General features: G+C 39.4%; 49 protein-coding genes (1 of these 49 running past the window's edge). 12 read left to right on the top strand and 37 right to left on the bottom strand.

The window, feature by feature from the left end; all coding sequences use genetic code 11:
- The 3 genes from ACQCT8_RS03120 to ACQCT8_RS03110 form a co-directional block, all read right to left on the bottom strand.
- A protein-coding gene (locus tag ACQCT8_RS03120) for an MDR family MFS transporter (protein ID WP_426868395.1) crosses the window boundary here: on the bottom strand, positions 1-863 show its 5' portion. The gene continues 661 nt to the left of window position 1, outside the view; 863 of the gene's 1,524 nt are visible here — the first part of the coding sequence; the start codon lies at positions 861-863; the stop codon falls past the left edge of the window.
- Between the two features lie 23 nt (positions 864-886).
- Entirely contained in the window at positions 887-1,336 is a 450-nt protein-coding gene (gene cbpB / locus ACQCT8_RS03115) for a cyclic-di-AMP-binding protein CbpB (protein ID WP_426868393.1), read from the bottom strand.
- A 265-nt stretch (positions 1,337-1,601) separates the two neighbouring features.
- Entirely contained in the window at positions 1,602-1,859 is a 258-nt protein-coding gene (locus tag ACQCT8_RS03110; RefSeq protein ID WP_041057141.1) for a YkuJ family protein, read from the bottom strand.
- A gap of 331 nt (positions 1,860-2,190) precedes the next feature.
- Between ACQCT8_RS03110 and ACQCT8_RS03105 the strand changes: the two genes are divergently transcribed.
- Complete coding sequence (locus ACQCT8_RS03105) at positions 2,191-2,436, top strand: glutaredoxin family protein (RefSeq protein ID WP_426868391.1); 246 nt, start codon at positions 2,191-2,193, stop codon at positions 2,434-2,436.
- Between the two features lie 38 nt (positions 2,437-2,474).
- Here ACQCT8_RS03105 and ACQCT8_RS03100 read toward each other — a convergent pair whose 3' ends face one another.
- The 6 genes from ACQCT8_RS03100 to ppx all read right to left on the bottom strand — a co-directional run bounded on the left by ACQCT8_RS03100 (position 2,475) and on the right by ppx (position 9,997).
- On the bottom strand, positions 2,475-2,711 hold the full coding sequence (locus ACQCT8_RS03100) for a hypothetical protein (protein ID WP_426868389.1): 237 nt from the start codon (positions 2,709-2,711) through the stop codon (positions 2,475-2,477).
- A gap of 54 nt (positions 2,712-2,765) precedes the next feature.
- Positions 2,766-3,533, bottom strand: a complete 768-nt coding sequence (fadH, locus tag ACQCT8_RS03095) for a 2,4-dienoyl-CoA reductase (protein WP_426868387.1) — start codon at positions 3,531-3,533, stop codon at positions 2,766-2,768.
- Between the two features lie 111 nt (positions 3,534-3,644).
- On the bottom strand, positions 3,645-3,869 hold the full coding sequence (locus ACQCT8_RS03090) for a hypothetical protein (RefSeq protein ID WP_278238841.1): 225 nt from the start codon (positions 3,867-3,869) through the stop codon (positions 3,645-3,647).
- Between the two features lie 129 nt (positions 3,870-3,998).
- Positions 3,999-6,116, bottom strand: a complete 2,118-nt coding sequence (locus tag ACQCT8_RS03085; RefSeq protein ID WP_426868385.1) for an EAL domain-containing protein — start codon at positions 6,114-6,116, stop codon at positions 3,999-4,001.
- A 180-nt stretch (positions 6,117-6,296) separates the two neighbouring features.
- Complete coding sequence (locus tag ACQCT8_RS03080; protein ID WP_426868383.1) at positions 6,297-8,381, bottom strand: RNA degradosome polyphosphate kinase; 2,085 nt, start codon at positions 8,379-8,381, stop codon at positions 6,297-6,299.
- Between the two features lie 89 nt (positions 8,382-8,470).
- Complete coding sequence (gene ppx, locus ACQCT8_RS03075; RefSeq protein WP_426868382.1) at positions 8,471-9,997, bottom strand: exopolyphosphatase; 1,527 nt, start codon at positions 9,995-9,997, stop codon at positions 8,471-8,473.
- Positions 9,998-10,144: 147 nt separating this feature from the next.
- Here ppx and ACQCT8_RS03070 point away from each other — a divergent pair, with 147 nt between their 5' ends.
- The gene (locus ACQCT8_RS03070; protein ID WP_426868380.1) at positions 10,145-10,591 is read left to right on the top strand and encodes a YkyB family protein; all 447 of its coding nucleotides are present in this window, start codon (positions 10,145-10,147) and stop codon (positions 10,589-10,591) included.
- A 178-nt stretch (positions 10,592-10,769) separates the two neighbouring features.
- On the opposite strand, the gene ACQCT8_RS03065 is transcribed toward ACQCT8_RS03070, so the two are convergent.
- From ACQCT8_RS03065 to corA, 4 genes are all read right to left on the bottom strand, one after another.
- Positions 10,770-11,681, bottom strand: coding sequence for a chemotaxis protein (locus ACQCT8_RS03065; RefSeq protein ID WP_426868379.1), 912 nt, complete (start codon positions 11,679-11,681; stop codon positions 10,770-10,772).
- Positions 11,682-11,960: 279 nt separating this feature from the next.
- On the bottom strand, positions 11,961-12,413 hold the full coding sequence (locus tag ACQCT8_RS03060; protein ID WP_426868377.1) for a TlpA family protein disulfide reductase: 453 nt from the start codon (positions 12,411-12,413) through the stop codon (positions 11,961-11,963).
- A gap of 164 nt (positions 12,414-12,577) precedes the next feature.
- Positions 12,578-13,915, bottom strand: coding sequence for an MFS transporter (locus ACQCT8_RS03055; protein ID WP_426868375.1), 1,338 nt, complete (start codon positions 13,913-13,915; stop codon positions 12,578-12,580).
- 283 nt (positions 13,916-14,198) lie between these two features.
- Positions 14,199-15,197 carry a magnesium/cobalt transporter CorA gene (gene corA / locus ACQCT8_RS03050; protein WP_426868374.1) on the bottom strand — a complete coding sequence of 333 codons (999 nt, stop codon included), beginning with the start codon at positions 15,195-15,197 and terminating at the stop codon, positions 14,199-14,201.
- Between the two features lie 148 nt (positions 15,198-15,345).
- Here corA and ACQCT8_RS03045 point away from each other — a divergent pair, with 148 nt between their 5' ends.
- Positions 15,346-16,488: an aminotransferase class I/II-fold pyridoxal phosphate-dependent enzyme gene (locus tag ACQCT8_RS03045; protein ID WP_426868372.1), complete on the top strand. Its 1,143-nt coding sequence runs from the start codon at positions 15,346-15,348 to the stop codon at positions 16,486-16,488.
- Positions 16,489-16,567: 79 nt separating this feature from the next.
- On the opposite strand, the gene ACQCT8_RS03040 is transcribed toward ACQCT8_RS03045, so the two are convergent.
- Positions 16,568-17,434 (bottom strand): NAD(P)-dependent oxidoreductase, encoded by an 867-nt coding sequence (locus ACQCT8_RS03040; RefSeq protein WP_426868370.1) that lies wholly within the window; start codon positions 17,432-17,434, stop codon positions 16,568-16,570.
- 103 nt (positions 17,435-17,537) lie between these two features.
- On the opposite strand from ACQCT8_RS03040, the gene ACQCT8_RS03035 reads away from it, so the two are divergent.
- The gene (locus ACQCT8_RS03035) at positions 17,538-18,194 is read left to right on the top strand and encodes a GNAT family N-acetyltransferase (protein ID WP_426868368.1); all 657 of its coding nucleotides are present in this window, start codon (positions 17,538-17,540) and stop codon (positions 18,192-18,194) included.
- A gap of 131 nt (positions 18,195-18,325) precedes the next feature.
- On the opposite strand, the gene ptsP is transcribed toward ACQCT8_RS03035, so the two are convergent.
- From ptsP to ACQCT8_RS03015, 4 genes are all read right to left on the bottom strand, one after another.
- The gene (ptsP, locus tag ACQCT8_RS03030; protein WP_426868366.1) at positions 18,326-20,044 is read right to left on the bottom strand and encodes a phosphoenolpyruvate--protein phosphotransferase; all 1,719 of its coding nucleotides are present in this window, start codon (positions 20,042-20,044) and stop codon (positions 18,326-18,328) included.
- Between the two features lie 3 nt (positions 20,045-20,047).
- Entirely contained in the window at positions 20,048-20,311 is a 264-nt protein-coding gene (locus ACQCT8_RS03025) for a phosphocarrier protein HPr (RefSeq protein ID WP_278241778.1), read from the bottom strand.
- Between the two features lie 239 nt (positions 20,312-20,550).
- Entirely contained in the window at positions 20,551-21,282 is a 732-nt protein-coding gene (locus ACQCT8_RS03020; RefSeq protein ID WP_426868363.1) for an SDR family NAD(P)-dependent oxidoreductase, read from the bottom strand.
- Between the two features lie 14 nt (positions 21,283-21,296).
- Positions 21,297-21,491: a hypothetical protein gene (locus ACQCT8_RS03015; RefSeq protein ID WP_426868361.1), complete on the bottom strand. Its 195-nt coding sequence runs from the start codon at positions 21,489-21,491 to the stop codon at positions 21,297-21,299.
- Between the two features lie 210 nt (positions 21,492-21,701).
- Between ACQCT8_RS03015 and ACQCT8_RS03010 the strand changes: the two genes are divergently transcribed.
- Complete coding sequence (locus ACQCT8_RS03010) at positions 21,702-22,307, top strand: CPBP family intramembrane glutamic endopeptidase (RefSeq protein ID WP_426868360.1); 606 nt, start codon at positions 21,702-21,704, stop codon at positions 22,305-22,307.
- 438 nt (positions 22,308-22,745) lie between these two features.
- Positions 22,746-24,872, top strand: coding sequence for an AAA family ATPase (locus ACQCT8_RS03005; RefSeq protein WP_426868358.1), 2,127 nt, complete (start codon positions 22,746-22,748; stop codon positions 24,870-24,872).
- Positions 24,873-25,062: 190 nt separating this feature from the next.
- Here ACQCT8_RS03005 and ACQCT8_RS03000 read toward each other — a convergent pair whose 3' ends face one another.
- The 7 genes from ACQCT8_RS03000 to ACQCT8_RS02970 all read right to left on the bottom strand — a co-directional run bounded on the left by ACQCT8_RS03000 (position 25,063) and on the right by ACQCT8_RS02970 (position 32,748).
- The gene (locus tag ACQCT8_RS03000; protein WP_426868356.1) at positions 25,063-26,760 is read right to left on the bottom strand and encodes a M3 family oligoendopeptidase; all 1,698 of its coding nucleotides are present in this window, start codon (positions 26,758-26,760) and stop codon (positions 25,063-25,065) included.
- A 139-nt stretch (positions 26,761-26,899) separates the two neighbouring features.
- A complete protein-coding gene (locus ACQCT8_RS02995) occupies positions 26,900-27,349 on the bottom strand; it encodes a MarR family winged helix-turn-helix transcriptional regulator (RefSeq protein WP_426868354.1) in 450 nt (149 codons plus the stop codon).
- A 158-nt stretch (positions 27,350-27,507) separates the two neighbouring features.
- Positions 27,508-29,082 (bottom strand): bifunctional metallophosphatase/5'-nucleotidase, encoded by a 1,575-nt coding sequence (locus ACQCT8_RS02990; RefSeq protein WP_426868352.1) that lies wholly within the window; start codon positions 29,080-29,082, stop codon positions 27,508-27,510.
- A 148-nt stretch (positions 29,083-29,230) separates the two neighbouring features.
- Positions 29,231-30,031 carry a phosphonate ABC transporter, permease protein PhnE gene (gene phnE, locus ACQCT8_RS02985; RefSeq protein WP_426868350.1) on the bottom strand — a complete coding sequence of 267 codons (801 nt, stop codon included), beginning with the start codon at positions 30,029-30,031 and terminating at the stop codon, positions 29,231-29,233.
- Complete coding sequence (gene phnE, locus ACQCT8_RS02980) at positions 30,031-30,825, bottom strand: phosphonate ABC transporter, permease protein PhnE (protein WP_426869120.1); 795 nt, start codon at positions 30,823-30,825, stop codon at positions 30,031-30,033. Before phnE (ACQCT8_RS02980) ends, phnE (ACQCT8_RS02985) begins: the two co-directional genes overlap by 1 nt.
- A 13-nt stretch (positions 30,826-30,838) precedes the next feature.
- Positions 30,839-31,621 (bottom strand): phosphonate ABC transporter ATP-binding protein, encoded by a 783-nt coding sequence (phnC, locus tag ACQCT8_RS02975; protein ID WP_426868349.1) that lies wholly within the window; start codon positions 31,619-31,621, stop codon positions 30,839-30,841.
- Between the two features lie 206 nt (positions 31,622-31,827).
- Positions 31,828-32,748 (bottom strand): phosphate/phosphite/phosphonate ABC transporter substrate-binding protein, encoded by a 921-nt coding sequence (locus tag ACQCT8_RS02970; protein WP_426868347.1) that lies wholly within the window; start codon positions 32,746-32,748, stop codon positions 31,828-31,830.
- Positions 32,749-33,058: 310 nt separating this feature from the next.
- Here ACQCT8_RS02970 and ACQCT8_RS02965 point away from each other — a divergent pair, with 310 nt between their 5' ends.
- A complete protein-coding gene (locus ACQCT8_RS02965; protein WP_426868346.1) occupies positions 33,059-33,793 on the top strand; it encodes a ZIP family metal transporter in 735 nt (244 codons plus the stop codon).
- A gap of 54 nt (positions 33,794-33,847) precedes the next feature.
- On the opposite strand, the gene ACQCT8_RS02960 is transcribed toward ACQCT8_RS02965, so the two are convergent.
- Complete coding sequence (locus ACQCT8_RS02960) at positions 33,848-35,020, bottom strand: pyridoxal phosphate-dependent aminotransferase (RefSeq protein ID WP_426868344.1); 1,173 nt, start codon at positions 35,018-35,020, stop codon at positions 33,848-33,850.
- Between the two features lie 96 nt (positions 35,021-35,116).
- Here ACQCT8_RS02960 and ACQCT8_RS02955 point away from each other — a divergent pair, with 96 nt between their 5' ends.
- Positions 35,117-35,899, top strand: coding sequence for a carbon-nitrogen family hydrolase (locus ACQCT8_RS02955; protein WP_426868342.1), 783 nt, complete (start codon positions 35,117-35,119; stop codon positions 35,897-35,899).
- Positions 35,900-36,148: 249 nt separating this feature from the next.
- Here ACQCT8_RS02955 and ACQCT8_RS02950 read toward each other — a convergent pair whose 3' ends face one another.
- From ACQCT8_RS02950 to ACQCT8_RS02940, 3 genes are all read right to left on the bottom strand, one after another.
- Positions 36,149-36,712 carry a metalloregulator ArsR/SmtB family transcription factor gene (locus tag ACQCT8_RS02950; protein ID WP_426868341.1) on the bottom strand — a complete coding sequence of 188 codons (564 nt, stop codon included), beginning with the start codon at positions 36,710-36,712 and terminating at the stop codon, positions 36,149-36,151.
- 348 nt (positions 36,713-37,060) lie between these two features.
- Positions 37,061-37,525, bottom strand: coding sequence for a methylated-DNA--[protein]-cysteine S-methyltransferase (locus ACQCT8_RS02945; RefSeq protein ID WP_426868339.1), 465 nt, complete (start codon positions 37,523-37,525; stop codon positions 37,061-37,063).
- Positions 37,518-38,981 carry an ATP-binding protein gene (locus tag ACQCT8_RS02940; RefSeq protein WP_426868337.1) on the bottom strand — a complete coding sequence of 488 codons (1,464 nt, stop codon included), beginning with the start codon at positions 38,979-38,981 and terminating at the stop codon, positions 37,518-37,520. Before ACQCT8_RS02940 ends, ACQCT8_RS02945 begins: the two co-directional genes overlap by 8 nt.
- Before the next feature lie 111 nt (positions 38,982-39,092).
- Between ACQCT8_RS02940 and ACQCT8_RS02935 the strand changes: the two genes are divergently transcribed.
- Positions 39,093-40,091: an acyltransferase family protein gene (locus tag ACQCT8_RS02935; protein WP_426868335.1), complete on the top strand. Its 999-nt coding sequence runs from the start codon at positions 39,093-39,095 to the stop codon at positions 40,089-40,091.
- Between the two features lie 351 nt (positions 40,092-40,442).
- Positions 40,443-42,167, top strand: a complete 1,725-nt coding sequence (locus ACQCT8_RS02930) for a B12-binding domain-containing radical SAM protein (RefSeq protein ID WP_426868333.1) — start codon at positions 40,443-40,445, stop codon at positions 42,165-42,167.
- A 195-nt stretch (positions 42,168-42,362) separates the two neighbouring features.
- Here the strand turns inward: ACQCT8_RS02930 and ACQCT8_RS02925 are convergent, their stop codons facing one another.
- The 7 genes from ACQCT8_RS02925 to ACQCT8_RS02895 form a co-directional block, all read right to left on the bottom strand.
- Positions 42,363-43,712, bottom strand: a complete 1,350-nt coding sequence (locus tag ACQCT8_RS02925) for a TrkH family potassium uptake protein (RefSeq protein WP_426868331.1) — start codon at positions 43,710-43,712, stop codon at positions 42,363-42,365.
- Between the two features lie 293 nt (positions 43,713-44,005).
- Complete coding sequence (locus ACQCT8_RS02920) at positions 44,006-44,797, bottom strand: TerC family protein (protein ID WP_426868329.1); 792 nt, start codon at positions 44,795-44,797, stop codon at positions 44,006-44,008.
- Between the two features lie 277 nt (positions 44,798-45,074).
- The gene (locus ACQCT8_RS02915; RefSeq protein WP_426868327.1) at positions 45,075-46,163 is read right to left on the bottom strand and encodes an SDR family oxidoreductase; all 1,089 of its coding nucleotides are present in this window, start codon (positions 46,161-46,163) and stop codon (positions 45,075-45,077) included.
- A 76-nt stretch (positions 46,164-46,239) separates the two neighbouring features.
- The gene (locus tag ACQCT8_RS02910; RefSeq protein WP_426868325.1) at positions 46,240-49,338 is read right to left on the bottom strand and encodes an efflux RND transporter permease subunit; all 3,099 of its coding nucleotides are present in this window, start codon (positions 49,336-49,338) and stop codon (positions 46,240-46,242) included.
- Between the two features lie 485 nt (positions 49,339-49,823).
- The gene (gene nhaC / locus ACQCT8_RS02905) at positions 49,824-51,221 is read right to left on the bottom strand and encodes a Na+/H+ antiporter NhaC (RefSeq protein WP_426868323.1); all 1,398 of its coding nucleotides are present in this window, start codon (positions 51,219-51,221) and stop codon (positions 49,824-49,826) included.
- Positions 51,222-51,625: 404 nt separating this feature from the next.
- Positions 51,626-52,654: an EAL domain-containing protein gene (locus ACQCT8_RS02900; RefSeq protein WP_426868321.1), complete on the bottom strand. Its 1,029-nt coding sequence runs from the start codon at positions 52,652-52,654 to the stop codon at positions 51,626-51,628.
- Between the two features lie 461 nt (positions 52,655-53,115).
- Positions 53,116-54,684: a peptide chain release factor 3 gene (locus tag ACQCT8_RS02895; RefSeq protein ID WP_426868320.1), complete on the bottom strand. Its 1,569-nt coding sequence runs from the start codon at positions 54,682-54,684 to the stop codon at positions 53,116-53,118.
- Between the two features lie 324 nt (positions 54,685-55,008).
- On the opposite strand from ACQCT8_RS02895, the gene ACQCT8_RS02890 reads away from it, so the two are divergent.
- Entirely contained in the window at positions 55,009-55,809 is an 801-nt protein-coding gene (locus ACQCT8_RS02890; protein WP_426868318.1) for a DUF4397 domain-containing protein, read from the top strand.
- A gap of 123 nt (positions 55,810-55,932) precedes the next feature.
- Here ACQCT8_RS02890 and ACQCT8_RS02885 read toward each other — a convergent pair whose 3' ends face one another.
- Complete coding sequence (locus ACQCT8_RS02885) at positions 55,933-56,172, bottom strand: YueH family protein (RefSeq protein ID WP_426868317.1); 240 nt, start codon at positions 56,170-56,172, stop codon at positions 55,933-55,935.
- Between the two features lie 140 nt (positions 56,173-56,312).
- On the opposite strand from ACQCT8_RS02885, the gene ACQCT8_RS02880 reads away from it, so the two are divergent.
- Complete coding sequence (locus ACQCT8_RS02880; RefSeq protein ID WP_426869118.1) at positions 56,313-57,524, top strand: NupC/NupG family nucleoside CNT transporter; 1,212 nt, start codon at positions 56,313-56,315, stop codon at positions 57,522-57,524.
- The last annotated feature ends 147 nt before the right edge of the window (positions 57,525-57,671 follow it).

Here is a 57,671-nt window from a genome sequence, read left to right as displayed (position 1 = left end):
GATATTCCGATAATTAATATGCCAGTGGAAAGTGATACAACATTCGCAATCAGAATGGACCTGTTTTTCCAGATTGAAAAAGGCATCATTGGTTCTTCAGTTTTCATTTCATGTTTTAAAAATAAAACAAATAAAACGACTGCGGCTAAAAGAAGAACAAAAGCAGTTAGTGAAGTCCACCCGACCGAAATGCCTCCTTCTACAAGCAAATAAAGCAGCACAGTCAAGGCTGCCGTCAAAAGAATGGCTCCCTTGCTGTCTATATGGTGCTTTTTCTTTTGAACTTTTTCGTCTAAAAAGACCCAAAGGCCAATGAGTGAGAGCATTCCAAGCGGAATATTCACCCAGAAAACAAACTGCCAGCCTATAGTATCGACCAATAGTCCACCAATTGCAGGACCCATAATGGCAGAAATCCCCCACACACTGGATAAATACCCTTGAATTTTAGCCCGTTCTTCCTTGGTGTAGATATCTCCAACAATCGTGGTCGCAATAGGAAGGACAGCACCGGCTCCAATTCCCTGAATGAAGCGGAAAGCGATAAGCCATTCCATTGAAGTTGCCAATCCGCATAGAATTGAGCCAATTAAGAACAATGTCATTCCAAATGTCATAACCGGTTTTCGTCCATAAAGGTCTGAAAGCTTTCCGTAAATTAGTACTGTAACCGTACTCATGAGTAAATAGGATGAAAACACCCAGCTGTAAAGGTCAAATCCTCCAAGATCTGCTGCAATTGACGGCATGGCAGTAGATACAATGGTTGCTTCAATAGCTCCTACGAACATTGCAAGCATGACTGAAGCCAAGATAAAAGGCCGATACTTATGCTGAGATTTATTTTTTTCAGAGTCATTCATATAATTGTGGTTCCCTTCAAGAATTATGACTGTTGTATTTGCATATGAATATGCCGTTGAAGCTGTTTAAGCATAACTCTTCTCGTCATAATCCCCTGGAAATAACCATCTTTATCCATAACACATAAAAATGGATGGTCTACAAGAAGGTTTAAAGCATATTGAAATTGGTCAGTCATTTTTAAATGAGGAATATCTTTTTCCATTACATCTTCTACCTTTTTTTCATCTAAGCGGTCAAATTCAATGGTCTCAAGCCCAAGGATTGAATCTGTAATCATCTGCATACTTATCAAACCTTTTAAATGGTAGTGCACGTCCAGTACAGGTATCGCGGAATACCCGCTCTTAGTTAATAACAGCAGTGCATGTTCAATTGTATTTGCCGGCTGAACATGGGCAATTTTCTCTGATGAGATAACAAAATCCTCTATTGCCGTTTCAAGAAAGTCTTTATGTTCTATTGAAATCATTATCTTATACCCCTTTTATAATGAACATTCTTCTCCATCATAACATATTCTTCAAAAAACTCTGTAAGGAAAGATTGATAAACTGTCACAACCTCAGTTGCCGTGAGTTGATCCCGCTCTGAGAGTGCAGGGCATGTGTCATCATTATATACGAAAAGCCATCGCTCACTCCGTTTGCAGAGGAGTGAGCGATGGCTTTAAACAATATCTGATGGCTATTAAATGAATCAGCTGTCCATTAGAATAAAAAACAGCTTGCTGCTTTCTATAATTCGTTTTCTTCCTGAAGCAGTTCGAAAATTTCAATCGCGGTCATATCAATATTATCAAATGGATATTTTTGTGCTTTATTATCGCGATCATAAACCTCAAGCTCAAACGTGTCATTAGCAGAAAAATATTTCACCTGACAAACTCTTCTTCCGTTGACTTCAAAAAATCTTGATTGAACATCTCCTGAATCGTCTTGCTCCTGCAGTGTTTTTAACCTTTGAATAATGCCCATCAATTGTGATTGTGACATATGGCATTCCCCTTCCCTGATAAAGTATGGCTACAGTGCCGGTACTGTTGCTTTAAAATAAAGTATCGCAATAATTTCAGCTAGTAAAGACAAACATCCTGCGTTTGTCTGGAAAGTAAATTCAGCCTTTATTTATTTCCCCTAATCTGTTCATTACAAAACAAGGAATACTATATCATACTTAAAGTAAAGTTTATATAGTTTCAACAGATTACCGAAAGAAATCTTACTTACATGTAAGCTGCGGCCTCAGCATAATTTTTGACACAGCGGCCTCTTTGGGACAAACTAGATTAAGAATTCCATTACATGATAGTCAGGAAGTGAAAATATGCATAAGGTTGTACTTTATACGCAGCCCCAATGCCCTCCATGCGAGATCGTAAAAAGGTTTTTAAAGGCCTACGATATTAATTTTTATGAAATAAATATTAAAGAGGACCAAAAAGCGAAACGATATATGCTAAATCAGCTAGAAGCGTATTCTACACCTACTGTAGTAGTGAATGAACAGGAAATTATTAGAGGGTTCAACCTCGAGGAACTGGCATCTGCACTCAACATTGAATGTGAATAAAAAGCCAGTTGATTAGGAAAATTCCCTACAGCTGGCTTTTACGTGATCATGATCCAGTAAATAATGTACCCGATTACAAATATTGTCGCCAGTATATAAACAATAAAAACGGGATTCATTAAAATATTGTGCGCTCGCGGTCCTTTTGCCACTTCTTCATCTTTTGGATCTTGAACTTTAGAGTTTCTGTAAGCAATACGAAGAGTAACAAAGAACCCCGCCACACCAATTAAGATAAAAAATGAAATTAAACCTATATAAGGTCCCTCACTCAATCTGATCACATCCTTTACGTATAGAATGTCCAGATTTGAAAGGGAATATTCGCCTTAAAATGGAAAAGAATTAAGGTGCTGCCCGCCATCCATCGTAATGCACTCACCGTTTATATAAGCGGCTTCCTCTGAAAATAAATAAGCAGCAAGCCCCGCAATTTCCTCAGGCTTACCCAGCCTTTTTAAAGGGACGGAAGCAAGTGTGCGTTTAGCAGCTTCTTCAGATTGCCACAGTTTTTCTGCTCCTCCTGTACGTTCTATGGGTCCCGGAGCAATCGCATTGGTCCGGATTCCATATTTGTGACCCCATTCCACCGCAAGCGTCTTTGTTAAAGAAAGTACACCGGCCTTTGCGGCCGCCGAATGTGCTACGCCTGCTCCAGCATCCCATGCGTATGTGGCCACCATGTTAATCATGCTTCCTTTACTATTGTTTGAAATCCAATAGTCCCCGGCAGCTTTAGAACAATAAAATGTCCCGTTTAATACAATGTCTATGACCGATTTCCACCCGTTTGGCGACATTTTTTCGACTGGACAAATAAAGTTGCCGGCAGCATTATTAATCAGACCGTCTACTTTACCAAACGTATGAACCGCCTCCTTAACCATTGCTGCTGCCATTTCGGGCTCTCTCACATCCATTTGAAAAGTCTCTATATCCCCTTGTCCAATACTGGCTAACTCACTTTTAGCAAGTGTCAATTTCTCTTGATCTCTCCCTGTAATGAGAACCGAATGTCCATCCTGTACAAACCTTTGTGCCATGTATTTCCCCATTCCATTTGAACCGCCTGTAATGATATACACTTTTTTCTCCATCTTAACTCCCCCTTTAAAATGAATGAATATTCACTCATTAAAGTATACGTTAAGCCATATTAAAAATCAAAAAAACCTGCAAAACAAATGCAGGTTTTTGTTCATACAACATTATTGTGAAAAATCCTGAGATAATGAAAGCTTTTGATGAAGCTGTGCAATCGCACGAATGATGGTGCGTTTTCGATGGTGACCCACTGCAAAAGCTGAAAAACCATTTAGTTCAGCAAATACTTTTCCTTTTGAACCTTTGTCACCGAACCCGTCTGTATAAACCACAACCGTTCCAAAATCTGTAGGAATTCGTAAGATATCTAATTTTATGCCTTTTTTCACAGCTGAAATTAACTCCTTTACCTTTGACTTGCTTAAAAACACTATTTCTACCGTATAGGACAGCAGAGTAAATGTCAATACAACCAAAGGCTGAACGAAAAAATTTAACAGTTGGCTGCCTATATTCACTTACCCAATGGCTATTAAATGTTTCTCAATTTCCTTTGAAGAGACCGGTTTACTAAAGAAGTAGCCCTGTCCTTTTTGACATTTTTCATTTTTTAAAAAATCCACTTGATAAGGCTCTTCTACTCCCTCCGCTACCACTTCCATTCCCAAACTATGAGCTAAATGAATAATGGTTTTTGTGATGGCTGCATCCCTTACATCTGTTTGCAGTTCTTTTACAAAGCTTTGATCAATTTTTAATATGTCTATTGGGAAATTTTTTAAATAGTTTAAAGAAGAATACCCTGTACCAAAATCGTCAATAGAGATTTTGATTCCAATTTTTTTAAGTTTTTTAAGCATATTAAGCGTCTCAAGAACATTCCCCATAGCGCTTTCAGTAATTTCAATTTCAAGCATTGAGGGCTCGAGCTGGTGTCTTTCGAGCGCCTGTTTAATACTCTCATCAAAATCCTCCTGACTAAATTGTTGAGGAGAGATGTTTATGGCAATTCTGGTTTTTTCGAGGCCTTTTCTGTTCCACAATTCAAGCTGAAGACAAGCCTGATCGATCACCCATTTCCCGATGGGCAGAATAAGTCCGGTTGTTTCTGCCAAAGGAATAAATTGAGATGGAGCGACCGAGCCGAATTTTCCATTGTTCCATCTGAGAAGAGCTTCTACACTATGTATTCTTCCGTCTGTCAAATTTACCTGCGGCTGATAAAAAAGAGTCAGTTCATTTAATTCAATGGCTCTTCTAAGATGTGTTTCCATAAGCAATTCATTAGGGAAAGAATCTTTCAAGCCATCCCTATAAAATAGAAACTGTGCATTCCCTTTGGCTTTTGCTGCTGTTAATGCCTGTCTTGAACAGCTGATGACAGAATCTGCTGTTAGGTTTTCACTATGCTGAATCATGTAAATTCCAAAGCATGTGGAAAGATAATAATCCTCTCCTTCAATGGTGAATGGACGGGAAAAATCAGCTGCTACCTGCTCTACAAATGATTCTGTCTCATGTCTGTCTAAACCATTTGCGATAAAAACAAACTCATCCGCCGTTAAACGGTATAACTGAACAGACAATGATGTATATGAAGCCAGTCTGGCTGCAACTTCTTTTAAAAGGTCATCCCCATTATTATATCCTAAAAAATCATTCAGTATCTTAAATCTGTCAAGATCTAGGCTGATCACTGCAAAAGAAGAATCTTCATCGTGTTTTTTTATAATCTGATTAAGCTGGTCTTCTAAAGCACGGCGATTGAGCAGTCCAGTCAAATGATCATGCCTGGACAAAAAGTGGATTTGCTCCACTTTTTGTTTTTCACTCGTAATGTCCCGTGCAATTAAATACATCCCTTCCACTTTTTCTTCAATTTTAATGGGAATAAATTTAATATCCGCTATTATAGCCGCGCCGTTCGTTTTTCTCATGTTAATTGAAGGAATACTGAGTGAACGGCCTTGTCTTATCATCTTCATCGTTTCATAAATATCAAGAAAAAATTCGGGATCGAAATAATCTTCTATTTTCGGCATCAGGCCGTTGGCCCTGTCAGTTTGAAACAACTCAGATGCTGCTTTATTTACATTTAAAATTTCTCCATTAATTGAAAGAATAAAAATAGAATCCAGATTGTGGCTGATTAAGGATGAGTAATAGTGCTTCATTTTTTTCAATTCATTTTTTTCATTTTGTTGTGCTGTGATATCACGTGTTATAGCAGCAATATATTTCTTTTTATCCTGACCATTTTCAAAAATGGGTGTAAGCAGGGTTTCATAGAAACAAAGCTTGCTGTTGATGAATACCTCGTCTATATACCTCACAGTTTTCTTACTTTCATAGGCCTGTTTATAGCTTTGACGGATTTTATCGCCGTGCGGACCTTTTACGATAGAATCTATTGACTTCCCAATAATATTCTCTCTTTTTTGGTTGATTGAGTCCAGCGCTGCATTATTAGCAAACATATAAATAAATTCAGTGTTTTCTGTGACTTTCATAATAAAGACACTATCTGATATATGCTCAGTAATCATTTCCATTAAAACTTTTGAAACAACTTGCTGTTCATCTCTATGAGCAGCCTGATCTTTAATAGGTGCACTTTCAGAAAGCGGTGCTTCCATAGGTTCGTCCTTCCGCCTAATATGTAGGAGCATGAATTCAGATAACAGGATAAAAGACTCAATCCCGCAATAAGTACTTATAATCATTTCAGAATATGAAGATTTTGTCAACAATAAAACAGATCTTTAGTCATGTTTTCGTTACCCGATCGAAAGGTTAACCATGACTAAAGACACTTCTTATATATCTCTATTCGCTTTTTCCAGGAAAATTTGCTGGGATTGAACCGACTTGTCCTGTTTTTTTAATATGTAGCTGTATTTTCCAGTATGGTCCTGATAACGGGCTTTGATATTGTCACGCAGCTGCCAGTTTAATATTTCCAGCAGCTTCAGTTTATTCTCTTGATCAAGGATAGGAAAGAAAATTTCCACACGCTTTTCCATATTGCGTGTCATTAAATCGGCTGAGGAAAGATAAATCTTTGGATGGTTATTTTGATTAAAATAATAAATCCGGCTATGCTCCAGATACCGTCCAATAATACTAAGTACCTTAATGTTTTCACTTACCCCTTCAATACCAGGCTTTAAGCAGCAGATCCCCCGAACTATTAAGTCAATTTTGACGCCTTTGCACGAGGCTTTATAAAACTTTTTGATGAGTTCTTTATCTGTCAGGGAATTCATTTTTGCTATAATATGACCATTTTTCCACTTTTCATGATAAGCAATTTCTTCATCGATTAACTCACTCATTTTATCTCTGATCGAGAAAGGTGCCACCACTAAATGATCATAAACCGGCTTTTCAGTGTTCCTGCTGATAAAGTTAAAAAACTTTTCCGCATCCTTCCCAACCTCAGGATGTGAAGTAAGAATGCCCATATCTGTGTAAATTCTCGCTGTTTCTTCGTTATAGTTGCCAGTTCCAAGATGAACATAGTGCTTCAAACGGTCTTCTATTTTCTTAACAACAAGTGTAATTTTACTGTGTGTTTTTAAGTAGTTCATTCCATAAATGACTGTACAGCCTGCTCTTTCAAGTTCCTTTGCCCATTTTATATTTTTTTCTTCATCAAACCTGGCTTTTAATTCTACAAGCACAGTTACTTTTATGCCATTTTTTGCAGCTTTCTTTAAATTTGCAATCACAGGAGAATTTTTGCTTACTCTATATAAGGTTTGTTTTATTTCTATTACGTCTGGATCCTCTGCTGCAATGCCGACAAAATCAACGATCGGATGGAAAGAATCGTAAGGGTGGTGAAAAAATAAATCCTGTTTGGAAACCAGTTCAAACAGATTAACATCGCTTTTCAGGATCTCAGGTGTATGCGGTTCAAATGGCGGAAACAATAAATGCTGTTTTTCATTTTCTACTTCCTTTATAAATGCAGACAGAAATGTTAAATCCAAAAAGCAATTTATTCTGTAAACATCTTCTTCTTCTATTTCAAGTGCATCAATTAAATAGCTGATTGCTTCGTGATTCTGCTCATGCTCCTCTATTTCAAGCCGAACCGCCGCTCCCCATTTCCGATTCTTCAGCTCTTTTTCAATTTCAATTAATAAATCGCTTGATTCATCTTCATGGATGGTTAGATCTGCGTTCCGGGTAATTCTAAAAGCAGTCGTTGAAGATACAATATAATCCGGGAAAAGCTTGTAAATGAAACGGGATATTACATCTTCGAGCATAACAAATGTCTCGCCTTCATCTGATGGAACACGAATAATGCGGTTTAAGGAAGCGGGCATTTGAATAACCGCCATTTCCTTAGGTTCACCACTGGCTCCCGTTTCATTATTCAAGTAAACGAGCAGGCTGAGACTTTTATTAGGAAGTTTAGGAAAAATACTATTGATCCCGATCATCATACTCGTTAACTTTTGTACGATATGCTCTTCAAAGTAGTACTCAATGTACTCAAGCTGATAGTCTGTCAGCTGAAATGGTTTTAGAAAAAACATGTCTTCTTTTTCCAGTTCAGGGGAGATCTCATCCATAAAAGCCTTCATTTGAAGATCAACCAAATAATGGTTATATTGTGATATTTCTTTTAATTGCTCCTTAGGGGTAAGCCCTGCTTTATTTTCTGGTTTAGTAAAGTTAGCTTTTACCTGATCCTTAAGCCCTGCTACTCTAACCATAAAAAATTCATCTAAATTTGAACTGAATATGGCGAGGAACCTTAATTGTTCGAGCAGAGGATTTTTATGATCCATTGACTCCCATAACACCCGTTCGTTAAAAGCAAGCCAGCTCAGTTCTCTATTATTGTAAAAAGATGTGCTTTCAAAGAATTGATTTTGTTCCTTCATTCTGCCCTCACCTCTGATATAGAAAATAGTCGTTAGATCTAATTATAAAAGAATGAATATGAAGCCAGCATGTATAGAGTGTTAAAGTTTTATTTTTTTACGAACTCCAGAACAATCGATTTCTTTATAGCTTTTTCCAAATGTTTTTTTTGTTTTTCTGATTGATATTCTTCAGCAAGTGTATTGCCAGCAGCCTTCAGTATCATTTTCAATTCCCGGGAGGATTGCTGAACCGTTACCTTATTAATTAGTCTCCTTTTGGATCCATTTAGACTATAAGCAAATTTCAACAGTGCTCCAAGCTCCCTGATTGTCTGCTGTTCTTCTTTTGTAAACCATTCTGAAAAAGGCTGCAAATATTGCTGCAGAGAGGATTTATTTTTAAAGGATGCAATCAACGCCAGTTTAATTCTGTCATGATGGAGCACTCCGTCAATCGAACGGTTGGCGATCAGATAAAATGTGTGCTGGCTGCTTGATTCAGAATCGATATATTCTCCAAGGTAATATAAGTATGCCCCCCGTTTCAGCAGCAGAAGATCGTCCTCTGAATGCTGAAATTCTCCGATAGTGCATAGCTGCTGATAGAGGTCAGCTGATAATTTCATCATGTACTCTGCATCTAAGGAGTTGATGGAGTAATCAAAAGACAGCTCTTTTAAACTGTTAATAAAAACTTCATGTTTACTGACAGGAGTGATGTTATTGTTCATCAGCTCCTTAATGACAATTCCGTCCCGAAGGCCTTTGCGGCTGAACAAAAATCCGGTAGCGCGGGTAATTTCAAATAGCTGGCAAAATACCTGCGAAGCCGGAGCAATGATGTCAGAACGGTCAGATGAAAGTCCATCTAATTTTTCGAGTTCATCTATCGTTTTTGACAACAACTGATCTCTGAGTGTAAATAGAGAAGTTTTAGACATGAAATACTGATGGACGCCTGCGATTGGATACTCCTTTAACTGCTGATCAATTTGAGCAATGTTTCTGGCGCTTCCTCCTATCGCGACAATAGGCACTTGTTTATTGTGAAGCCACGAAAGAGAATTAAAGCGATCTTTTAAGAAAGCAATCAGCTTTTTTTGCTCACTTGAAGTCATGATCTCTCCTTTCATAAATTTTTTTTTCAGTGTAACAGCACCAAATGGAAAACTATGTGAATGCTTAAGCTTTTTATCTTCAAAATACGTAATTTCGGTACTTCCGCCCCCCATGTCAATGGTGACACCTGATTTGATCGGCGTGCTGTGCACCACTGCAACATAACCGAAATAGGCTTCTTCTTCCTCTGTCAAAATGGATACATTCCAGCCTACCTTTTTTTCCACTTCTTTTAAAATGTCCTTTTGATTATCTGCCTGTCTTACAGCTGCTGTAGCCACTACCCTCAAATCAGTCAGCTTGTGATAATCCACAATTTCTTTAAACGCTTCGAGAGTTTTAATGAGGATTGATATGCCTTCATTACTCATTCGTCCTGCTTCGTTTAAATACGTGCTGAGTCTTGCAACTGTTTTAATGTTCTCTATTTCGCGCATCCCTTTATCCGATTCGTAATGATAAATCACCAATCGAATCGTATTAGAACCAATATCAATGACTGCAGTCTTTTTCATGTGCTCATCTCCATTTAATTTACTCCACATTCTATTATATCTTACATCGACTCTCTGCTACTTTATTCCTTTTCCCTCTTCTTGCCTTTAAAAATCCTCTAATAGGGGCTATACTTTAAAAAAGCATAAAAACAAGGGAATGATGATATGACTGAATATGACTCCAAAAAAAATACCGTATCGGCACTTTCTCAAGCATTGTTTACCGTAAATAAACACGCCAAGACTGCCTCTGACCCAAAATATTTATACAAGCTAAAAAAAGAAGCTCTCTCTAAGCTTCTCCAGGAGGATAAAGCCAGGAAAATAGGATTGCAGTTTTCCAGAAATCCCGGCATGAGCCAGCAAAGATCTGATGTATTGGTAGAATGCGGAGAATATCTTTTTCACCTGCCGCCTAAAAAAGAAGATTTTACTACGCTCCCCCATCTAGGAAAGCTTTCTGATACTTTTCGAAACCCCAAAACCAAAATGAGCTTAAGAGAAGCAAAAACCCTTCTTCAATCTTATACCGGACTTTCTGACCATCAGCCGCCTGCACCAGGAAAGCATAGGACATATCAAAAACCGGTATTTAAAAGACTTGGTGAATAATGGAACTATAGTGTAAAGAGCCTGGGACAAAAAACGTCTCAGGCTCTAATATGGGTTCAATGCGCTTCTTTCAGCAGGCAGCTGAGATCTATACTTTTTGAGGCAGGTCTCACTCATATTAACAAGTCCTTGCACAAAAAGATAAAAAAATTATTTTCTAAATTGTGGTGCTGGCTGCTTAAAGAGCCAGCCGGTCAATAGACTGCACTAATTCGCTGATTTGAGGCTTGCTTATTTGTTCATCCGCGCCTACCTGGTTTCCCTTGTGTTTTAAATCCTCCGTGATAAGAGAAGAAAAAATAATGATTGGCAGCTTAGAAAAAACAGGGTGTTCTTTTACTTTTTTTGTGAAGTGATGGCCGTCCATCTGGGGCATCTCGATATCTGTAATGATCAGCTGAATACTATCTTCTATTTTACTTCCGCTGACTGCCTCTTCTATGGATGTCAAAAAATCAAAAGCGTCTTTTCCGTTCTCAAAAAACTCGATTTGATCGTACCCCGCTTCATTTAATGTATCGAATAAAAGCTTGCGGAGCATTGGAGAATCCTCTGCTATAAGAAGCTTTTTTGAGGAACGTTCTCTTTTTCCTAATTGTTTTACCATCCCCACATTAATTCCCGTCTCCGGATTGATCTCGAGCAAAATTTGTTCAAAATCAAGCAGTAAAAGCATTTCGTCCTGCCGTTTAATGACGCCAATAACCTGAGAGGCATCATTTTGATATATTTGTGAAGGCTTTTCAATTTGATCCCATGATATTCTGTGAATCATGGAAACATTATCAACTTGAAAAACAATTTTCTGCTGATTAAATTCTGAAACAATAAATTTTTGCTGCGGCATAGTCTTCTGGAGTGGAGCCCCCAGAACTTTACGTATATCCACTACCGGAAGAACTTCTCCTCTTAGCTGAATGATTCCCATGACGAAAGGATGGGCATGGGGAATCGGGGTAACAGCTGCAGGCTGAATTATTTCTTTTACCTTGATAACATTAATTCCGTACCTGTTCTGATTGATCTCAAATTCAATTATTTCCAGTTCATTTGTTCCGCTTTCAAGAAGAATGCCCTGATTTTCTTTCACTGGGTCCACCTCTGTATCTTTTTTCCTATACTATATCATGACAAAAGGTTGAAGGCACGAAAAAAATGAGCCTGAGACAAATCTGTCTCAGGCTCTCTTCCACGTTTACTCCACTTAAGGGGACGCTTAATGCAGAGACGGCTGCTTGAACATTTAAAGGGCGTTGCCTGTAAATACTCAGCTAGGCGCCATCTCCTACAGAACCGCAACCTTCCGCTCTGCTTACCTTTTACTGACAATGTGTAGGATTACTCATTTTTCTAGTAGTGGTCCGCAGGCTTATTTCTTTTCTTCGACTCCAAGAACACGATTTAACCGCTTGCGAAGCATCTTCATGCCGCTTCCGCCTGCTTGAAAATGACGGAGCTGGCCTTCTTTGTCAAATACATAATAAGCAGGTACATATTGATTTTCAAAAGCCTCTGTCAGCTTATGATCTCCGTCTACAAAAATCGGCTGAACAATGTCATGACCTCTTGCCACTTGTTCAATTACACCCAAATCGAGGTCGTCTTCAGATCTCGGCATATGAACCGCAATCACATTAAGGTCGTCCTCATATTCATCACGTAACTCATTAATATCCGGCATTGCTTCTTTACAAAGATGGCAGCTTACAGACCAAAAATGTATTAAAGTGGGCTTCTCTCCCACCAGATCATTCTTTGACACCTTGCCATTCAGCCATTTTGTAGCTCCCTGCAGTTCGGGCATTTGTTCTCGCAATTTCATATAAACAGCCTCCTTAACATTAGCGTGATCAGATTCTCTTCACCATATTCATGTATAAACCAAATGGTGTGATTTATCTTTTTTCACCACATTAAAATAATTATTAAAAAACACATTTTCCATTATAGAAATGAGGACGCTGTCAGTCAAGAAAAACGCTTTGATTAGGATATTTCATTATGCGGGGGCTGCTTAACTTTAAATAAGATAATTAATCCAATTATCGCCATAGCTGCAAGGGATGATATAGCAAAACGGCTTGCTATATCGCCGTATCCCCTTAAACTGAGCGTAATGGTGCCATAAATTAAGGGTCCAATAATAGATGAAACTTTACCGGAAAAGGCAAATAAGCCAAAAAATTGCCCCCTTTTTTCTTCTGGTGTCAATTCCACGATCAATGTTCGCGATGTTACCCACATCGAGCCGAGTGCTATGCCTACCAGACTGCCGGCCAACCAGAACATCCATTGCGCTACAGCGAGTGCTGCGATTACCAGCGCAGAGATTAAAATGCATGCAACCGCAATAATAGCATTTCTTGAGCCGATTTTTTTTGTTATGTATCCAAACATGAAAGATCCTATAATGGCCGCGATTGTAGAAACCAAATACAAAATAATAAATTGCCCGCTGTTAAACCCCACCACAGCTGTAGCATAGATTGCCATTATCGCGATGGTCGTTGCAATGGCATCATTGAGAAAAAAGTAAGCAATCATAAATGTAAAAACATTTTTATACGATTTCATCTCTTTAAATGTCGACCAGATTTCTTTATATCCTGATAAAAACGATTCATTTGATTGTTTACTTTTATACTTTGCCGGTGGATCCTTTAAAAAGAAAAAAAGTGGAAGTGAAAAAAGCAGATATAAAATGGCTGTTGGGATAAATGCCTGTTCCGGACTTCCTTCCTGCACAAATAAATAAACCGTTAAACCAACCAGCGTGCCAAGATAGCCTATCGCTACGCCGAATCCTGAGATTAAGGGCATTTCTTCTTTCGTGCCCAGATCACTCATCATCGTGTCGTAAAAGACAAGAGAGCTATTAAAAAAGAACTTTGCTATCACAAACATAATAACCACTAAAAACAGTTCTGCAGGCAGCCCAAACCATTCTGCATCTAAATTGCCAAGCGCCAGGACCCCCATCATAAACGTTCCGATTATAGAAATAGAGGCAAACCAGACAATATATTTCTTCTTCTGGCCTGTGCGGTCGATCCAGACTCCATATAAAGGGGAAAAAAGAACAAGAAAAAAACTGGCCAGAGCATTTGCATATGAGATAAATGTACTTGCCACCTGGCTCATTTCTTCGCTGCTGCCTATCACAGAATCAAGATAAAAAGGGAAAAAAACAGTGTTTATATTTGAAGAAAAGATGGTGTTGGCAAAATCATACAAAGCCCATGACAAAATAGGCAGTGTTAAATAAAGCTTCCATCCCTTCCTCGGCGGGTGCGTGTTACTTGCTTGAATTGGTGTTTTTTGCATAGGTAATAGATCCTCCAATCTGCTCTCTATACAATTCCGGCAACAGGGGTACTTTTCCTTCTCATTTACGCATTATTTACATTTACATTATGAAAGCTCTTAGCTGAATAGTATCTTACGAATTTTAAAAACACGTTTTATTCCCGTTTAAGCACCAATATCAATATTCCCTTCGTTATAAGAAGACCTAAAAGATGCTCTCACCTAATTCCGTGAGAGCATCCGTGGTTTTAGCATTTATTAAAAATGGTATAACAGGCACAAGCCCCTCCGCTTTGCTTACCTATTTAAGGAAAATTCTTCTTCTCTTCTTCTTTTTTGATTTTGAAAAGCGCAGCCAGCCAATCTTTCTAAATACAAAAAACATGATTATCGCGATAGCTGCCATAATACCCAGCACCACGAAATAGCCGTTTTGATATTCAAGTTCCGGAATGTGAACAAAATTCATCCCATAAAGACCAGCTATAAAAGTTAATGGCATAAAAATCGTCGTAATTACAGTCAGCGTCATCATAATATTGTTCATTTTGTCCGAACTGACAGATATGTAGTTATCCCGAATGTCTGAAGAAAATTCCCTGTAGGACTCAAGCATCTCTACAAGTTTTATTACATGGTCATAAATGTCCTGAAAATAAAGCTGCTGCTCTTTATCCATAGAGATTTTCGAAGTGCTTAGCAATCTGTATAAAAGATCACGCATTGGAAGCAAAGATCTCCTCAGCTTTTGCATATCATGCCTGACATCAAACAGCCGATCCATTAAATCATGAGAAGAATTTTCATCAGTACGTTCTTCTATATGGTTTAAATGGTCTTCAATTCCGTATACATATGGAAAATATTCGTCTACTATGTTGTCAACGACGGCATGTACTAAGCTGACAGGATCAAACTCTTCCACGTCCGTGCATTGCTGAAGCTTCTTCCAAAGCTGCTCAATACCTTCAAGCTTTTCGTGATGAAACGTGACAAGCATGCTGTCATTAACAAATAAATTCAGTTCCTGTGCATCATACGTGTCTTTTGACAGGCTGTGTACCAGAAAAAATATATACTCATGGTAATCATCTAATTTTGGCCGTTGATAGCCTCTTTCCATACAATCTTCTATTGCAAGCGGGTGAAAATCAAAGGCTGCTGCAAGCTCCCCTTCCTCCTCTTTGTCCGGCTGGTCAAAATCCACCCAGTACCAGTCAAACTCACCCCGTTTAATGTCTTCAAGAGAAGCATTTTGTTGACAGGTTCCATCCTTTTTGAAGCCGATCGTTCTAATCATGTAATTCTTCCTTTCACGCTCGATACTTAGGTTTATCCATTTTAGTAAACGTTTAATCCTATTTAATGAAAATGCTTTTATTGAAACATGCCTTTTGATTAGTGAAATGGTAAACTATCGTAGAAACATGAAAAGGAGGGAACTCTCTTTGAGTATGAAAATAAATCCGCATGTACATAAACTCGAGATATCCGGAATAAGACAATTCTTTAATCGTATATCTCACATAGACGATATGATCTCCCTGACATTAGGTCAGCCTGACTTTGAAACACCAGGACATATAAAAAAGGCAGCCATTCAGGCAATTAATCAAAATTTCACCTCCTACACCCATAACGCAGGGTTCATTGAGCTAAGGCAGGCAATCAGTGATTTTATGAAACTGAAGTATCATCTGCACTATCAGCCTGAAAATGAGGTTATCGTTACGAACGGAGCTTCACAGGCAATTGACACTGCACTAAGAACCATTCTGATGCCAGGGGACGAAGTCATTCTGCCAAGCCCGGTTTATCCCGGTTATATGCCCATTATCGAGCAGTGCGGAGCCGTACCTGTACTGATTGATACCACCCAGTCAAATTTTAAAATAACGGCACATCAAATCCAAAACGCTTTAACACCTAAAACAAAATGCATCATACTGCCTTACCCCTCTAACCCAACAGGTGTTAGTCTGCTTCAAAGTGAGCTTGAAGCCATCGCCAAAGTGGTAAAAGAAAATGATTTACTTATCTTGGCTGATGAAATTTACAGCGAACTCACCTATGATCGTAAGCATGTCTCTATAGGCAGCATGATCAAAGAACATACGATTACTATTAATGGCCTTTCAAAGTCTCATGCCATGACGGGTTGGCGCATTGGGGTGCTGATGGCACCAGAGTGGATAGCAAAAGAGTGCCTTAAAGTGCATCAATATAATGTTTCATGCGCCTCATCCATCTCTCAAAAAGCAGCACATGCCGCTTTTACCACCGGTATGGAGGATGCTGTTCCAATGAGAGAGGAATATCGGAAAAGACGTAAAATTACTGGAGACTACCTTAAAAGCCTGAACTTTAAAACAGTAGAGCCGGACGGAGCCTTTTATTATTTGGCTGGCATTCCATCTTCCATGACTTCATTTGATTTTGCGGTTCAGCTTGCAGAAAGCGCAAAGGTTGGGGTGATCCCCGGCACTGCCTTTGGAAGCCACGGAGAAGGGTACATTAGAATTTCTTTCGCATGTTCCGAAGATTCCATCCATGAGGCATTCGACCGCATCAGCAAGTTTCTAGATAATTAAATTGAGTAATTCTTTCATCTAATTTAGAAAGCCGGATAAGCACAGCGTTTCATGTGCTTATCCGGCTTTCCCGTTGCCACTATCCGTAATACGCAATCAGCGCCTGTGTTCCATTGTCATCGTATCCTGAATTTGATAGTTCATTATATAGAGAATAGGCTAATTGCAGCCCCGGGAGCTTGAGTTCCATCCGTTCAGCTTCTTCTAAAGCAATCGACAAGTCTTTTATAAAATGCTTTACGTAGAAGCCCGGTGCAAAATCGTCGTCAATCATTCTTGGAGCCAGATTCGATAAAGACCAGCTGCCTGCTGCGCCTGTTGAAATACTTTTCAGCACGAGATCTAAGCTTAAACCTGCTTTTTTTGCATACGTCAGTGATTCACATACCCCAATCATTGTGGAAGCAATAACAATCTGATTACTCATCTTAGTGTTCTGACCGCTTCCTGCAGAACCGTGATAAACAATATTTTCGCCAAACGTCTTAAAAAGCGGGAGAACCTTGGAAAAGCTTTTTTCGCTTCCTCCTGCCATGATGGACAGAGTACCATTTTTCGCTCCAACGTCTCCCCCTGAAACCGGTGCATCTAAAATGAACAAACCAAGTTCCTCAGCAGACTGATTGAGCTTTACTGCCAATGAAGGAGTAGACGTAGTCAAATCAATGAAAATCGTCTCTTCTTGTGCATGCTGAAGCAATCCATCCTTTCCCAAATACAGCTCTTCAACATCTTTTGGATATCCAACCATTGTAAAGATAATCTGGCAGGTCTGGGCTATATGAGCTGGTGAGTCCTGCCAAAATGCTCCATTCTCAATTAGAGAATCGGCCTTCTTTTTTGTACGGTTAAAAATGTGAATTTCATTTGGCAACGCCAGCAAATGCTGAATAATTCCGGTTCCCATTACTCCTGTCCCAATAAAGCCAATCTTTTTCTGTTCCATGAAACCCCTCCTTTTTCTTCTATCCTTCATTATTCCTTAATGAAGGAGAAAGAGCAAAGCTATGGTAGGATGATAGATAATAATTATAATAGGAGGCTTTGCTATGATTAAAACTTTTTATATTTATAAGGGAGAGGAATTACTGCCAGTAAAAATCAGAAATTACACTGTTGATGACGCAGAAGGGCTGATTCAGATTCAGAAAAAAGCATTCCCGCCTCCTTTTCCTGAAGAATTGCTCTGGAGTAAAGAACAAATCGCCCAGCATGTATCTTTATTTTCAGATGGTGCATTATGTCTTGAAGTAAATGGGGAGCTTGCGGGATCGATAACGGCCATGAGAATTGATTTGGATGATCAGAAGCAGCATACGTGGGAGGAAATTACCGATGCAGGATGGATAAAAAAACATAATGACGCAGGCACAACGCTTTACATTGTTGATATATGCATCGATCCTACGTTCAGAGGTCTTGGTTTAGGAAGACAGCTTATGTATGGTGCGTATGAAACAGTCATTTATTTAGGAATGAACAGACTTGCAGGCGGCTGCAGAATACCCGGATATGCAGCTCATAAAAACGAGCTAACCATTGAAACTTATTTTGAACATTTAACAACCGGTAAATTAAAAGATCCTGTATTTAGTTTCTTAGTAGGCGCAGGGAGAACACCTGTCAAACTTATACACGATTATATTGAGGATGAGGAGTCTGGTAACTCTGCAGTACTAATGGAATGGAAAAACCCGTTCCAATAAATAAAAAAAGAACCGGATAATGGGGGTTATCCGGTTCAAAAAAGGGAAATCAGAATGAAAAAGTATGCTTGTACTACTTATATGCTTCCCCGATTCACAATACTTTATTCATTTTTAAAGTAACAATTTGATTACAGTTTTACTGCGTTTTTTACGATTGAGATTACTTCCTCATTTGTTGATAATGAAAGAGCTTCCTCTGCAAGAGATTTCATCTCATCTCGTGAAAGATTAAGGAGCTGAGCACGGGCCGGAAGAATTGATGTTGCACTCATGGAGAATTCATCAAGTCCAAGTCCTAAAAGGATTGGAATTGCAATTTCATCCCCAGCCATTTCACCGCACATGCCAGTCCACTTACCTTCTTTATGAGAAGCGTCAATAACCATCTTAATTAATCTTAAAATGGCAGGATTATAAGGCTGATACAGATATGAAACACGTTCATTCATACGGTCAGCTGCCATCGTATATTGAATTAAATCATTCGTTCCGATACTGAAGAAGTCAACTTCTTTGGCAAATTGATCAGCAAGGACAGCAGTTGAAGGAATTTCAACCATGATGCCGACTTCAATATCGTCAGAAACGGCTACTCCTTCTTCAAGAAGCTCTTCTTTCACTTCCATAAGAATCGCTTTCGCACTTCTAAACTCCGAAAGATTCGAAATCATCGGGAACATGATTTTAAGATTGCCATACACGCTGGCGCGAAGAAGCGCACGCAGTTGAACCTTAAATAAATCAGTTTCTTCCAGACAAAGTCTGATCGCTCTGAAGCCAAGGAATGGATTCATTTCATGAGGAAGGTTTAAATATGGGAGCTCTTTGTCTCCGCCAATATCCAATGTACGAACGACAACCGGTTTCCCTGCCATTCCCTCAAGAACCTCTTTATAGGAAACAAACTGCTCTTCTTCAGTTGGAAGTTCATTTCGCCCCATATAAAGGAATTCAGTACGGTAAAGTCCGATTCCTTCGCCGCCGTTATTGCGAACCCCTTCAAGATCTGCAGGAGTTCCAATATTTGCAGCAAGCTCCACATGGTGTCCGTCTTTTGATACAGACTTTTCGTTAACAAGCTTTGCCCACTCTGCTTTTTGTTCAGCAAACTGACCCTGCTCTTTTTTATAATTGCTGATAATCTCTTCTGTCGGGTTAATGTGAACCTCACCATTAAGCCCATCCACAATAACCAGGTCGCCGTTTTGAATCTCTGATGTTGCTTCTTTTGTTCCTACAACTGCAGGAATTTCCATTGAGCGCGCCATAATTGCGGAATGTGATGTTCTTCCACCGATATTTGTAGTAAATCCTTTAACAAATTCCCGGTTAAGCTGAGCTGTGTCAGAAGGTGTTAAATCCTCAGCTATTACAATTACTTCTTCAGAGATCATACTTGGATTAAGTACTTTTACACCGAGCAGATGAGAAAGCACACGTTTGGTAACATCACGAATATCCGCAGCACGTTCCTGCATATATTCGTTATCCATTTGTTCAAACATTGTGACAAACATATCAGCTGTTTCTTTTAATGCTGCTTCCGCATTTACAGCATCCTGCTTAATTTTATCCTCAATAGGACTGATTAATTCAGGGTCACTTAAAACCAGAAGATGCGCTTCAAAGATCGCTGCTTTGTCTTCTCCAAGTTCTGTTTTTGCACGGTCCCGAATCACTTCGAGCTCAGAGCGCGAAGTCACCATCGCCTGTTGAAAGCGCTCAATTTCCTGGCCGGGATTATCTACCTTTTTTTCTTCAAACGACAAATCCGGCTCTACCAGACGGTAAGCCTTTGCAATTGCAATGCCGCTTGAAGCTGCAATACCTTTAAGTATAGAGGACATCTTTTATGCCAAACCTTCACTGTGCAATGTTTCTTCGAGGCTTGTAAGAGCTTCCTGCTCATCGCTGCCCTCAGCATGAATAACGATTTCAGCGTTTTTGCCAACACCTAGAGACATAACACCCATGATTGATTTAAGGTTTACTTTTTTGCCTTTGTACTCAAGCTGTACATCTGAATCAAACTTGCTCGCTGTTTGAACAAGCAATGTAGCCGGACGTGCATGGATACCTGTTTCTGCTGTTACTGTAAATTGTTTTTGAGCCATAATTTATCTTCTCCTTTTAACTTGTATTTACAACATCACCATATTAAATTAACGAATTAACACATAAGAGTCAATAAAATATTAATTGTAAAATAATACGATGAGTTTGTTTTAACTTTCTTAAGAACTAAGAATAACATGTAAACCCTTCTATAACAACGATTTTGCAGTTGTAGAAACTTCCTTCATTGACTTTATGATGGAAATTTCACATCTCGAATATACATAAACGTATTTACTTAATGTTCGTAGATCATTTTTCGGGACATGCCTCCATCAATAATGAGGTTTTCTCCATTAATAAAGTTGTTGTCTTTATCCGTCAAAAATAAACAAGCTCTGGCAATATCACTTACTTTTCCAACTCTATTTGATGGATGCTGATTGTGATCGACATCTCTTAATTCTTCATAGTTTTCGGTTTCAATCCATCCAGGGCTTATAGCATTTACGGAAATATTCTTTTCACTAAATGTTACAGCAAGCGAATGGGTTAGAGCATGTATGCCTCCTTTTGATGCTGAGTACGCCTGAGTATTCTCTTCAGACATAAAGGCGCGGGTAGAACATAAATTAACGATGGAACCGCCGTTCATAAAACGGGCTGCTTCCCTGGAACAATAAAAGACACTCGATAAATTGCTGTTTATAATGGACAGCCAATCTTTTTCTGTAACATCCCATATCGATTTAAATTCCGATCTGCCCGCATTATTGATGAGAATATCAATTCTCCCTGATATATTCATAACCTGCTGTACCATCCCTGCAACATGCTCCAGATTTCCAACATCCGCATATTGGCCAAAAGCTGGAAAGCCATCTTCTTTTAACTGATTTACTTCTTTCATCAGAGTCTCTTCATCTGCGTCCACTAAATGAACCTCATCTCCCCGTGAAAGAAATGTCTTAGCAATCTCCAGGCCTATGCCTTTTGCTGCTCCAGTAACCACTGCCACTCTTTTTGCCATAGATAAAAACCTCCTTAGCTTCTTGGATCCTCCAGGTATTCATAGAGGACATGACCATTGCGCTGGGCTATTCCCCTGAAATGCTTAAAATCAGGCTGCGCAACAATCTGCTCTCTGAAAGATTGAAAGTCTTCCTTTGAAATTTCAAGCTTTGCTATTTCACCATTCCTCAAATCGTTCAGCATTTCTTTCATTCTATCTTCTGTCATTTGCTGCTCCTTTCTTCTACCCTTCTTTACTTTATTATTAACTAGTATTCTGTTGATAAACCAGTTATGAAATATGGATTTTGGCCGATCTAAAAAATTTCACTATATTCTTCTATTATTTACTGTTAAAATGTTCTTTATATTTTGCTGTTTAAAATCTATCATCTTTAAGATTCATTTTTCATGGGTCGAACCCGGGAGGTTTATTATTTGTTTAAGCAATTTTTATGGCCGGCAGTAGGCCTGGCAGTGATTCATCTATTAATGTACTTTACATTTTTTGATCAGAAGATATTCTGGTATTTGTATTCAGGTACAGCGTTGGTGATGATTGCTTTTAGTATCTCACAATCCGGCATCGAAAAGGGCCGGCACCCGATAAATCGCTCAATTATGTACGGCATCTTCTCCGGGCTAATCCTATACGGCATACTTTTCTTTACCTACCAGCTATTCTTGCTGCTGCCTGGTCAGCTTGATGAGATTATTTCTTCTCTCTATAAAGATCTAAAACCGGATATGGTGTGGCAGCTCCTTTCACTCATTTTAATCATTGTACCTGCTGAAGAAATATTCTGGCGGGGCTTTATTCAGCGAAAGCTGCTTGAAAAAGCATCACCTGTCATGAGCGTAGCGATTACTTCAATTTTATCTGCTTCTGTATTTTTATATTCAGGGGAGTGGACCTGGATGGCCGCAGCTTTTATGGGATCCATCATATGGGGAATTATTTATAATTGGAAACGGAGTATCTCATTAATTGTCATTTCACATTTAGTGTTCGACTTACTATTTTTCTACGTCGTTTTTATCTGAAGAAAGTATGGCATGTAAATGACATCCGTATACTCATTTGACATTATCCATTGCTCCGGAATGTTGAGGGATATACGCTAAATTACTTTTAAGAAATTGAATACTTGCAAATAGAGTGTCCCATGTTTTTTATTGGGGCATTTTTTTGTGCATGGGATAATAAAACATTTAGATCATACTGGCTGGCTTGCCTTCCTCTCCTTTTTATTTTAATTTTGAATTTAGCAGCTTTTTAAATCACTTTCATTCCTTATCATCAATGTTCAATTTCAATATACTTCAATCAAAATACTTGAAAGTCAAATAAGGTCAAATTATACTATGAGTATAAGGTCAATAATAGTCAAATAAGCAGATCAATAGACACGACATTGCCCTTTCGATACAATAGCAAAACATTCAATAAATTATAATGATTTTATATAAGGAGGAGTCACAATGATTTGTGAAAAATGTCAATCAAATCAAGCGAATGTTCAGCTACGTCTTCAAATTAATAGTCAGCAGCAGGATTTCAACTTGTGCTCCAATTGCTATAGAGAAGAAAAAGCGAAACTTCATTCTGCTATGAACAAACAAAATAAACCGTCTAATGAATCACCTATTGATGATTTTCTATCCTCTTTTAACCAGGGTCAGCCTAATGCTAAAAATAAAGCTGCTCAGCAAGGTCAAAAAGATGGCTTGTTAGAAGAGTACGGTCGCAACATATCACATCTGGCAAAAGCCGGTCTTATAGATCCTGTTATTGGCCGTGATAAAGAAATTGACCGGATGATAGAAGTCTTGAATCGCAGAAATAAAAACAATCCGGTTCTCATCGGTGAACCAGGTGTCGGTAAAACAGCAGTGGCGGAAGGCCTTGCGGCACGGATATCAGAAGGAAAAGTTCCGTCTAAGCTGAAATCCAAAGAGGTTATTTTACTTGATGTCGCATCTCTTGTGTCTAACACAGGAATCCGTGGACAATTTGAAGAGCGGATGAAGCAATTGATTGCAGAGCTGCAATCTAAGAAGAATGTCATCCTTTTTATAGATGAGATTCATCAAATTGTGGGTGCCGGTTCTGCAGAAGGTTCTATGGATGCAGGCAATATTCTTAAACCTGCCCTTGCCCGGGGAGAAATGCAGCTCGTCGGTGCTACGACGTTAAAAGAGTACCGCAAAATTGAAAAAGATGCAGCGCTTGAAAGACGTTTTCAGCCAATTCAAGTTAATGAACCTTCAGTAACAGAAGCACTGGTTATTTTAAATGGACTTGCTCCTCACTATGAGAATTTCCACGAGGTTACCTATGACCAGGAAGCTCTTGAAGCGGCCGTAAACCTTTCTCACCGGTATATTCAGGATCGTTTTCTACCGGACAAAGCGATTGATCTGCTTGATGAAGCCGGCTCAAAATTGAATTTAACTGTGGATGCAGCAGATACCGAAACAATCAATCAGAGGCTATCAGCGATTCACACTGAAAAACAAGCAGCATTAAAAGAAGAGAACTATGAACTCGCTGCTGCACTTCGGGACGAAGAGGAACAGCTTGAAGAACGTTTAAATTCCAGCAGTACCTCGATTCAGCCAACTGTTACTAAAGAAACAATTCAGCAGCTGATTGAACAAAAAACCGGTATTCCCGTGGGCAAGCTCGAGGAAGATGAGCAGGAAAAGATGAAGCGCATTGAACAAAGCCTAAATGAAAAAGTGATTGGTCAGCAGGAGGCAGTTAAAAAAGTAGCCAAAGCTGTAAGAAGAAGCCGGGCAGGCCTGAAATCAAAAGACCGTCCAACAGGCTCATTCTTATTTGTTGGCCCAACAGGGGTAGGGAAAACGGAGCTTTCTAAAACACTCGCATCCGAATTATTTGGAAGCAAAGACCATATGATCCGTCTTGACATGAGTGAGTATATGGAAAAACACAGTACGGCTAAATTAATCGGCTCACCTCCAGGTTACATCGGACATGATGAAGCTGGGCAATTAACCGAAAAAGTACGCAGATCTCCTTACAGTATCATTCTGCTGGATGAGATTGAAAAAGCGCACCCGGATGTTCTCCACATGTTCCTTCAAATTATGGAGGATGGCCGTTTAACAGATAGCCAGGGCCGAACTGTTAACTTTAAGGATACCGTAATCATCATGACAAGCAACGCAGGTGTAGGTGTGAAAAAGCAGGCAGTCGGGTTTGGCTCAAATACAGCATTAAATGAAGCAAATCTATTAGATTCATTAAGCGACTTTTTTAAACCGGAATTTCTAAACCGGTTTGACAGCATAATTGAATTTGCTTCCCTAGGAAAAGAAGATCTGCTTCAGATTATTGATCTTATGCTTGAAGATCTTGACATGACATTGGCTGAACAGGAAATGACCTTGTCTGTTGATCATGATGTGAAAGAAAAACTTTCTGAACTGGGCTACCACCCTGCCTTTGGTGCACGACCACTAAGAAGAGTGATACAGGAGCATATAGAAGATGCTATTACAGACTTTATGTTTGAGCATCCTGAAATTAAGAATGTTCAAGCAGTTTTAGAAGCAGGAACAGTGACGTTAAAACAAAAGTAAATAGAGGGATCTATTGTAAGTAGTAAGGAAAGAGCCTGAGACAAAAAATGTCTCAGGCTCTTTGACGTTCAGGCGGATTCTTTCGCAGGGACAATGGTGAGCCATTCCATGGCCTTGCCCTGTATAGTCTCAAGCAAGCTCCATATCAAACAGGAGTCACTTCTTTGCTCATTTTCCATTCATCTTAAACTTAAAGAGATTTATCATCTACTGAATTTAACCAATCTTCAATGATGCCGATTACAGATTCCACACATCCGTCTTCAAATGGAGAAAGTAAATTGGCTTCTTTTACAAGGGCTGTAAAGGACTTAGATCCTCCCAGCTGACATAAGTGCAGATAGTCTTTCCAAGCTTCATTAAAGTCTTCGCGGGACCGCTTCCAAAATTGAAATGCACAGATTTGAGCCAAAGTATAATCAATATAATAGAACGGGGATTCATAGATATGCCCCTGACGCTGCCAGACTCCCCCTGCCTCTAAGTAAGAATGACCTCCATATTCCCTGTGGGGTAGATAAATCTTTTCAATTTTTCTCCAGGCTGCTTTTCTTTCCGCAGGCGTCATTTCAGGGTTTTCATAAATTGCGTGTTGAAATTCATCTACCGCGACGCCGTATGGTAAAAATAAAAGACTGCTGCTCAAATGAGAGAATTTATACTTTTCCGTCTGATCTTCAAAAAACCGTTCCATCCAGGGCCATGTAAAAAACTCCATGCTCATGGAATGAATCTCGGCTGATTCATGCGTCGGCCATAAATATTCGGGAATGTCTATGTGTCTGCTCGAGTACACTTGAAATGCATGGCCGGCTTCGTGGGTCAAAACATCTATGTCCCCTGATGTCCCGTTAAAGTTTGAAAAAATAAAAGGAGACTGATAATCTTCTATAAATGTACAGTAGCCCCCTGCTTCCTTCCCTTTTTTTGCTTCTAGGTCCATAAGTTTTCGAGATATCATATACGTAAAAAATTCATCCGTTTCAGGCGAGAGTTCCTGGTACATCTTTTGACCATTTTCAATAATCCAGTCAGGAGACCCCTTAGGCACAGCATTGCCGGAGAGGAAAGACAACGGCTCATCCCAAAACATCAGTTTTTCAACGCCAATTCTTTTTGCCTGTCTTTTCCGAAGCTTTGTTGCCAGCGGTACAATAAAATCACGCACCTGGTTTCTGAAATTTTTAACCATTTCTGCATCATAGTCAATCCTGAGCATCCGTATGTAGCCAAGCTCTGTAAAATTCTTATATCCTAATTTAACTGCAATTTCGTGACGCACTTTTACAAGCTGGTCATAAAGGTCATCAAATTTATCTTCGTGTTCCTTATAAAAATCATAATTTGCAAACGTTGCTTTTTTTCTAGTTTCGCGATCAGTGGATTCAGCATAAGGATACAGCTGAGCCAATGTTAACTTCTCTCCATTGAACTCTACTTCTGCAGATGCCACAAGCTTTGAATATTGTGAAGTCAGTTTATTTTCTTTTTGAAGCAATGAAATGACCTCTGGGGAAAAAGCTTTCATTGAAAAATCTGCCAGATCAAAAAGCTGTGACCCCCATTTTTTTTCAAGCTCTTCCTTATAAGGCGAATCAACCAGAGCACGATAAAACAAATTTGTTAATTCAGTTAATTGCGGCTCAACTTCATCAAAAAAGTCTCTCTCGTTTTGATAAAATTCGTCATTCGTATCAATGGATGCACGAATGTACGCTAAATTAAATTGAGTTGACAGCTTATTTCTAAATTTATTTATCTGGGTGATGGCTTCTGTCTGTTCTTCTACAGAACCAGCATGCTCAAACGAATTCAGCAGCTGCTGAAACCGGACTTTTTCTTCTTCAAGCTCTGGCCGCTTGTACTCATATTGATCAAATGTTTTCAATTAAAATCCCCCTTTTTAAATCACATTCTATTTTCAAATAGCAATTTCCTTCAAGAAAATAAAAAAACTGCCCAGACATCGGCAGTTTCTTAAAATATCTTGCTTTATATCCAAAATAAATGACAAAAATATTTATTTCTCAGTATGAGAGGTCCCTTATAGATAATCCAAGCTTTTTCAAAAGTTCTATAGCCTGTTCCTGCTCTTCTGATGTTAAGACGGACATCATGCTGTGCAGATTTTTTTCATGGTCGGGAAAAATTTCAGACATAAAATCATTGCCCTTTTCTGTAGTCTCCGCATAGGTGACTCTTCTGTCCTGAGGGGAGGCAATCCGTTTTATAAAACCTTTTTTCTCCAGTTTATCTACTACATAGGTTATACTGCCGCTTGCTAATAAAATTTTCCCGCCTATTTTCTGGAGGGGCTGTTTCCCTTTATGATAAAGCAACTCAAGCACCGCAAATTCAGTAGGATTTAATCCCTGCTGCTGAATAAAACGATTACTCATTTCGTTCATTGATTTATATGCCCGTGAAAGTACAATAAATAATTTCAAGGATTGTTCATAGTCTACAGTTTCGCTCATTACAGTCAGTCCTTTTTTATACACTTTTTATAGTAGTATATCGATATATTTTAAAGGAAGTCAAACACAGTTTATAAGCTTTGCTGGAATCTTATCTCCTGCCGCCACAAAAAATAGCATACAACACTAAACGCAGCGAAAGATTGTGTGAGTCTGACTCATCTGTGAGCATTAGAATTAATTACTTTAAAATTATTATTCACTTCCGCTTTTATCGTTTGCTTTTCAAGGAGATCCTCAGCTAGAAGCTCAGCCATATCGATAAGTATTTCTTTTACAACAGGCTTGTCTTTAAACATGGTAAAATTACCTCCACCGCCTGCTCTGTAATTATTCATAACGACGTGATGAGGTCCTTCGTCGGGAAACTCGAGCTCAATTACCCGCTCCCCAATTGGCTTTGCAACATCTATTGTATATGAAATGCCTTCCCACATATCGTAGTTATAATGCTGAGGCTTTGGCAAAACAAATTCAGGGTTAACGCCGATTTGACCCTCTTCATCTACTTTAAAGTAAGATGCAGACTGTTCAAGCGCTTTCTTTATATCTGCTTCTGAAAGCTCAAGCACTGTTAAGGTATTGGGATAAATATAGTTTGAAACGATCTCTCTCATTGTCACTTTTGAAGGGAGACCCTCAGAGACATTGCTTAATAAAGATGTCGCAGAAATACTTACCCCCGAAGCCTTCATTTGTACTCTATTGATCCACTCTATCATCGGATGCTCATGCGTTCTGACGTTCAAAGGATTTTGAATCGTCATATCCCCATCAATATAGCCAATTGGCTGATCCAGCCATTTTTGCGTTTCCAGCTCCTGAAAATAAACAATATCTAATACCTCTTTGTCAGGGCGCTGATTTGCCATTGATACGATTTCGCCCTCTATTTTTTCAACCCTCCAGGAGTTTGTTCCTTTTTTAAGATGAATGACTGCTTTGCCTATCTCCTGACCATTGAAACCGGGCTGAATAATAAATGTGTCATTCACGCACGTAGACAGGGTTCTATGCTGATGACCGGTTAATAAAAGATCAATTCCAGCTACTTCCTTTAAGATTCGGCATCCCTGATTTTCACCTGTTTGCTGTTCAGTAGGTTCCCCTGTTTCCAGATCGCACTCAAACCCTCCATGATAGCTGACTATAAGAACATCGGGCTGTTCTGTTTCATGAATAAATTGCACCCATCTTTTTAAAGATGAAAGAGCATCCTCAAATGCCAATTCTTTTATATGAGATGGATTCTCCCAATTCGGTATGTAATGTGTGGTGATCCCGACTATGACAATTTTTACTCCTTTTACTTCCTTGACTGTGTAAGGATAGCCGAAATACGATTCTTTTGTACCGCTGTGTAATATGTTTGCTGACAGCCACGGAAAAAAAGATTGACTGACCGCTCTGCTGACAATTGACATTCCGTAATTAAACTCATGATTTCCAATCACAGCACAATCGTACTGCAGATGGTTCATTACTGAAATGACGGGGTTTGGCAGATGATCGCGGAATTTTGCATAGTGGTAGGTTAAAGGTGTACCCTGTATGCAATCCCCATTATCAATCAGCAAAAGATCCGGCTCCAGATTTCTCATATCTTTTATATAAGAAGAAATACGCGCAAGACCATTAGGGGTTTCTTTATTCGCAGCGTAATGCAGCGGCATGATATGTCCGTGAATATCACTGGTTTCGAGTATGGTAATTGATACTTCATTGAGTGCCATCTTATCCACCCTTTCTCTTTGTAAATATCTTACCAAAAATAAAGTGAAGCCAACTACTATTATTGGCTTCACTCTAATTTTATTCTATATTTTCTATTAAGTCTTCAGCTGATTTAGTACTTTAAGTATAACAGGCGCTTGATCGGGTTTAAACAATCCTTTTTCGAATCGCAGCTGATATAAAGTCAATAATTGTCACAACCACTATGATGATCAGAATGATCAAACCCATCTCATTCCAATTCCGGTTGCTTGAAGCAAAGAATATCAGCGTTCCAATCCCTCCAGCTCCTACTACTCCAAGAATAGTAGACGCTCGAACATCGACTTCAAAACGGTAGATTGCATAAGATAAGAACTCAGGTATTACCTGCGGAATGACACCGTGAAATAAAATTTGCAGCTTATTTGCGCCATTTGCTTCCATCGCTTCAACAACCTTCATGTCAATAGACTCAAGCACTTCAGAATACAATTTCCCAAGCATGCCTGTTGATCCGATCGCAATTGCAAGTACACCAGCAAACGGATTAGGGCCAACTGCCACAACAAATAATAATGCAAGGATTAAATCAGGAAACGCACGAACTGCACTCAAAATCCATTTTCCAACCCCTGTTAAAAAGCGATTATTGGTCATATTATTCGCTGCCAAAAACCCTAAAGGTATAGCTAAAATAGCCGCCATTAACGAGCCGGCGAATGCAATATAAAGTGTTTCAATCATTGCATCCATCACTTTATCTAATGCATTCCAATCAGGACTGAACAGCCTAGGAATAACCCGTTCAAAGTTATTAGCCATCCGCTCAATTGCTCTAGCCCAATCAATATTGATTCCAAGAAACGTCCAAATATAAAGAGCAATTACAACTGCTGCAATAATACTTCTCTTTACAGTCTTAACCGGGCTGCTTTTTTTCTTCGGGGGCATCTGCAATTCAGCCATCACACAATCGCCTCCCTGATTTTATTGCTGATAAATTCGATAATAACAACCAGCACAAAAATCCCTATGATGATTGCCATTGCATTTTCCAGATTGTATAGTCTTATTTGTTGATCGAGCACCAGTCCAATTCCTCCTGCTCCCACTAGACCAAGCACAACCGATGCCCTGATGTTTATCTCAAACACATACAAGACTAGCGATGAAAATTGCGGCAGGACTTGAGGAACCAGTCCATAATAAATGGTTTGAATCGTCCCCGCCCCAGAAGCCTGCATGGCTTCAAGTGGATTCATATCAACGGATTCAATCGTTTCACTTATCAATTTAGCCAGAATTCCAAGTGAAAAAATGATTAATGCCAGAATACCTGGAAAAACACCCAAGCCAAAAATGCCGACAAAAATAAGCGCTAACACAATATCGGGTATCGTTCTTAACACATTTAGAAAAAACCTCATAAATCCATATAAATATTTATTAGTGGTAATATTCTGTGCGCCAAGCAAACTCAGTGGTACACATAAAATAGCCGCTACTGTTGTCGCAATAATAGCCATTTGAATCGTTTCTGAAAAAGCGGCAACTACAGATGAAGCAGTAAGAACTTCAAAGTTCGGTGGAAAGAACTTAGCCAGCAAAGCAAATAAATTCGGCAAACCTATCACTAGCTCCGCTGGTGTTGAATTCGTTTGGTAAGTGCTAAATAAATATAAAGCCAGTACCACACCAAATATGAGCAGTAAACGGGACTTGGTTTTTGCTGTATAAATTGACGGCGTTTTCCCTGGCATTATCTGCCCATTATCAGTCTTCTTCACGATCAGCACCTCCGCGCATATCGTCTTCACGAATCGCACGGCCGTATATTTGTTCAAATGTCTGTTCATTGACTTCAGAAACCGGACCGTCAAAAACGACTTCTCCTGCTCTCATACCGATAATACGGTCTGCATATTCCATCGCCATATCGATAAAATGCAAGTTTACGATGGTGGTGATCTTATCTTCACGATTAATTTTTTTCAGATAAGACATAACCTGATGAGAAGTGGGGGGATCAAGTGAGGCCACAGGCTCATCTGCCAGAATGTAAGAAGGTTTTTGAGTGAGAACCCGCGCAATACTAACCCTCTGCTGCTGTCCGCCGCTAAGCTCATCTGCACGGTTGTAGAGTTTTTCTTCAATATTCACTCTTCTCAGGCTTTCATAGGCTAAAGAACGGTCTTCTTTACTGAATAGATTCACAATTGACCGGAACGTTCCCGTGTGGCCCAGTCTTCCTGCCAATACATTTTTCATGACATTTGACCGTTTTACCAGATTATAATTCTGAAAGATCATACCGATTTTTGTACGGAGCCGGCGAAGATCTTTTCCTTTAAAAGTTAAAATATCCTGTTCATCTACCAGAAGTGCTCCTGAAGTAGGAGTCACAATTCGATTTATACTGCGAATAAACGTCGATTTTCCAGCCCCGGATAATCCGACAATCACAACAAATTCCCCATCATTGATTGTTACATTTACATTTTTAAGCCCTTGTGTACCGTTTGGATAGACAAGAGATACATCTTTAAATTCGATCACCCTTCTTCAACCCCCAAATTATCTATGCTTTTTTGATAACAATACCAGCTTTTTAAATAGGAATATCTCGATTTCCAACCCGCTTAAAAAGTTGATCCCATGTAATTTCAATCCACTTAATTTAATTTGAATTTCATTGAAAAACAACGTGAAAATAAAGAGGGGAAGAGTCTCCTCTCCCCCTCTAAAATCAGTTTACTTGATAATTAGTCAAGAGAAATTGAATCTTTAAACTCTTGGTACGTATCTTTTACTACCTGATATTCTTCATCTGTTGCTTCATCAATTGCATCCCAATTATAAACAGAGTTCATAATTTCGATCATTTCTTCATCGTCATTAAAAGAAAGAAAAACTTCTTTGATTTCAGCAACCATCTCATCACTTAGTTCAGGCACAACTGAAATTGTATCATTAGGAATTTCGTCTGTATAACCAATCACTTTAAGTTTATCCATCACATCAGGATACTCTTCTTCAAGTTCACTTCTTGCATCATCAAACGTAGTAGCTACGTCTGCATCGCCTTCGTAAACTGCAATTGCTGCGTTATCGTGGCCGCCAGCAGCAGTTGAATTGGAGAAAAACTCTGTCTGCAGCGCTTCAACTGAGTCAAGATCAAACTCGTTCATTAACTGAGAAGCAGGGAATAAGAAACCTGAAGTAGAAGCTCCGTCTGGATATGCCCATACTTTACCTTCCAAGTCTGCTAGAGTTTCAATACCTGAGTCTGCTTGTACAACATATTGTGCTTTATACGTTCCGGAGCCGTAACGGATTGATTTTAAAATAACTTCGACATCATATTGTTCATTTGCTAGAACATAGCCAAAAGCTGGTATAAAACCAACCTGCACCTGATTAGCCCCCATAGCTTCAACCAGTGCATTGTAGCTTGTTAACACTCTTCCTTCTACTTCAACGCCAAGCTCTTCACCAAGTCGGTCTGCTAAAGGCTCAACTGTGTCAGCGATTGTATCAGAATCCTGGGAAGGAACAAAACCGATAACCAGCTTATCAGGATCTCCTCCATCAGAACCTTCACTGCCTGACGTTTCTTCTTCACCGCATGCTGCTAAAGACAACCCAAGAACAAGAACAAGCATAAAACCGTAAAGCTTTTTCATTCGTGTTTTCCTCCTAAAATAGTTGTAATCAACTTGCAATACTCAATATACAGGACTATTTGACTTAATTCTATTACTTTTTTTACTTGTTTGTAATATTATTCAGAAAATTTACAAATAATTCTTTATCTACCTCATTTGAAAGCGATGTCATGCTCTTAGGATTTACATTTTCTTTACAACTATTTACATTCATAGCAGATGCAATTTTCTTTTTTGGAAGCATATATATCCCTTGCTGCTGACTATATATGATAAAGTAGTGTTTAGTTATTTTTTTCGCAGTACTTTAAAAGAAAGTTGGTCAGCTATGGACAATGTTTTTGTAGGCAGTACTTTATCAGCAATGTCTACTGGCTTAGGCGCATTGCTCGTTTTATTTTTACAGGGCAGTCTCACTCATAAATGGAGAGATATGCTGCTTGCTTTCACAGCAGGAATTATGATGGCAGCCGCTATGCTCAGTCTGATACCAGAATCGCTAAACAGTGGAGGACTTGTTCCGGTAGCCGTGGGTCTTTTTATAGGAGTTCTTACATTGACTACAATGGAAAAAGCCATCCCTCATATGGATTTGGATCACAGCAAAAGCAATATGGAAATAGATCCAAAAGCCATGCTGGTGGTTGCAGCGATTACCCTTCACAATATTCCGGAGGGTTTATCAGTGGGTGTGAGCTATGCATTGGGTGAAACTGGAGATACAGGCAACTTAATTGCTTTTGCGATCGGTTTGCAAAATGCGCCTGAAGGGTTTTTAGTTGCTCTCTTTTTAATGAACCAGAAAATGAATAAATGGAAAGCGTTTATCATTGCTACTTTAACAGGTGCGATTGAAATTGTCTCTGGACTTCTTGGATTTTATTTAACTTCCTATGTTGAATTCTTAGTTCCATACGGTTTGGCATTTGCTGCTGGAGCTATGTTATTTATCATCTATAAAGAATTAATTCCAGAAAGCCATGGCGACGGAAATGAAAGACCTTCCACCTATTCATTTATTATTGGTATTTTATTTATGATTGCTTTAATTGAGTTATTATAAGAAAAGGCTGACCAGCAGGTTTTAAGCACCCCCGCTGATCAGCCTTTCTTTATTTTAAAACAAATTCAGTTTCTTGATTCTTAGGGCTGCTTCCCTGATCCGGTCTTCTGTGGCAAGCATGCCGACTCTTACATATCCTTCTCCATATTCTCCAAATCCGATGCCCGGAGCCATAACGACATTAGCCTGCTCTAATAAGTGATCAGAAAAAGTAGAAGAGGTAAATCCTTCAGGCACTTTAAACCACGCAAAAAATGATCCTTTAGGAGCCTGCACATTCCAGCCTATGGATCGAAGCTCCTGAACGAGTAAATTCCTTCTGCTTTCATATATATTACTTAATTCAAGAGCAGATTTATAAGAAGAAGACAGTGCTTCTTCTGCTGCCTCCTGAACAGCTCCAAAAACGCTGACATGCAGATGGTCTTGAAGGACATTAAGACTTTCGATGACAGAAGAATTCCCTACAGCAAAACCAATCCGCCACCCTGCCATATTAAACGTTTTAGACAGCGTATAAATTTCAAGACCATTCTCAATCGATCCTTTTGCCTGAAGAAAGCTTGGCGGTCTTATTCCGTCAAACCCAATGGAACCGTATGCAAAATCATGCACAATAAAAATGCCATGTTTATCTGCAAATTGGATAGCTGATTCAAAAAACGCTTCATCTGCAATACCGCCAGTAGGATTATTAGGATAATTTAAAAACATTAATTTTGCCTTTTTAGCGGCGTCTTCAGGAATTTGGGAGAAATCAGGTTTAAAATCGTTTTCTTCAAGCAGCGGCATCTTATGCATGATCGCATCAGCAAGAGAAACTCCAGACCAATAATCCGGATAGCCTGGATCCGGAACTAAAACAACATCTCCAGGGTTGGCTAAACATTGGGGAAGTTCCACAAGACCTGCCTTGCCCCCGAGAAGCACCGATACTTCTGAATGAGGATCAATTTCCACCCCGTACTCCCTATGATAAAAACGCGCAACAGCTTCCTTTAAATAGTCCATTCCCCGAAACGGTGAATATTTATGGTTCAGTGGATTTTCAGCTGCTTTTTGAAGTCTTTCAACAATATGTATAGGTGTTGGAAGATCAGGATTGCCCTGCCCTAAATTAATGACATCATGGCCTTCTGAAACCCGTTTCGTTACTTTTTTTGCAAGTGAAGCAAAAAATTGATCAGGCAGCTCTGTCAAACGAACTGATTTTTCAAACTTTTTCATTTAAACATCCTCTCTTTCTCTTTTAAATCGTTGTAACAAATGGTATAACGAATAAAACCGTATGTAAAGATTCTTTCGACCATGGGAGGGCTAGAAATGAAAATAGGATTACTGCAGATGGATATAGCATTTGGAGAGCCAGAAAAAAACAGGAAGCATGTGGAAACTCAATTTAAAAGGCTGGAAAATCAGCAGTATGATTTAATTATGCTTCCAGAGTTATGGACAACCGGTTATGATTTAACACAGCTTGAGGAGATAGGAGATTTGGAGGCGAAAGAGTCGATTTCCTTCCTTCAGCGTCTGGCAGTCCGATACCGCGTGAATATAATAGGCGGTTCTGTTGCCAACAGAAAGAAAGATTCTGTTTACAATACATTAATTGTGGTCAATAAACAGGGAGAACTTGTGCACCTGTATGATAAGCTGCATCTGTTTAAACTGATGGATGAACATACGTATCTGTCAGCGGGTGAAGACTCGCCTTCCTTTACATTGAACAATATTCATTTTGGAGGATTTATCTGCTACGATATCCGATTTCCTGAATGGATTCGAAAACCAGTCCTGGATGGTGCAGAGGTCATTGCAGTAGTGGCGGAATGGCCTGAGGCAAGGACAGACCACTGGATAACCCTTCTGCGGGCACGGGCCATTGAAAATCAAAGCTATGTTTTTGCGTGCAACCGTGTTGGAAAGGATCCGAACAACTCCTTTGGAGGGAACTCACTAATTATAGATCCCTGGGGGAAAATTATCGTTCAGGGATCTGCAAGGGAAGAGCTTGTCACCGCTTATGTTGATCTGTCATTGGTTAAACAAACAAGATTAAAAATACCGGTATTTGATGACCGGAGGGAAAAATTTTATTTAAGATGAAAGTACCGGTAAGGGAAGCCGCTTGCAGTTGTTATGGCGGTAAGCGGCTTTTACTCGTTTATGAGCCTGGGACAAAACTTTCTCAGGCTCGTTTGACCGGTTCGCTGCGATTCAGGCGGACGCTTTCAGCACGGACGGACCTTTTCATCCTCCTGCCTTAAACTGCTAATATATTCTGCTTCATTTGCAAACTTCCCTGCAATACCCCAACCGCCTTAACGTTCTTTCTCTTGTACGTAGACTGCCTGGTTACTTAAGCCACATTTCACGAGGATTTACTTCGTAAATACCTTTATCACGGAACATGAGCTGATGGTTAATAAATTCCCTTCTGAGCGTGGCATAATCCTCATGGTACTTTTCAATGAATATATTTATTTCTTTTTCTGAATATTTTTTTCCTACTTCTAATTTTTCTACAAGATATTCAAGTACAATCAGTTTTTTCTTCCGTTGAGCTGGAATTGTTTTCAATCTGCCTTCTTTAGAAAAAAAATTTTTAAGTATCTTATCTTTATCTTCCACTTCCTGCACCTCCTCTTTGTAATCCATAATTGCTAGAATGCTGGTCAAATGCTGTGTCATCATTTTTTTATTCAGTTCAAAATAAATGGTGTTTTTATCTCTTCTTGAAATTACCACTCCGCTCTCTCTTAATTTATTTAAATGATGAGTAATCGTAGGTGGAGTGAGACCTAATTTACCTGCTATAGCTTGGCCGTGCAGAGGCTTCGCAGCAAGGAGATGAAGAATTTTAATACGGGTCGGGTCACCAATTGATTTTAAGAATAGCACCTGTTTTTCAAGCTGCATAGCTATCTCCTTTCATAACCATCTAATTAGATTTATATCAAACTAATAGTATTCTGTCAATTTAGTTTTTGATTTATTTTCAGAAAAGCAGGCAAAAAAAAGAACCTTTGACAATATGTCTCAGGCTCTCTGATTGGTTTACTTTGCTGAAGACGGATGCTTTCCGGAGGGATTTTCAAGGCGTTGTTTTGTAAGGCTAAAAACACCCTCTCATCCAGCTGCAGCAGCTTCCTTATGCTCATTTAATATTAAAGATGTATATTTAATTAATTTTATAATACTATCATTAACTGTTTATAATCTCGCTTGCATAGCCGGATATTGCGAGATGCTGGACTTGCTGTACATTCAAATTTGTTGCTTTTCAAGCTGAAGAAGGGTTTCCTTTTTAGTTGTTTCGCTCCCAGCATAGCCGGTCAGAGAGCCATTTTTACCTATAACCCGATGGCATGGGATTACAATTGGCAATGGATTTTTCCGATTTGCCTGCCCCACAGCTCTTACGGCTTTTACACTGCCAATTTGTCTCGCTAGATCCTGATAGGAACAAGTTGTTCCATAGGGGAGATCAAGTAAACCCGACCAGACCTTTTTTTGAAAGTCGGTGCCCTCAAAATGAAGTGGCAATTCAAAGGTTTTTCGCTGTCCGGAAAAGTATTCGTTAAGCTGTTGTTCCGCTTCATCCAAAATACCGTTTGAAGCTTCTGCATCACTAAAGTCATTATTATTTATAAATTCAATTTTAATCAGCGCTTCTTCATTTGCAGTTAATCGTAAGTAGTTTATCGGACTTTTCATTACGCGCTCATACATTTTTCTCATCCTTTGCAAAGGGAAATATAACAGTAAAGACAGAACCCTTTTCCCTCCAGCTCTTCACTTCAACTCTGCCTCCATGCTCTTCCACAATTTTATAGCTTACCACTAACCCAAGCCCTGTACCGTTTTCTTTTGTTGTGTAAAAAGGCTGATTTAATTTTTTCAGATGATCTTCTGGTATTCCGCAGCCGGAATCCTTTACCGTTACATACTGAGCGTAGTTGTCAGTGTGATAATTCAGTGAAATCTTCCCGCCTCCTGAAATGGCCTCTATTCCATTTTTGACAAGATTAATAAACACTTGTTTTAAACGGTTAGCATCTCCATAAAGCTCCAGTTCTTGTCCAATTGACTGCACTGATAGCTCAATATTATATAATGTAGCCTGAGCTTGCATTAAATCAGCAGTTTCTCTTATAATATTCGCCAGATTCACATTTTTTAACGAACTGGCTTTTGGCTTTGCCAGCATTAGAAATTCTGTCATAATCGTCTCTATGCGCTGCAATTCAGACATGATAACACCAAAATACATGCTGTGATCTTCTTTTACACTGGACTCAAGCAGCTGAATAAACCCTTTTAGTGCAGTCATTGGATTTCTTATTTCATGAGCGATACCGGCAGCAAGCTGACCTACAATTTTTAATGTATCATGCTTATTTATCTGCTCCACCATCTGCACCATTTCTGTTACATCTCTTAAGACAGTAAGCGTATACTGTTCAGTAATACCCGGCTCTGTGACCACTTCATAAAAACGGTCCTCAAATTGACAGATGGAAGTCTGAAGATAATCAGAATGAAGATAGGGTGACAGTTTTTTTTGAAAATCATTGTCGAGTGGCAAGGTAATTTCGTGGTCTTTAAAAATGCTGATTGTATAATTTGAACATAAGGCAGAATCAATAGATAAAAATGCAGCGGCCTGCTGATTCATCGTGACGATATTTCCATCCTGATCAGAAAGAAGAAGCCCATGCATCGCTTTAGTAAAAACCTGCTGATAAACATCTTCTCCTGGAGGAGGTTCAACTTCTGTAAAATCTCTAATTATAAGCAGCACAACCGAATCACGCTCAATCAGTATAAGATCACATTTACACTTAAGATGTATTCCGCCGGATTTGAATACAAAATGATCTGTCATTCTTTTTTCTTTAATTAAGGACAGCAAAAGACGGTAAAAGCCGGCATGATCTTCCTGAGGCATCAGATCCGTTATGCTTTCTGCTAAACGGGTTGGTGATTCAAGCTGCAGAAATTGACTTGCAGTAGAGTTATACAGCAGGATTTTTCCTTTATCATTAAATAATAGAACGCCTTCACTCATATTCATTAAAACTTGCAGCGCAACTTCTTCCATCACCACGGGTTGAAGAGTATCTTTAATAGACCAGTTTTCCTGTAACTTTCCAAATTTTTGCAAAGTCATCACCTCAACTTCCATGAGTAAGCATCCTTTTAAGACTGCCCGTATAAAACAAAACCTTTTAACCAGATTTCATTTCTGCAAAAACGGGTAAAACAATTAAGATCTTTAAGAAAAGTTGGTGCCTTTATGACGAAACGTGATTATTATTTTGATAACGCTAAATTTTTGCTTATCTTCCTGGTGGTGTTTGGTCATGCTATTCAATCTCTTATTGAAACAGACCCGCTGCTGCTTTCATTGTACAAAACCATTTATTTTTTCCATATGCCGGCCTTTATTCTGGTTGCCGGATACTTTGCCAAAGGAATTTATAAAAAAGGTCTTTTTACAAAGCTCATAAAAAAACTGATTATACCTTATTTAATTTTCCAGCTGATTTATACGCTGTACTACTATTTTCTCAGGAATGAGCAGTCTTTAACGGTTGATCCATTCAATCCTCAATGGTCATTATGGTTTTTAATCAGTATGTTTTTCTGGAGTTTACTGCTCCTGCTGTTTGTGCACGTAATGAAGCTCAGCTTAAAAGCAGCGCTTCCTATAAGTATTGCTCTTGGCTTGCTGGTAGGTTTTATAGGTGATTATTCTACCATTCTAAGTATTTCAAGAACATTTGTATTTTTTCCTTTTTTTCTGTTAGGCTATTATGCTGATCGAAGCTGGTTTTATGCACTGAAAAAAAAGCCATTGCGACTGGCGGCTATATTTTCATTAACCAGTGCATTTTTATTTATGATACTGGTTCCTGAATGGAGCAATAATTGGCTGCTGGGCTCCCATTCCTATGAAAACACAGGGGTTCAAACCGAAATCAGCCCGCTTATCAGAATCATCATTTATACCGTTAACATTTGGCTGGTTGCTTCGTTCTTTGCTTTAACCCCTGAGGAGAACCACTTTTATACTAAATGGGGGAAAAATACGCTTTACGTATATTTACTGCACGGTTTCATTATTCAGTTCTACAGGGAAGCTGATTTTGGAGTCTTTATTAATCCGTATGTATCTTTATTATTCATCATGATCAGTTCGTGGCTGCTGACCATTTTACTTTCAACAAACTGGGTGACAGCTTTTGCTCAGCCGCTAATCGAACTAAAGGCCAGCCGGTTAAAAAGACGATGAAGTGAGCTGCAGGTTCCACTGCTGCTCTTTTGACGCTAATTGAATGGCAGCGAAGTCATCAGCGATTCATGTAACTGCGCACTGCTTAATAGTTTCAAACTCAGAAACAGTCCTTAGGCCGGACTGTTTTTCTTTTCCCAATTTTAGCATTTAATAAGGAATAAAGAAACTGTTTTTCTATTTTTATTCATTATTGAGAACAGTAATTACACTCTTAATCAGGACCAATCCTCCTATAAAATAGTGAAAGAAAACCAAGTAATTAGAGACATCAAAAGAGCCCATATTGTGTCTTTTCCCCGCCTCATGTAAAATGAGTAAAAGTTAGACCCGAAGAAGGAGTTTTTAAAAATGAATATCGTTTTATCTACGCTTAATGCAAAATTTATTCATACGAACTTAGCTCTAAGATGTCTTAAAGCTTATGCAGAGCCGGATTTTTCCATTCAAATTCAGGAATTTACCATCAAAGATCCGGAAATGAATATCGTGGCGGAGCTATACGCCAAAAAGCCCGATGTTCTGGGCTTCAGCTGTTATATCTGGAATATCGAGGAAACCATTAAAATTATTAATTTATTTAAAAAAATATCGCCGCAGACTACGATTATTTTAGGAGGCCCGGAAGTTTCCTACGACGTTCCCTATTGGCTTGAGCGGCTCGATACGATTGATTACATCGTAGTCGGTGAAGGAGAACAAACCTTTAAACAGCTTCTTCGTTCGCTTCACGGTGAAATCGAGTTAAAAGAAGTAAATGGCATTGCTTATCAAAAGGATTCCAAACCTGTAATTCATCCTCAGACAAACAAGCTGGATTTAAAAACACTGCCTTCCCCTTTCAGGTTCGATGAGGACAAACAGGATTTGTCAAAGCGGATTGTCTACATTGAAACAAGCAGAGGCTGCCCATTCCGTTGTCAATTTTGTTTATCTTCGATTGAAGTAGGCGTTCGCTACTTTGACCGAGAAGCAATAAAAGATGAGATCCGTTATCTGATGGCGAACGGGGCTAAGGTGATAAAATTTGTTGACCGGACATTTAATATCAGCAGAAGCTATGCGATGGAAATGTTCGAATTTCTTATTCGTGAACATGTTGAAGGAACAGTATTTCAGTTTGAGATCACCGCTGATATTATGAGGCCGGAAGTAATTCAATACTTGAACGATCATGCACCTGCAGGGTTATTCCGGTTTGAAATTGGGGTGCAGTCCACAAATGATGAAACGAATGAATTAGTTATGAGAAAGCAGAATTGGGAAAAATTAAAGCGAACCGTTACAATGGTCAAAGATGGCAATAAAATTGACCAGCATCTAGATTTAATAGCAGGCCTGCCGGAAGAAGATTATGACTCTTTCCGGAAAACCTTTAATGATGTATTTAAAATGCGCCCTGAAGAGCTTCAGCTCGGCTTTTTGAAAATGCTGCGGGGCACCGGCCTTAGAATTAATGCTGACCGGCATCACTATGTATATATGGACCATGCACCTTATGAAATTTTAAGCAATAATGTTTTGGAATTTGATGATATTATTCGTATTAAACATGTGGAAGATGTTCTGGAGAAATACTGGAATGATCACCGAATGGACTTAACAGTAAATTATACAGCTGAAAATTGCTTCGAAACACCTTTTGATTTTTTTCAGCAGTTCGGAACTTACTGGGATCAGCAAGGCTGGTCAAGAATCGGTCATCAGCTTGAAGACCTATTTAAAAGACTGTATCAATTCCTGCATTCAAAAAACATCACAGAAATTGATATCGTTGAATCGCTTATGAAAAAAGACTATATGCTCAATCAAAAATTTAAGCCTCGTAAACCATGGTGGGAACAGGAAGATAATTCAGACCGAAAACAGGAAATCTATCAAAAGCTTTTGGCTAATCCCTTTCTTGCTGGTGAGGAGTTTGCAGCACTAAATCTGAAGCAAAAAGATCTGTTTAAACATACCTTTATTGAAGAAGGCTTGATTAAGGGGACTGACGGCACTTCCACAAGTGTTTTTATGATGGCGTACTACAACCCAAAAAGCGGAAAGCCTACCCTGTTTGAATTTACTGCTTAAGAACATATACCTTATACAGCATGATATTAACAAAGCCTGAGACACTTGTCTCAGGCTTTTTTGACCGTTCTGAACTTCACTTAACACGTTAGGCCTATCCTGCTTGAATGCTCCGCTCGCCTCTTTTTTACAATGTAAACAGACTTAATTTACAAAGTTTCGGGTGTGGTTTATGCCTCTTTTTGCTTAGAATAATCAGCCGATAATAACACGCTCTTTTGGATAGTGATATTTTGCTTTTTTATTATTTCCGCCGATCATAAATAGAAATGAAATCAGCCCTACTCTCCCGATAAACATCAGGACCATGATAATAAATTTGCTCGGGGTGGATAAATCAGGCGTGATGCCCATTGACATTCCTGATGTACCGAAGGCTGAAGTAACTTCAAATACGACAGAAATAAAGTCATGAGCATCGAAAACCATTATTAACAGGACGGATGTGATGGCCATGAATGAAGCCAGTATAATGACTGCATAAGATCTGTAAACATCAATTAAATGAACTTCTCGTCCAAATACTTGTATTTGATTGTTTCCTCTTGAAAAATGGATTAAAAATAAAATCGCGATCGCCAATGTAGTCGTCCTGATTCCACCGCCTACAGAGCTTGGTGAGGCACCAATAAACATCAGTAAACTTAATAAGATCTGAGTTGCTTCTGTGAAGGTGCTGACATCAATCGTTACAAGTCCCCCTGATCTTGTGGAGGCGGATTGAAACAGGGAATAAAAAAATGCTTTATGCCAGCTTATCCCTTCAAAGCGCTGATTAAATTCCAGGAGGAAAATTAAAACCGTTCCAAGCACCAGCAATATACTGTATGTAATGGTCGTCAGTTTTGTAAACAATGAAAACCGAAAATTACCGGTTTTATTTGATAAAAACTGTTTTAACTCAATTAATACAGGAAATCCGATGGCACCCAGTATGATTAATAAAATATTCACCGTTTGCACAAAGTAATCATCTGCATAAGGCAGGAGAGATTGGCCTGTAATATCAAATCCTCCATTAGTGGTAGCTGATACGGAAGCAAATACTCCCTGAAGCAATGCTTCTCCTATTGAATCGTAAAATTGTGTAAAGTAAACGGCTAGCAGTAAAGCGCCTGCAGCTTCTATTAAAAGAAGAATTTTTATGATTTCAATAATAAGCTTCACGACACCGGACAAGTTGTATTGATTGTGGTCAACCATAATCAATTGTCTCTCCCTAAGCCCAATCCGCTTGCCGACCAGCAGCCAGACGAAGGTTCCTAAAGACATAATTCCAATCCCGCCAAGCTGCAGAATTAATATCATCATAAAGAAACCAAATGTCGTATAGGTTTCTGAAATATTTATAACGGTTAAGCCTGTTACACTTACGGCACTAACCGCAGTAAACAGTGAATCAACAAATGAAATGTATTCTCCATTTTGATGGACCCCCGGAAGCCTTAGCAAAATAAAAGAAAGGCTGATGGCGAGAAAATAATACACAACAATTAATTGAAACGGCTTTAATGTTCTAATTCTATTTTTTATTTTTGCCCACATAGGTTAAATCCTTTCACTTGCCTTAGTCTAATGATAGCTTAGCTGATTTTCGACAGAAAAGGAATGAGTAAATGAAAAACCATCAAAAATTTGCACAATATCGTTATTATACCCCTTTTTTCGCCTAAATTCCTACCAGCTGAAGGAGCTATATTTTACTGTACATCAGAATGAAAAAGGTAAACAATTTTAAACGTCCTTTAGCTTATCAGTCGATACACATACAAAGAGGCTTCCTGGAAACTCAAAAGCAGATGAGTTCCCAAAAAGCCCATTGGAAAGATTTTTAATCTTTAAACAGATAGATCTTCTATATTCTCCTGACTTCCTTTCTTTTTAGCCAGGATATAGCCTCCCACTGCGATGATAACGAGTATGCTCCAGAAAATAATTTTCCATGTCGTTGAATGCGGGAAATGAGTATCGATAATAGCAAGATTCGGATGTCCCAGAGTAAGAACTGCTAGCTTAACCCCAACCCAGCCGACAATTAAAAATGCCGTTGTTTCAAGCAATGGATATTTGCCAAGCAGACGAACGAACCAGTGAGCTGCAAACCTCATGATGATCAATCCAATCAATCCACCAAGGAAGATTACGATAAATTGGCCTCCATCAATGCCCCCTATTTCGAATGCTCCAACTGCTGGTAATGTCAATGCCAGTGCAACTGCAGCAAGCATGGAATCAATGGCGAATGCAATATCTGCAATTTCCACTTTTAAAACAGTCATCCAAAATCCTGAGCCCTGCGTTTCTTTTTTTGCTTTTTCTACGTCAGTAAGTTCTGCTTTGGAAGAACGGGCCTGCTTTATAATATGGCTGATTGAAATATACAACAAATAAATAGCTCCAAGTGCCTGCACCTGCCATACATCAATTAAGACTGCAATCAGGAATAATGAGGCAAAACGGAATATGAAAGCTCCAAATAAACCGTAAAATAAAGCTTTTTTTCTTTGCTCTGGCGGGAGATGCTTTACCATCACTGCCATTACTACTGCATTATCCGCTGCAAGTATACCTTCTAGACCAACAAGAATGAGTAAAACCCATCCGTACTCCAATAGTAAAGCTGCATCCATTAATTTTCCTCCTCTACTTCATTGTCACCAATATCATGGGGTGCCTATGCAAAAAATCGCAAAAAAGACCTTTGCCTAATAAAAGGCAAAGGTCTTGCTAAGCATATGTATATGCCATTAAGGCCGATGGATGTTAACTCCATGTGATGACGACCAGTAATTAGCCGCCTGATTCAGCGACTATAGCTACTCCCCCTTGACAGCATGTCAAAGAAATATTTAATTTATATTTATTATATCACCTAATGGCAAATTGTACACAAATGTTTAATTTTTTTCATTTTACAGGAGGATGCAGGTTTTTATTATTTTTATTCTGTTCATAATACCTTACCATTGCTCCGATTGTCTCTAAAAAGTCCGGACAGCTGATGTTTGAACCCGCCAGATCCATTTCTGTCTCTTCCTGCTCAAATCTTCCCATATACTGAAAATAGTCAAGCGCCTGTCTCTCCACCCCCAAATACTTTCTAATATAAGATAGGCTGAGGAGTTTATCAGCTAAAGTATAAGGAACAGTATACGTTGGTTTCTTGCCAATCTGCGCCATCATCATAAATCGGAAAATTTCCCGCGCAGGATACGCTTGCGGGTCTGTCAGATGATACGTCTTTCCTGCACTGTTTTTTATTCTGCTCAGCCAGTCCGCAGCTTCAATCACATAATCTACCGGCACAACATTTAATTCGGCACTGCTCTTTCCTATGTAGGGGATCGATCCGTATTTCTTTAATCGGTCCATTATATTCAGTAAATAATATGGACCATCAAACTTGGAGGTAGCACCCTTTTTATCTCCTTTCACAATAGAAGGCCGGAAAATGGTAACCGGAAGTTCTTTTTTGCATTTTTGTACTAACACTTCTGCTTCGTATTTTGTTTCTTCATAGTAATTTCTAAACTGATATGGACGTATCAGTTGATCCGCTTTGATGGCTCCTTCCCTTCTTCCGGCAACATAAGCCGTACTGAAATAAATATAGCGCTTTAAATTCGTCAGCTCCTTTACCCATTCATTCACATGATATGTACCAGTAACATTAACTTTATAGGCCAGAGATTTTTCTACAGCAAGATCGTATACTGCTGCGAGATGCCAAACATATTGTATCTTATCCTGAAGATGTTTCTTTGTAGGCAGCGGCAGTCCCAGATCTTTTTTTGTAATATCTCCTTCTATAACCTGAATGGTTGATGTATTTATTCCCTCCCGCATCAGCTTCTCAATGGTTTCGTTTGCTTTTTTCATCATAGCAGGAAGCACAAGCACATAAATTCTTTTGTCACTGCTGTCGGAAAGCCAGCGTTTTATAAGTTGTTCACTTATAAAACCAGGAAAACCTGTAATAAAGTAACCTTCTTTCATTTTTCACTCCCCCTTTTCATTCAATAGTAAAGCTATTAAAAAAGGGGTTCAACCATTTTGGCTGAACCCCTTTACATTAGTTTTCTTTCACTGGTGTATGCTTTTTACTTTTTTTGCGATTCATCTTTCTTGTTTCAGGATCTAAGAAGCTGTAAACAATAGGAACAATGTACAAGGTCAGGAATGTTGAACTGATCAGTCCGCCAATTACAGTGATGGCCATCGGCTGATTAATTTCAGTCCCTTCCCCTATCCCAAGGGCAAGCGGGATTAAACCGAGAATCGTCGTTAAAGCTGTCATCAGGATTGGTCGTAGCCGGTCCCGGACAGATGTGATAATAGCGTCATAGCTCGACATGCCATCCGCTTTTCTTTGGTTAATATAATCCACTAAAACAATTCCGTTATTTACTACAATTCCTGACAGCACCAACAGCCCGATGATGGCAGTCACACTAACAGGGGTTTGAGTTACTACCAATGAAATTGCGACACCTATGACCATAAGCGGTACTGTAAACATAATAACGAACGGGTATTTAAAGGATTCAAATTGTGCAGCCATCACAAAGTAAACCAAAATGATCGCAAGAACAACAGCTAAGAGCATATCATTCAGAGAATCATCCAATAGCTCTCTGTCTCCGCCGAATACAACTTCTGTTTCGTCCGCAAGTTCAAGATCAGCAATTACTTCATCCACTTGGGCTGATATAGCACCGAGATTGGTTTCAGAGGTATAAGTAGCTGTAAATCCAACCGCAGCCTGCTGGTCAATTCGCTGAAGCGACACAGGTCCTTCCGCTGTCTCAATATCAGCCAGCTCCAGTAATTCTACAAACTGTCCGCTTGGTGCACGCAAAGATAGAGATCTAAGACCGTCGAGTGTATTCGCTACTTCTTCCTCATACTGCACAAACACACTGTATACTTGAGAATCTTCAGAGATAATTTGGGTAGCTAGTGCCCCTCTTGTTACGTTGTTAACGGATTGAGCGATTTGAGCAGGTGCAAAGCCATACTCTCGTGCGCTTTCCCGGTCAATTGTAAGCTGTATCTCCTCAACTGTATCTTCAAGGTCGGTTTCAACTTCTGTGATGGAATCAAGATCCAGTAAAGCTGTTTCGATTTCATCAACAGCTTCCTCCAGCCTGGACTCATCTGTATCCCTCACGGAGAAGGACAGTGTCTGCGGAGAGGATCCTGTTGCCGTCTGCAGATCCGCTGACACTTCTGCTGTTTCGTTTACTTCGAGTGCTGCCTCCTCAATTTCAGGAGAAAGATCTTCGATAAACTCAAAGACAGATACATCCCGGTCATCAAGTGGAATCATCTTCACTGATATATCAGCTATACTTCCATCCGATCCACCATCAAAAGAGCCCTGCTGCAGTGCACCAACCTGGCTGACATACACCTCAACTGCTTCTTCCTCTTTCAATTCCTCTTCTATAGCTTCTACTACTCTGTCTGTTTCTTCAAGGGCCGTGCCGTTTTCTAATGAAACACGGATGTTAAAGAACCCTTCGTCTGTTGCAGGAAGAAATTGCGTTCCTACAGTGGTAATTCCTGCTGCACCGCCTGCAAGAAGCAGGAATGTCAACAGTATAGGCGCCCAGCGTCTGCGAAGGGCCCAGCGAATCGTTTTTTCAAAGCCCTTCATAAACGATGTCTGCTTTCGCTCTGCTTCAAAGTTTTTAGGCGGCTGTTTGAGCAGTCTGCTCGCAAGCATTGGCACAACTGTCAGCGCCACTACCAATGAAGCGAATAAACTGAATGAAATGGTTAAAGCAAATTCTGTGAAAAGATCGCCAATCAATCCTTCGATAAAAATAACTGGAATAAATACAGCAACCGTTGTTAAGGTAGAAGCGGTTATCGCTCCGGCTACTTCCTTTGCTCCATCTTTGGCAGCTGTTTTAGGATCCTTTTTCATGGATAAATGCCTGAATATATTTTCAAGAACGACTATGGCATTGTCCACAAGCATCCCGATTCCAAGTGCCAAGGCACCAAGTGTAAAGATATTTAAGGAGAAGTCTGAGAAAAACATTAAAACAAATGTAACAATAACCGAATACGGGATTGCCACTCCAATAATTATTGGACTTTTTACATTTCGTAAAAACAGGAATAAGACGATCATGGCGAAAAGTCCACCAATAATCAGTGAATTACCGATATTCCCAATGGCAAGCTGAATATAATCGCCCTGGTCAAATAACACGTCTGCGGTAATCGAATCGTAGCGGTCTTCTTCAAGCAAGCGGCTAAGCTCGTCCTGAAACGCTGTGGATACATCAGCTGTATTCGCATCTGACTCCTGCAGCACACTAATCAGGACCGCTTGTTCTTCGTTTGCACGTGTGATAACATCTGACTCTTCTTCCTGCAATGTAACCTCTGCAAGATCGCTGATGCGTATATTTTCACCATCTGCAGGATTGACGGTAACCACAAGGTCCTGTATGTCTTCAACTGAAGTAAGCGTGCTTAAAATTCTAGTTGTGAGTTCCTTTCCTTCTGTTTGAACGGTATCTCCCGGAAATGAAACATTATTAGACTGAATCGAATTTAACACATCTGACTGTGTAAGACCGTATTCTTCAAGTTGGTCCTGATCCAATAATATGCGGACTTCTTCTGAGAGTGAATTGGAAACATCGACGCTTGCAACGCCATCTGTACGCGTTAATTCCAGCTCTAGTTCCTCAGCCAATTCCCGGATATCGGTTGAATCGTCAGAAGATCTGAGGCTGAGCTGGATAACAGGAAACTGTGAAGGATCAAATTTCAGCACCCTAGGCTCGGCAGCTCCTTCAGGCACTTCCACCTGCTGAACAGCCTGCTGGATATCTCCTTCTACTTCATCTATATCTGTTGCAAAAGTAAACTCGAGGAACACCAGATTGGATCCTTCTTCTGAAGTGGATTGAACATTTTTCAATCCAGGAAGCAGCGCTACCTGAGACTCAATCGGCTTCGTGACTTTTTCAAGAACTTCCGTTGGGCTTGCACCGGGATACGAGGTTACGACGACTGCAACCGGAGGATTTATATCCGGAATAAGTTTAATTGGAATTCTTGTTAAAGAAATAGTCCCGAGCAAAATAACTAAAAGCATGGTGACAATCGTAAAAACAGGCCTTCTTACTGAGAAATTACTGATATTCAACCGAAACGCTCCCTCCGCTGGACAAAATAGACATCGTCCAACTATCATACTATGTCTATTTACTATACTGACTAGAGTGTCGTTATTCAATATTTAAAGTGCCCGTTCACAATATAAACAAAATTCCACACTCTTTTTTAATGATTTTTTTATTCCGCAGATCATGATTTATTCAGCTTAGTGCTTATCTGGATGGTGGAATCTTCAGGGTCAGGCACTGGACAAATTGCTGTTTTAAAATAAAAAAGAGCTTGAGACAAAAGTGTCTTAAACTCTTTGATCGGTTCTTTGCGCTTTAGACTGACAATTTCTGCAGTGACGGGAGCTTTAGCCCTTCCAAGTGTCCAGCCTTGTAAAGTCTAAAGCAATCGCCTTCTCCTGCTGCAGTTGCTGCCTTCAGCTTCCCTCTCCTCATATTATTGATAAATACTTCCTCATTTTTTAGATTTTTTACGTTTTGACCAAACTCTGCAAATCATTTTGGATTACAATACAGAGCTTTCCTTTTTTCTGTGCGTAATGGTCCATCCCGTTAAGCAAAATAAAACAGTCAATACTGGACATAGCAGACAGAAGAGTGCAAAAGGAAGATACTCAAGCGTTGGAACACCGAGCACACTGGTAATAAATACACCGCATACACCCCATGGCACGAGTGGATTAACTACAGTACCCGCATCTTCAAGCACCCTGGATAAATTTTTCCTTTCAAGACATAAGTCATCAATGGACCGTTTGTATGATTCTCCAGCCAGAAGAATTGATAAGTATTGTTCTCCTATAACGACATTAATGCCAAAAGCTGTTCCAGCTGCGGACAGCAGCGCAGAGGATGATTTTTTCAAACTCTGTTCCACCAGGGAAAGTAATCCTTCAATCGTGCCCAGTTTAAAAAGCAGTCCTCCCAGTCCAAGTGCAAGCAGGACGAGGGAAACAGTAAAAAGCATGGACTGTAATCCGCCTCTTGTAAGGAGCTCATCAATGTTTTCTATTCCTGTAGAAGAAACATACCCATCCATTAAGATCGATGCCAAATCTGAATAAGAGGTAAATGTGTGCAGGTATGACAATGAAATACTAAAAACAATGGTTACTGCAAGAGCAAGCATGGCTGGCACTTTTTTTACCGCCATTATAAGCAGTCCTGCGATTGGCAGCAGAGAGTACCAATGGATGAGCCCCGTATCGCTGAGCCCATTTCTTAGAATATCCAGACTTTCGCCCGCAATTGCTTCATCATTAGCAGGTGATAGAATTCCAAACACCAGTAATGAAAGAACAAACGCCGGGAGGGTTGTCCATGTCATATTTTTTATATGATCAAACAGATCAACCCCAACAACCGTAGAAGCAAGATTTGTAGTGTCGGACAAAGGAGACATTTTATCTCCAAAAAATGCACCGGACACGATTGCCCCGGCTGTTACTGCAAGAGAATAATCCAAAGAAGAAGACATTCCTATAAACGCTACCCCCAATGTAGCGGTGGTGGTCAATGAACTTCCTATTGATATCCCAACCATCGCTGTAACGATAAAGACAATTGAAAAATAAAATGGCCAGTCAGCGATCAGCAGCCCGCTGAACATTAGAGTTGGAATCGTTCCTGAGAGGATGAAACTGCTGATCAGCATTCCGATAAAGAAAAATAAAAAGACGGCGCTTAATCCTGAAGCTGCGCCGGATGTCATCCCTTCCTGCAGTTCTTTAAGTGAAACTCGTTTCCATAAACCAAACCCAAATAGCAGCAGAATACTGATGACAATCGGAATGTGTGGAACTGTTTGAAAGTGGATCATACTGACACTGATACACGCTACTATAGTAAAAAGAATGAAAATTGCTTCACCTTTTGAAGATTTTAAAGATTCTGACCCGTTCATATTTGTTACCTCCTTATTAGTTCATGCGTTTTTCAGATTCTCTCATGGTTGTGAACAGTATAGGGCGATTAATGGCTTTTTTATAGCCAATGCAAAAAAGAGAACGACTTAATCCCTGGTTAGGGACGAAGACGTTCTCCGCGGTACCACCCTGATAAACTGCGTACACAGTTCGCTTTATTTCGTACATCCATTATTGGCAGTGTAATTCAAAAATTTATTGCCTAAGCTTTCACCATCCGCTTAGTCTCTGTATGCTGCACATGAATTTTTTACTCTGTCTGCCGGATCGTCGCTTTATGCTATTTCACTTAAACGCTTTTAAGCACTAAAGAATCATTCTAATAATAGCATAAATTTCACTACAGTCAACCGGCTTTTGAATAATCAGTTTCATTCTCAAATTAAGAAACGAATAATGCATTCACTGCTGGCAACTGTGCAGACTCTGATGGTTTTCCAAATAGATAGCCCTGGCACAGGTCAAGCCCGAGCTTCTGGCATATCTCTAATTCTTCTTTACGTTCAATTCCTTCAGCCAGTACTTTTATGCCTAAATTAGCAGATGTTTGACGAATTTCTTTTAAGAAAGCTTGTTTTTCCTCATCCGTATCGCAGAAGGACACAAATGATCGGTCAATTTTCACATAATCAGGCTCTAGAAGCTTCAGCATATCAATCGTTGAAAATCCTGCCCCCACATCATCCAGTGCTACTTTAATTCCTTCACGCTTGTATGTATTGAACACGGATTTCAGGTGATCTACGTCTGTAATTTTTTCTGTTTCAACGACTTCAAATACCAGGTCTTCAGGATCTATATCATATTTTTTTACGATATTAAACGTATGTTTTAAACAATACTCAGGATTGTAAATGGTAGATGGGAGAAAATTTATAAAGCTTTTAATTCCAGCCTCGATATGCATTTTTTTAGCCTTAATAGCTTCTTCTCTAGCCCGCTGATCAAGAAGAGAATGAAAACCTGTGGAATTGGCGACTTTAAATAGTTCAAATGGAGAGATGCTTTTGGATGGATCGTTCGAGCGAAGCAGGGATTCGTAGGCGTAAACATCTCCTGATTGAACATTTACTATTGGCTGTAAATGACTGACGAACTTTCCATTTTGAATGAAGTCAATGGTTTCACGGTTTTGAATTCTTTCCAAAAATAATTGAATGTCCATAAAAGCTGCTTTGGCGCCTTGTTGAGCCACTCCACAATTCACATGATGATAGCCCGCTTTGTATAATTTTACTGCAACTTCTTCTATTTCTTTAAGATTCGTATAATCGAGTGCTGCAGACTTGCCAGATTGATAAAACGAATCGGAGATCTCCTTTGCCTCACTAAGCTGTATTTGTAATACAAAAAAAGTCCCTTGTTTGTTAAAATCCACTGACACTCCGCATTGACTACAAGAATAATCCATCTTTCGACCCACTCCCTTTTATAGTTAAATAGTATTATTATTATTTTATATGTAAATAGTCACTATGAAAACCTTTTTTAGTAAATTTTTTTATTTAGTTTATTTAAATATAATCAGGACAGTTTTATGTAATGTCATATCGTGAGAGAAGTACTTGATCAGGGGGATTTAATTTGCAAACTTAAAAGAAATGAGGCTGGGACAAAACTAAAAAAAGTGTAAAAAATGAGGAAATTTTATTAAAAGTAGTAATTGAGCGGAGCGGAAGGTGGCGACTCCAGGATATGACGGCAAGCTGAGACCCCGCTAGGCAAAGCCTGAGGAGGGCTCAGCGCCGTCCCTGCGGAAAGCGTCCGCCTGAACCTCAGTGAACCGGTCGTAGAGCTTGAGACACTTTTGTCCCAAGCTCATTCTTTGTGAAATTTATGAATTCTGTATTATACATGAATAGAGGAAATTTTCTACAGCAGACTGTAAAGTTTTACATCAGGATGTTTATCAGAAAACCAGCGCATAGCAAAATCATTTTCAAATAGAAACACTAAGCGGTCATGCCGATCTTTAACAAGCATGCTTCTGCTTGAAGACATGGAATCCTTTACTTCATTTTCGTTTTCGATCCATCGTGCAATTTTAGAGCCGATATTCTCCATCATCACATCCACATTGTATTCATTTTTCATGCGGTGCTCAAATACTTCAAATTGCAGCTGGCCAACAGCCCCTAAAATGACATCTTCGGTCCGAAGAGTTTTATAAAGCTGGATTGCCCCTTCCTGTACAAGCTGATTAATTCCTTTGTGAAAATGCTTCTGCTTCATAACATTTTTAGCGGTGACTCTCATAAATAACTCAGGTGTGAACTGTGGAAGCTTCTCAAAATGAAAGCTCTTTTTGCTTTCTGTTATCGTGTCACCGATTTGATAGTTCCCTGTGTCGTAGATTCCAATAATATCGCCGCTTACCGCCACGTCGACCGTGTTTCGGTCATCTGCTAAAAAGGAAGTGGAGGAAGAAAGTTTAATGGTTTTGCCCGTTCTGGATAACTGTACGGACATCCCTCTCTCAAATTTACCTGAACAAATACGCAAAAATGCGATCCGGTCTCTATGTGCGGGATTCATATTGGCTTGAATTTTAAAAACGAATCCTGAAAATTCTTCTGAAGCCGGCGCAATCGGACCTATATCAGATTCTCTCGGCTGGGGTGCAGGAGCGAATTCAAGATAAGTTTCCAAAAAGGTTTGTACTCCAAAATTTGTCAAAGCACTCCCAAAGAAAACGGGCGTAATTTCTCCATTCGCCAGACGTTCTTCAGTGAATTCATTTCCTGCTTCTTCAAGAAGCATCACATCTTCGAGTGCCTGATCATAAAGACCTGATTGCTTAATGGCATGATCACCATCAAGCTCTCCTTCACCATTTAAAGGCAAAAACCTCTCATGATCTTCCACTCGAAACTGTTCAATTCTTTTATGATGCCGGTCATAAATGCCCAGAAACTCCTTACCCATTCCGATTGGCCAGTTCATTGCATAAGATTCAATCCCAAGAACTTCTTCAAGCTCTTCCATAATTTCAAGCGGTTCTCTTCCCTGGCGGTCAAGCTTGTTTACAAATGTAAAGATTGGAATTCCTCTCATTTTACACACTTTAAAAAGCTTCAGCGTTTGCGCTTCTATTCCCTTTGCCGCATCAATAATCATCACGGCACTGTCTACAGCCATTAACGTTCGGTAGGTGTCTTCACTAAAATCCTGGTGACCGGGTGTATCAAGTATATTTACGCGTTTATGATCATAATCAAACTGCATGACAGAAGATGTCACTGAAATTCCACGCTGTTTCTCAATTTCCATCCAGTCTGATGTAGCATATTTGCCTGTTTTTTTTCCTTTAACCGTTCCAGCAGCACGAATGGCGCCGCCAAATAATAAAAGCTGTTCTGTCAGGGTCGTTTTCCCTGCATCCGGGTGGGATATAATAGCAAATGTGCGCCTTGATAATACTTCATTTTGTAATGTAGTCATTTTTTAATCCTCTCGATCTTTAAACTGTATCCATTAAATGATAGTGGTTCATTCAAAGGAATGCAAATGTGTATTTTTATCTTCAAGACTTTCTTATTCTTTATAAATGATCTTATTAAGTAAAAATCCTAAAGTATATCGAATTTAATCCGTTATTCTTCTCTTCTGTTGACCTTAATCAATCGCTGCTATAAAAGTATTCAAGCGATTTTAAATTCGCAAACTGAATTTTCAGCATATTGAAAGTTGATTCTAAATTGTACATAAGTTATAAATAGATTGTACACATGTTGTACAACTACTTTAACGAGGAGAGTGAGTGGATTGAAAAAGTTTTTTGCTTCTTTATTTGCTGCTGTAATGATGCTTGCGCTAATGGGAGGAGCCGCCCTTGCTGACGATCACGAAGGTGAAGGCTGGGTAAGAATCCTGCATGCTTCACCTGATGCACCTGCTGTGGATGTATACGTTAATGGAGAAGCTGTAGTGGAGGGAGCCGAATTTAAGGCATACACAGATTACTTAGCTCTGTCAGCGGGTGAACATGATGTGGAAATTTTCCCTGCCGGTGTTCAGGAAACTGCCGTGATCACAGAAACGATAACTGTTGAAGCAGGAAGCTATTACACTGCTTCTGCCATTAACCTCTTAGAAGCAATTGAACTGAATGTTACACAAGATGATCTTATGATAGAAGAAGGAATGGTAAAGATTCGCGCGGGACATTTTTCTCCCGATGCACCTACAGTTGATGTAGGACTTGTTGGGGGAGACGCAGTCTTCAGCGGCGCATCATTTCCTGCAGTGACAGACTTCACTGAACTTCCTGCTGATACTTACGACCTTGAAGTACGAACACCAGAAGGAGATCAGGTGCTTGATCTATCCGGAACAGCACTTGAAGAAGGAATGGCTTACAGCGTGTATGCAGTAAATACACTTGACAGCATTGAGGCTCTTGTATTGACTGCTCCGGGTGCTGAAACAATGCCAAGTAAAATGCCTGAAGCAGGCTTTGGCGGAGCGGCAGGTCAAAATAATTCGATTTTCCCTTACGCTTTGACACTTGCTGTTTTAAGCGGTGCCATTGCATTTGCAGCACTTCGAAAGAGAGCATTAAATTAATTCCATTCTCAAACAACCTTCTTCTGGAACGAACAGAAGAAGGTTTTCTAGTTGCAATAACGATTTTAATTTTAAATCGTATAGCCAGGAGTGCAATTGTACAACATACATGTATCGATCCTCTTACATTTCATTGGTCCACTGGGAAATTCGCTGGGCAATTTCAGCTGATTCCCGAGCATCTGTTGTTTTTTCCAACGTTCCCATAAGTTTATGACTTAATTCCTCACCTAATTCATCGTATGTAAATTCTGCAGACCACGAAAGTGCGGGAATAGCTACTAAAATGGTTTCCTCTTTTTTATTTTCATGAATAAAAACTTTTCTTTCATTAACTCCTGATATGCTTTTTCTAATTTTCATGGTAATTTTTCCTCCAGTTGTCAGACCTCTGACATTAATTTGACACTTTTGTGACTATTATTGAAACGCTTGCAATTGCATTGTAAAATGAGTGAAGTGTTTTGACAAGCATGATTAAAAGAATGGAGTTGTACACAGTGATAAATATCCTTTGGGGACTGGCAGGCATTATCGTCGTTTTGGGGATTGCCTTTGCACTTTCATCAAATAGACGCTCAATCAATTGGAGGCCTGTATTTGTAGGCCTTGCCCTTCAATTGACGTTTGCGTTTCTCGTACTTAAGACAAGTCCCGGTCAATGGGCACTTGAAAGACTGACATTTGGCGTCAACAACATTATCACCTACGCCAATGAAGGAATTGAATTTGTTTTAGGCGGCTTCGTATATCAGGATGACCGAATTGTTTTTGCGATTAATGTATTATGTATCATTATCTTTTTCTCAGCACTTATTTCCGTTCTGTATCACCTGAAAATCATGCAAGTCATTATCAAATTTCTTGGCGGCGGTCTTTCCTGGCTGCTGGGTACACGAAAAGCGGAATCCATGTCTGCTGCAGCAAATATATTTGTAGGACAAACAGAAGCTCCTTTAGTCGTTAAACCTTATATTGCCAAAATGACTAACTCAGAGCTATTTGCTGTCATGACAGGTGGACTCGCATCTGTTGCCGGTTCGGTACTGATCGGTTATTCCCAGCTTGGTGTTCCCCTTGAATATCTGCTGGCTGCCAGTTTTATGGCTGCACCAGCCGGTCTGGTAATGGCAAAATTATTCGTACCTGAAACAGATGACCGGCCGGATCCGGAAGATTTGGAAATGGAAGCAGATGCTGAAGCAGCAAATGTAGTAGACGCTGCTGCAAAAGGCGCAAGCACTGGTCTTCAGCTAGTATTGAATGTTGGAGCGATGCTGATTGCTTTTATCGCATTAATTGCCATGCTGAATGGAATTTTAGGAGGCATTGGAGGATTATTCGGCTACGATAATCTATCAATTGAATTAGTGCTTGGCTATATCTTCGCCCCTCTTGCTTTTGCTATTGGAATTCCTTGGAATGAGGCGATTCAAGCCGGTAACTTTATTGGTCAAAAACTTGTATTAAATGAGTTTGTTGCCTATGCAAGTTTTGCTCCTATGATTGATCAATTATCAGAAAAAACTGTGGCGATCATTACATTTGCGCTTTGCGGTTTTGCCAACATTTCTTCTCTTGCCATCCTTCTCGGCGGATTAGGAAATCTTGCGCCTGAACGCAGACCTGATATTGCGCGTCTTGGAATACGGGCAGTCATTGCCGGTGCGCTTGCATCGCTGTTATCTGCTTCGATTGCCGGTATGTTCTTTTAATTTTAAAATATGTAGGCATTAAATAAAGTAGGGAAACCACTCTCGTGGCTCCCCCCTTATCAAACCGTACGTGCCCTATTAAGGCATACGGCTTACCCATATGTTACAATGCTTGATCAAGAGGATGCGTTCCAGGCATTCTGCATC

The organism is Jeotgalibacillus proteolyticus (assembly GCF_050107735.1).
Lineage (GTDB): Bacteria > Bacillota > Bacilli > Bacillales > Jeotgalibacillaceae > Jeotgalibacillus > Jeotgalibacillus proteolyticus_A.
This window is presented reverse-complemented; position numbering and strand designations above follow the sequence as displayed.

Bases quoted from the DNA above. Each gene is read 5' to 3' on its own strand.
- ACQCT8_RS02900 (WP_426868321.1), bottom strand. From the start codon at position 52,654: ATGGATTATTCTTGTAGTCAATGCGGAGTGTCAGTGGATTTTAACAAA.
- corA (WP_426868374.1), bottom strand. From the start codon at position 15,197: ATGATTAGAACGATCGGCTTCAAAAAGGATGGAACCTGTCAACAAAAT.
- ACQCT8_RS02995 (WP_426868354.1), bottom strand. From the start codon at position 27,349: ATGAGCGAAACTGTAGACTATGAACAATCCTTGAAATTATTTATTGTA.
- ACQCT8_RS02920 (WP_426868329.1), bottom strand. From the start codon at position 44,797: ATGGATGCAGCTTTACTATTGGAGTACGGATGGGTTTTACTCATTCTT.
- ACQCT8_RS03035 (WP_426868368.1), top strand. From the start codon at position 17,538: ATGATTAAAACTTTTTATATTTATAAGGGAGAGGAATTACTGCCAGTA.
- ACQCT8_RS03070 (WP_426868380.1), top strand. From the start codon at position 10,145: ATGACTGAATATGACTCCAAAAAAAATACCGTATCGGCACTTTCTCAA.
- cbpB (WP_426868393.1), bottom strand. From the start codon at position 1,336: ATGATTTCAATAGAACATAAAGACTTTCTTGAAACGGCAATAGAGGAT.
- ACQCT8_RS02950 (WP_426868341.1), bottom strand. From the start codon at position 36,712: ATGCAGCTTGAAAAACAGGTGCTATTCTTAAAATCAATTGGTGACCCG.
- ACQCT8_RS03055 (WP_426868375.1), bottom strand. From the start codon at position 13,915: ATGCAAAAAACACCAATTCAAGCAAGTAACACGCACCCGCCGAGGAAG.
- ACQCT8_RS03025 (WP_278241778.1), bottom strand. From the start codon at position 20,311: ATGGCTCAAAAACAATTTACAGTAACAGCAGAAACAGGTATCCATGCA.
- ACQCT8_RS02955 (WP_426868342.1), top strand. From the start codon at position 35,117: ATGAAAATAGGATTACTGCAGATGGATATAGCATTTGGAGAGCCAGAA.
- ACQCT8_RS03060 (WP_426868377.1), bottom strand. From the start codon at position 12,413: ATGAAATTGCGAGAACAAATGCCCGAACTGCAGGGAGCTACAAAATGG.
- ppx (WP_426868382.1), bottom strand. From the start codon at position 9,997: ATGAAAAAGACTGCAGTCATTGATATTGGTTCTAATACGATTCGATTG.
- ACQCT8_RS03005 (WP_426868358.1), top strand. From the start codon at position 22,746: ATGATTTGTGAAAAATGTCAATCAAATCAAGCGAATGTTCAGCTACGT.
- ACQCT8_RS03105 (WP_426868391.1), top strand. From the start codon at position 2,191: ATGCATAAGGTTGTACTTTATACGCAGCCCCAATGCCCTCCATGCGAG.
- ACQCT8_RS03020 (WP_426868363.1), bottom strand. From the start codon at position 21,282: ATGGCAAAAAGAGTGGCAGTGGTTACTGGAGCAGCAAAAGGCATAGGC.
- ACQCT8_RS02940 (WP_426868337.1), bottom strand. From the start codon at position 38,981: ATGGAAGTTGAGGTGATGACTTTGCAAAAATTTGGAAAGTTACAGGAA.
- ACQCT8_RS02915 (WP_426868327.1), bottom strand. From the start codon at position 46,163: ATGAAAGAAGGTTACTTTATTACAGGTTTTCCTGGTTTTATAAGTGAA.
- ACQCT8_RS02945 (WP_426868339.1), bottom strand. From the start codon at position 37,525: ATGTATGAGCGCGTAATGAAAAGTCCGATAAACTACTTACGATTAACT.
- ptsP (WP_426868366.1), bottom strand. From the start codon at position 20,044: ATGTCCTCTATACTTAAAGGTATTGCAGCTTCAAGCGGCATTGCAATT.
- phnE (WP_426868350.1), bottom strand. From the start codon at position 30,031: ATGGCTGAATTGCAGATGCCCCCGAAGAAAAAAAGCAGCCCGGTTAAG.
- phnE (WP_426869120.1), bottom strand. From the start codon at position 30,825: ATGCCAGGGAAAACGCCGTCAATTTATACAGCAAAAACCAAGTCCCGT.
- ACQCT8_RS02970 (WP_426868347.1), bottom strand. From the start codon at position 32,748: ATGAAAAAGCTTTACGGTTTTATGCTTGTTCTTGTTCTTGGGTTGTCT.
- ACQCT8_RS02885 (WP_426868317.1), bottom strand. From the start codon at position 56,172: ATGAAAATTAGAAAAAGCATATCAGGAGTTAATGAAAGAAAAGTTTTT.
- ACQCT8_RS02965 (WP_426868346.1), top strand. From the start codon at position 33,059: ATGGACAATGTTTTTGTAGGCAGTACTTTATCAGCAATGTCTACTGGC.
- ACQCT8_RS02935 (WP_426868335.1), top strand. From the start codon at position 39,093: ATGACGAAACGTGATTATTATTTTGATAACGCTAAATTTTTGCTTATC.
- ACQCT8_RS03015 (WP_426868361.1), bottom strand. From the start codon at position 21,491: ATGACAGAAGATAGAATGAAAGAAATGCTGAACGATTTGAGGAATGGT.
- ACQCT8_RS02930 (WP_426868333.1), top strand. From the start codon at position 40,443: ATGAATATCGTTTTATCTACGCTTAATGCAAAATTTATTCATACGAAC.
- ACQCT8_RS03040 (WP_426868370.1), bottom strand. From the start codon at position 17,434: ATGGAACAGAAAAAGATTGGCTTTATTGGGACAGGAGTAATGGGAACC.
- ACQCT8_RS03080 (WP_426868383.1), bottom strand. From the start codon at position 8,381: ATGAAGGAACAAAATCAATTCTTTGAAAGCACATCTTTTTACAATAAT.
- ACQCT8_RS03085 (WP_426868385.1), bottom strand. From the start codon at position 6,116: ATGGAAGCACCGCTTTCTGAAAGTGCACCTATTAAAGATCAGGCTGCT.
- ACQCT8_RS02990 (WP_426868352.1), bottom strand. From the start codon at position 29,082: ATGGCACTCAATGAAGTATCAATTACCATACTCGAAACCAGTGATATT.
- ACQCT8_RS03110 (WP_041057141.1), bottom strand. From the start codon at position 1,859: ATGTCACAATCACAATTGATGGGCATTATTCAAAGGTTAAAAACACTG.
- nhaC (WP_426868323.1), bottom strand. From the start codon at position 51,221: ATGAACGGGTCAGAATCTTTAAAATCTTCAAAAGGTGAAGCAATTTTC.
- ACQCT8_RS02960 (WP_426868344.1), bottom strand. From the start codon at position 35,020: ATGAAAAAGTTTGAAAAATCAGTTCGTTTGACAGAGCTGCCTGATCAA.
- ACQCT8_RS02925 (WP_426868331.1), bottom strand. From the start codon at position 43,712: ATGTGGGCAAAAATAAAAAATAGAATTAGAACATTAAAGCCGTTTCAA.
- ACQCT8_RS02895 (WP_426868320.1), bottom strand. From the start codon at position 54,684: ATGACTACATTACAAAATGAAGTATTATCAAGGCGCACATTTGCTATT.
- fadH (WP_426868387.1), bottom strand. From the start codon at position 3,533: ATGGAGAAAAAAGTGTATATCATTACAGGCGGTTCAAATGGAATGGGG.